Consider the following 55,623-nt stretch of genomic DNA (forward strand, 5'->3'; position numbering starts at 1 on the left):
GCCTTTCTTTGCTTACCTTTCTTTGGCAAGACAAAGAAAGTAAGTCGGCCCCGGCAGGGGACGAAACAAGGGATGCACCACCAGCGTCAGCACGTCGAATCCACAGCGTCCACATAGCCACCTCAATCCAACGTCTTGCGATAAAACCGCAACGCCACCCCCAACACCACCACCGTAAACACCATCAACGGCCAGATGCTCGGCCACAGCTCAAACCAGCCGTTGCCCTTGAGCAAAATGCCGCGCGTGAGCCGGTTGAAGTACGTCATGGGCAGCAGGTTGCCGATCACTTGCGCCCACTTCGGCATGCCCACGAACGGGAACATGAAACCCGAGAGCAGGATGTTGGGCAGGAAATAGAAGAACGTCAGTTGCGTCGCCTGCAGCTGGTTCTGCGCGAGCGACGACAGCGTGATCCCCACCGTCAGGCTCGCCACGATAAACAGCAGCGCCGACACGTAGACCATCCACACGCTGCCGACAAACGGCACGTGGAAAACGAAGACCGCCATCAGCAGGATGATCGTCACCTGCACCAGCCCGATGAAGATGTATGGGACGATCTTGCCCGTCATCACCTCCAGCGGATGCACCGGGGTGGCGAGCAGGTTTTCCATCGTGCCGCGCTCGCGCTCGCGCGTCATGGCCAGGCCCGTCATCATCACCATGGTCATCGTGAGGATGGTGCCCATCAGGCCGGGGATGATGTTGTACTGCGTGATGCCTTCCGGGTTGTAGAGCTTGTGGATACGCACATCGAACGGCGATGCGGTGCTCGCGGAGCCGCCCGCGCCACCTGCCAGCGGTGACAACGCGCCCTTCATATCCTTGCTGACGACACCCTGCACCAGTTGCGAAAGCGAGGCCACGGCCAGGCCAGTAGCGGCGGGGTCGGTGGCATCGGCTTCCACGAGCAGCGAGGGCTTCTCGCCGCGCACGAGCTTGCGCGTGAAGTCCGGCGGGATCGATACGACAAACTGCAGCTGTCCCTTGGCCAACGCCTCGCGCCCCGCGGTTTCGTCCGGCAGCGTGGTTGCCAAGTCGAAGTAGTCGGAGTTGCGCATGCTGGCCAGGAAGCTACGCGTGAACTCGCTCTGGTCTGCGGCAATCACGCCGGTCAGCAGGTGCTTCGGGTCGGCGTTGATGGCAAAGCCGAACAGGAACAGCTGCATGATCGGAATGCCGATCATCATGGCGAACGTCACGCGGTCGCGGCGCAGTTGGAGGAACTCCTTGAGCACCACGCTCCACCAGCGCACGAACGAAAAGCGATTGCCGTCCGGCTTCATGGCTGCGCCCCGTAGTTGTCGGAGGAGCGCTTCATCATGTGGATGAACACGTCTTCGAGGCCGGTGTTGATGGGATCGGCGCGCATGCCAGATTCCCCGGCGAGCTTGCGCAACGTGCCCTCCAGCGCTTGCGCATCGGCGCCGGTCACGTGCAGCACCGAACCAAACGCGACGGTCTGATCCACGCCGGGCTGCCCTTCCAGCTTGCGGCCCAGCTCAACCACATTGCCACCCGAGACCTCCCACGTCGACAGGCGCTGCCCGGCGATCACCTCATCGGCAGTACCGTGTGCGAGCAGTTCGCCATACGCGATGTAGGCGAGCTTGTGGCAGCGCTCGGCCTCGTCCATGTAGTGCGTGCTGACGAGCACCGAGATGCCCTCCGCCGCCAGCCGGTGCAGTTCTTCCCAGAAGTCGCGGCGCGCTTTCGGGTCGACGCCGGCGGTGGGCTCGTCGAGCAGCAGCAGTTCGGGCTTGTGGAGCATGCAGGCGGCCAGCGCCAGGCGTTGCTTCCAGCCGCCCGACAGCGAGCCCGCGAGTTGCTTGGCGCGCGATGCCAGCCCGAGGTTCTCGAGCGCGTTGTCCACCGCCTCTCGCCGATTGGGCATCTCGTACAGGCGCGCGACGAAATCCAGGTTCTCGCGAATGGAAAGATCATCCCAATACGAGAACCGCTGCGTCATGTAGCCGACGCGCCGCTTGATCTGCGCCGACTGCTTGAGGATGTCGTACCCCAGGCACGAGCCGCTGCCGCTGTCGGGCGTCAGCAGCCCGCACATCATGCGGATTGACGTGGTCTTGCCGCTGCCGTTGGGGCCCAGAAAGCCGAAGATCTCACCGCGCGCGACTTGCATGGAGAGGTCTTTCACAACGTGCTTGTCGCCGAAGTGCTTGTTCAGGCCTCGCACGTCGATGGCGTAGTCGCCATTACGAGCATGCGGTTGACCGTCGTGGCTGGCAGCGCTCATGGCAGCGTAACCTCCACAGGCTGGCCTGGGCGCAGCTTCGGCCCATCAGCCACGGCGGGACGCGCTTCCACCATAAAGACAAGCTTGTCGCGCGTCGTGTTGCTGTAGATGACGGGCGGCGTGTATTCGGCTTCCGTTGCGATGTACGTGACCGTGGCATTGATATCGGCCGCGCAGCCATCGCAGTGCAGGCGCGCGGCTTGCCCGGGCTTGAGCGCGCCGACCACGCCTTGCGGCACAAAGAAGCGCACCTTCACGTTGGCTGGCGGCAGCATGCGCACCACAGGGCTGCCGGCGCCGACCCACTCGCCTTCGCGATACAGCGTGTCGAACACGAGCCCGCCCTGCGTAGCCTTCTGCGCTTTCTGATCGAGCCGCCACTGCGCTTGCGCCACTGCGGCGCGTGCGGCTTCTACCTGTGCGGATTGCGCGCGAATCTGATCATTGCGTGCCGGCAACTGGGCAATGCGCAACTGGTTGGTCAGTTCACGCACGCGCTGTGCGTTGGACTGTGCGGTCGAGCGGCTTGCATCGAGTTGCGATTGTGCGATGCCACCTGCGCGGAACTGCGCCTCGTCTCGCGCCAGCTGCGTCGACGAAAGCTTGTCCGCCGCCACGGCTTGCGCCAGTTGCGCGCGCACCGCATCCACCTCCGGCACACGCTTGCCGACGTTCAGATCGGCGAGTTGCGCTTCAGCGCCTTGCAGTTGCGCGGCTGCCTGCTGGCGAGCTGCCGTCTCGTCCACCGATTCCAGCGCAAAGAGCGGCGCCCCTGCGTTGACGGTCTGCCCGCGCTGCACGCCAAGATGTTCGAGCCGCCCACCCACGGGCGAAGCCACGTAGACGAACTCGCCCTCCACATAGCCCTGGTAGGTGTGGTTGTCTTGTTTGGCGCAACCCGCCAGGGCCATCGCTGCGACCGATGCCAACGCAAACCACCCTGCCCTGCCGATGCACAACGCTTGCCGCATACCGCCCTCCGCGGGATTCGATTGACCTGTCTGTTCGCCTACTTGCGCGCCTTGCTCTTTGGCTTGGGCTTGGGCTTCGCTTTCTTGCCGGCGCTGTCCTCGGGCGCCGCGACGGGGCCGATTCCGTGCAGCAGCAGCGCGGCCACGTGCCGGCCGATGTCCTCGTCGCTCACACGGTCCGCAAGCGGCAGGCGTCCCCAGAGCGCGCGCGTCGCCAGCGGCAGCATCGCCAGGCCGATCAACGACACCATCACCAGCGGCGGCTGCAGTGCCGCGTTCACCGCGCCCGCTGCTTGTGCGCGGGCAATGCGGTCGACCAGCAACGTGGCGCGCTCCAGCGCGATGCGTGCGAACACACGCTCGCGCAACTGGCCGCCCTCGCTGGCGATCTCGCGAATCCACAGCGTCGGAAACCATGGCGTGGCTGCGGCCACCGCCACCATGCGCTGCGCCACGCCGGCCACGGTCTGCGCAAGGTCGGGCAGATGCGCGTCGTCGGCGATGATCGCGAGCGCCGAGCCCGTCACATGGTCGATCAACGGGCGGATGCGCCCCTCCACCACGGCATCGAGCAATTGATCGCGCGTCTTAAAGTGGTAATGCACCATCGGCGCCGTCACCCCGGCTTCGCGGGCGATGGCGGCGAGCGTGGTCGGGCCGACGCCATCGCGCGCAAACAAGGTGACGGCGATGTCGAGCAGGCGGTCACGGAGGTCGTCCTGCGTTGCGCCATCCTGGCGACGGGGGCGGCCTGGGCCGCGCGTGGAAGGTTTGCGGGTTGCCATGCCGCGCATATTAATTGTCGAATTAATTAATTTCAAGGCGACATGTTGGCGTTTGCGGAACAGCCGGGAAGGTTGCGACCGCGCGCCTACACGCGCGCCGCTGCGTCAAGCTGCGCAAGCCGCACAAGCAAGCGGTCTTGCGCTTCGCTCGGAAAGCTCGATGTGCGGCGCACGGCGAACACGGTATTCAGGCAGCGCCGCGCCACGATCGGGCGCACGACCTGCAGGCGCTCGCGCTCCACGGCATCCTGAATGGCATGCAGCGGCAGCACCGACCAGCCCATGCCAGCCTCCACCAAGGTGCTCACCTCTTCCAGGTCGGACACGTGATGTGCGCTGACGGTCGTCTCCGGCATACGCCGGAACAGCGCCTTGAACCACAGCCCGTAGACCGCATCGGATTCGTCATAGGTGACGAAGGGCAGCGCCGCGCAATCAGCCAGCGTGCGTGGCGCACTGTGCTCACGCAATGCGCGGGCGCTGCACGCGAGCACGAATTCTTCGGTGTAGACAGCGTGGTGTTCAAACAGGCGTGACGTGCGCGGCGTATAGACAAAGCCGAGATCGGCTCGGCCGGACTCGACATGGCTGAAGACCTCTTCGTCGCTGCCGAAGGCGAGTTCGAGGCGCACGTCGTCGAGAAGCGGCGCATCGGATTCGGGCGATGGTTTCAGCAGCGCCGGCATCAGCACATAGCGCCCGAAACTGGAGCCGCTCGCCAGCTTGAGCGACACGCGCTCCATCTCGCCGCTGTGCAAGGCGGCGCGCAGTTCATCCAGCCCGGCAAACGCATCGCGACACCACGCACGCACCGACGTGCCGGCACGCGTGAGCACGAGCTTGCGCCCGGAGCGCTCAAACAGCGGCACGCCGAGCCACTGCTCCAACTGCCGCATCTGATACGACAGCGCTGGCTGCGACACGGCCAAGCGATCGGCGGCCCGCACGAAGCTGCCCTCGTTGGCGACGGTTAGGAAACTATGCAGATAGCGCAGCGGCGAGTGCGACATGGCGCCTCAATTCATCAAATTTTTGGATCGAAAAACGAAAAACATTCGATTTGATTTCAAGTCTGTCAGATCGCACAATCCGCCGCAAGTGAACGACCGATCCAGGCAGGAGGCCATCATGACGACCGCAATGCAACATCCGAGCTATGCATTGGAAGACCGTTACGGCGCACGCAACTACGCGCCCTTTCCGGTCATGCTGGAACGCGGCGAAGGCGTGTGGCTCTTCGATACCGATGGCCGGCGCTACCTCGACATGATGTCGGCGTACTCAGCCGTCAGCTTCGGGCACTCGCATCCGAAACTCGTTGCTGCGCTGACCGAACAGGCTGGCCGGCTGACGCTGACGTCGCGCGCCTTCCACAACGTCGAGCTGGGCCCGTTCCTGGCCGACGTCTGCCGGATCACGCGCATGGACCGCGCGCTGCCCATGAACACCGGCGCCGAAGCCGTCGAAACCGCCATCAAGGCCGCGCGCAAGTGGGCACGCGACGTGAAGGGCCTGGCGCCCGAGGCGGCCGAGATCATCGTCTTCGAGAACAATTTCCACGGCCGCACGACGACGATCGTCGGGTTCTCCTCGCACGATCAATATCGCTACGGATTCGGCCCCTTCGCCGCAGGCTTCCGGCGCATCCCGTTTGGCGACGCCGATGCGCTGCGCGCCGCCATCGGCCCCAACACGGGCGCCATCCTGATGGAGCCTGTGCAGGGCGAAGGCGGCATCGTCGAACCGCCTGCGGGCTACCTCAAACTCGCCCGCGAACTGGCCACCCAGCACAACGTGCTGCTCGTGTGCGACGAGGTGCAGACGGGCCTCGGCCGTACCGGCGATGTGCTGGCCAGCTGGCATGAAGGCGTTGACGCCGACTTGGTGGTGCTTGGCAAGGCGCTTGGGGGCGGCATGGTCCCTGTGTCGGCCATCGCGGGGCGCGAGGCGGTCATCGGCGTGTTCCAGCCGGGCGACCATGGCTCCACGTTTGGCGGCAACCCGCTTGCAGCGCACATCGGACGCGCGGCACTTGCCTTGCTGATGGAAGAACAACTGCCACAGCGTGCCGCCCGAGTGGGCGCAGCGTTCATCAATGAGCTGAAAACGCTGGTCGGCCATGGCGTGCGGCAAGTGCGTGGACGCGGCTTGTTGATCGGCCTGCAGCTCGACGCCGACATCGACGCACACGACTTCGCCTTCGCGCTCGCCGAGCGCGGCGTGCTGACCAAGGACACCAACGGCAACGTGGTCCGCCTGACACCGCCACTGGTGATAGGCGAGGCTGAACTGTCACTGGCGCTGGAGGCCATCCGCCAGACGCTGGCCGGCTGGCCGCGGCGCAAAGTGGCTTGACGGAAGAACTCGCAAGGGGAGTGACATGACCATCATCGATCTGATCGGCGCGGCCATCGGCTGCGGCGCGCAAGACGACGGCTGCAAGGACGGCCCGCGTGCGCTGCTCGAAGCCGGCGCTCTGGCGCGGTTGCAGACGCCGGACACGCACGCTGCGCTCGTGCACGACATCGAACTGGCGACGTCGGCCGGGCACAGCCGCTCAGCGCGCCTGGCCGCGCTCCCGGGCGTTGCGGGTTTCTCGCGCGCGCTTGGCGATGCGACGGCGCACAGCGTGCACCAGGGGCATGTGCCCGTGGTGATCGGCGGCGACCACTCGTGCGCCATCGGCACGTGGTCCGGCGTGGCAAACGCCTTGCGGCCGAAGGGTCCGCTTGGCCTGATCTGGATCGACGCCCACCTCGACAGCCACACACCGCAGACCAGCGATTCCGGCGCCATCCACGGCATGCCGCTGGCGGCGCTCCTCGGCCACGGCGCGGCGGCCCTCACACAAATCCGAGATGCCGCGCCAAAGCTGTTGCCTGAACACGTCGTGGTGATCGGCGCGCGCAGCTATGAACCGGCCGAACGCGCGTTGCTGGATCTGCTCGGCGTGCGCGTCATCGACGCCGCCGAAGTGGCACGCAACGGCCTGCGCGCCGTCATGGCCGACGCCATCCGCCAGGTCAAATCGGGCACCGCGGCCTTTGGCGTGACACTCGATCTCGACGCCTTCGACCCCGCCGTCGCACCCGGCGTCGGCACACCCGAAACGGACGGCCTCACCGCTTACGGCATGGCCCAGGCGCTCGCGGCCTGCGCACGCGATGCACGTTTCGCCGCATTCGAACTGGTGGAATACAACCCGCGCCACGACAAGGGCGGGATCACAGCGCGTCTGGCCCTGGACCTGCTGGCCAACGTAGCGGGCGCGTTGCACGCCCAGCGCCGCGAATACGCGACGGCGGCTTGAACCGCCATCAAAAAATTGGACCGCCACCCCCTGCGCACAGACGGTGTGGCCGTCCCCTGCCCTAGATGGCGCCTTGAATTTTTGTTGCAGAGAGGAAAGAGGAAGGGAAACTGTCTGAGCGCAGCGAGTTTTTCCCTTCCCCTCTCTGCGACATAAATTCAAGGAATCCTTCGCCATCTCGGGCGCGCCTTTCTTTGCTTACTTTCTTTGGCAAGACAAAGAAAGTGAGTCAGCCCCGGCAGGGGATGAAAGAAGGGGCGAACCCCCAACAAAGAACAGCCGCTTACGCCTGATCCTTAATCCGAAACACCTCCACCCCCACCGACTCACAATCCGGATACACATCCGGCTTCTCCGTCGACACCCGCGCAGCCAGCACATGCGGGTGCTTGAGCATCGCAGTCAGCACGTCATCGCACAGCGTCTCCTGCAGATGGATATGGCCTTGGGCCATGCGGCGCGCCACGGTCTCGCGCATGAAGTCGTAATCCACCACTTCGTGCAGCTTGTCTTCCGTGGGAGACGAATGCTCCAGCGGCACGTACAGCTCGATGTTGATCAGGACGCGCTGCTCGCCCTTCTTCTCGAATTCGTGCACGCCGATGTTGATCTGCACTTCGTAGTTGCGCAGGAACATGCGGCGGCAGTGCGACAGGCGCGGGTGGGATAGCAGGGAAAGCATGGGGCGTCCGGGGGAAGAATTATTCAGTGAGGAACATCACGTCGCGGGCCAGCGGCATCAGGTGCTGGCCTCCGTCGACGAACAGCGTAGTGCCGGTCACGGCGCGGGCGGTGGCGAGGTAGCACACCGCCTCAGCGATGTCTTCCGGCGTGGACGACTGGCCCAGCGGCGTCATCTGGTGCGCGCGCGCAAACCCGCCTTGCGACTGGTCGCCCGACACCATCGTGATGCCCGGCGCCACGCCCACCACGCGCAACGCCGGTGCCAGCGCTTGCGCCAGCTGCATCGTGGCCGTCGACAGCGCCGCCTTCGACAGCGTGTACGAGAGGAAATCCGGGTTCAGATTGTCGAGCTTCTGGTCGAGCAGATTGATGACGACGCCGTGGCCCTGGGCGCCATCGGCAGTCAGCGCCCGGTGCAGCTCGCGCGACAGCAGCAGCGGCGCCGCCACGTTGGTGCGCATGTGCGTATCGAGCGACGCGTAGCTGAAGCTGGTCGCCACGTCGTACTGGAACAGCGACGCGTTGTTGACCAGGCAAGTGGGCGTACCCAGTGCAGCGATGCAATCGGCAATCAGGCGTCCGGCGGCGGCTTCGTCCGACAGGTCGGCCTGCAGCACGGCGGCGCGGCGGCCGATGGCGACGATCTCGGCGGCCACGGCGTCGGCCTCGGCGCGCGAGCGGTGGCAATGCACGGCCACGTCCCAGCCGTGCCGGGCCAGCGCCAGGGCAATGACGCGCCCCACGCGGCGGCCTGCGCCTGTGACGAGGGCGATGCGCCGCTGTGCAGCGGATTCTGCGGCCGATTCCGCAGTGGACTGGTTGGGCGTCTGCGCCATTGTTTACAATTCGCCGATGAGCAAAACCGTGAGTCTACCGCTTCCCAACGAGGCGGCGCAGGCGCAGTCCGCGCACCTGTTCGCCGTGATCGCCGACGCCATTGCGGCCGCCGGCGGCTGGCTTCCATTCGACCGCTACATGGAACTGGCGCTCTACGCGCCCGGCCTGGGCTATTACAGCGGCGGCGCGGCCAAATTCGGCCGCCGCGTGGAAGACGGCGGCGACTTCATCACCGCGCCTGAACTGACACCGTTCTTCGGCCGCACCGTGGCGCACCAGATCGCGCAGGTGCTGCAGACATTGCCCGAAGGCCAGCGCCACGTGCTGGAATTTGGCGCCGGCACCGGCAAGCTGGCCGCCGATATCCTCACCGAACTCGATGCGCTGGGCGCGCGGCCCGACAGCTATGGCATCGTCGAGCTCTCTGGCGAGCTTCGCCAGCGCCAGCAGGAACGCCTGAACGCGCTGGGCCCTGAGCTGGGGGCCCTCGCGCAGTGGCATGACACGTTGCCCGCGCCGTTGACTGGCGTGATGATTGGCAATGAAGTGCTTGATGCGATGCCCGTGTCGCTGTGGGCGCGGCGCGCCGGCGTGTGGCACCAGCGCGGCGTGGTGCTCGATGCCGACAACGGCCTGCAATGGGAAGACCGGCTCGTTGATCCGTCGGAAGTGCCTGCCAAGCTGGCTGCCCTGCCCGGCACGGATGATCTCGTCACCGAATCGCACGAAGCCGCCGAAGGCTTCATCCGCAGCGCCGGCGCGGCACTTGAGCGCGGTCTGCTGCTGCTGATCGACTACGGTTTCCCGGCCGCCGAGTACTACCACGCGCACCGCGCCAACGGCACGCTCATGTGCCACTACCGGCAGCACGCGCACGACGATCCGTTCTGGCTGCCCGGCCTGCAGGACATCACCGCGCACGTCGATTTTTCAGGGATTGCCCAAGCGGGGCAGGAAGCCGGGCTGGAACTGCTCGGCTATACGAGCCAGGCGCGCTTTCTGCTGAGCGCCGGCGTCGGCGAGCTGCTGATGACGCTTGATCCGTCCGACCCGATGCAGTTTCTGCCGGCGGCCAACGCCGTGCAGAAGCTGCTGTCGGAAGCGGAAATGGGCGAACTGTTCAAGGCCATTGCGCTGGGCAAAGGCATCGATGCGGCACTGCCGCTGGCCGGTTTTACGGATGCCGACCGCTCGAACCGCTTGGGTTAGTCGATCAGGCTGACGCGGCCTTGGCCGCTTGGGCTTCCAAGGCGCGTTCGTTCTGCTCGGCCTCATAGCGGCCAATCGTGCCGCGCATCCACCACAGCAGGACCAGGCCGGGGAAGGCAAACGCCACGGTCATCAGGTAGAACGCGGGCCAGCCATAGGCTTCAACAAGGTAGCCCGAGGTCGGTCCGACGTATACGCGGCCGATGGAGGCCAGCGCTGACAGCAACGCATACTGCGTCGCCGAGAACGACCGGTTGCACAGCGCCATCAGCAAGGCCACAAAGGCCGCCGTGCCCATGCCGCCGCAGATGTTCTCGATGCCGATGGCCACCCCCATCGTCCACAGATGCTGCGGCGTCACGGCCAGCACCCAGTAGCCCAGGTTCGACACCGCCTGCAGCACGCCAAAGAGCAGCAGCGCGCGCACCAGCCCCAGCCGCACCATCAGCGTGCCGCCATACAGCGCGCCCACGATGGTGGCCGCCAGGCCGAGCGTCTTGTTGACGATGCCTACCTCGCCGGCGGAAAAGCCCACGCCGCGGATGAGGAAGGTAGTCGACAGGCTGCCCGCAAACGCATCGCCCAGCTTGTAGAGCACGATCAGCGCCAGCAGCGCCCACGCGCCGCGGCGCGAGAAAAAGTCCCGCAGCGGCCCGACCACCGCTTCCTGCAGGCTGCGCGGCGGGCGCGCCGACACCTCTGGCTCGGGCGACCACAGTGTCGTGAAGATACCCAACGCCATGAGCCCCGCCATCAGCAGGTACATGTTGCTCCAGCCCATGACGCGATCGGCCAGATACAGCGCCAGGCCGCCCGACACCAGCATCGCCAGCCGGTAGCCGAGCACCTTCACGGCCGCGCCGACGCCGCGCTCGCTGGAATGCAGCACATCGGTGCTGTAGGCATCGAAGACGATGTCCTGCGACGCGGACAAAAACGCCACCAGCACGGCCAGCCCCGCCAGCGCCCAGAGCGCGGCGTGCGGCGGCGTGAAGGCCATGGCGGCAATCGACGCCACCAGCCCGGCCTGCGTCAGGACCAGCCAGCCGCGACGACGGCCCATGAGGGGCGGCGTGAAGCGGTCCATCAACGGTGCCCAGAGGAACTTGAAGATGTACGCCTGCCCCACCAGCGAGAACAGTCCGATGGTGCGGATATCGAGCCCTTCCACCGTCATCCACGCCTGCAGCGTGCCCGAGGTCAGCGCCAGCGGCAGGCCGGAGGCAAAGCCCAGCAGCAACATCGCGCCGATGCGGCGGTTTCGGAAAATATCGAGGTAATCGTGGAAGGTCATGCGGCGGGCCGGTGGGGAAGGCGAATGCGGGTTGCCACGTAGCGTGGCGCGGTGCGTTGGCCGATATTATGTCGCACGGATTCGGCCCCTTACCCATATGCCCCGCGCCACACGTTCCCTGCTGATCGCCATCGGCCTCGCACTCTCTGCGCGGGCAACCGCCATGGATGGCCCGCTGCCCGTGCCTGCCGACGGCGTAAAGCTGGAAGCGCCGACCACCACGTCGCCCAACATCCGCCTCGTCATTCCCGCTGAAGAAATCGACAAGCGCGCACTGGCCGAATACCAAGGGATCATCGACAACGCGGCCCACGAAGGTGCCCTCGCGCCCGACAACGTGCCGGATCTGATCCGCATTCGCGGCATCGTCCGGCGCCTCACACCGCAGGCGCCACGCTGGAACCCCGACGCCGCGCACTGGCAGTGGGAGGTCAACCTGATCGGCTCGTCGCAGGTGAATGCGTTCTGCATGCCCGGCGGCAAGATCGCCGTGTTTTCGGGGCTGCTCGAACAGTTCAAGCTGACGGACGACGAACTCGCCATGGCGCTCGGCCACGAGATCGCCCATGCGCTGCGCGAGCACGCCCGCGCCCGCGCCGGCCAGCGCGAGATCACCAACCTTGGCGCCAACGTCATCTCGCAATTGTTCGGCTTCGGCAACCGGGGCGATACCGACCTGGGCGAAGGCGCCAAGATGCACCTGCTGGCCTTCTCGCGTGCGGAGGAAACCGAGGCCGACCTGGTCGGCATGGACATCGCCTCGCGCGCCGGCTACGACCCCCGCGCCGCGCTCACCCTGTGGCAGAAAATGGGCTCGATTGGCGGGACGGAGCAAAAGCAGTTTCTGTCGACACATCCATCGGGACGCACGCGCATGGCCGTGCTGTCGCGCCATTTGCCCGAAACGCTCACGCTATTTGCCGACGCGCGCCATATGACGATGGCGAAGCTGCCGGAATATCGGTCGAACATGCAATATCTGGGCGCCGCGCCTGTTGATAATGGCGATGAGGCGCCGATGCGGCCAATGGTGCGGCGGTAAATAATCATCAACGTATTACCGCGCGTCAGCTTCGATAAGCCGTCCGATTGCATAGCGATGCGCTCGAGAGACACATTGGTAGCCGTTCTTGCGCACAGCATGCTCTGCTCAGGCGCATATCCCCTCGATTTGCAGCGCGTTTTGCTTTCGCAATCGCCTTAATCACCAGCACGCCCACCAGTTAGTGGGGAGTCACCCCGCACTAAGCAAATCCTAAGAAAACAAATTCGCGCCGCTTGTACGCTGCGCCGGCAGATTTTCTGCGCACAAATCTCCACAAAAATCACAGCAACAGGGATACGTACAAAAATGAAGGCATGGGGCAAGGGATTTACAGGAATTGCACTGGCATGCGCGCTAAGCGCCTGCGGTGGCGGCGGCGATAGCGGCGACGGCGGTGTTGCTGACCCGAACAGCTTTTCGGTCAGCGCAACCGTTGGCGGCACCAAGGTGCAAACGTTTAGCGCAAGCAGCGGCCAAACTGCGACGCTGACGGTCAAGTCTGGGCAGGACCTGCGTCTGGACAGCAGCACCGACGTCAATTGGAAGTCCGGCGATGCGACGAGCAATACCGAGGTGTCCGTCAAGGGTGCCAGCACACAAAGCTGGACCGCCGGCCTGAAGAGCCCGCCGGGCGGCACGTTCACGGTGACCGTGACGTCGGCCAAGGACGCGAGCAAGTCGGCCAAGGTGACGGTGACGGTGACGCCGCATGAGTACACGGCAGGAACGCCCAAAGTGGGACGCGTCATCACCCAAACGGAGACAAACTCGCGCCTGAACGGCACGACGGATGTGCATGAGCGAGCCAGCACCACCGTCAATGTTGATACCACCGCAGGCGTGACCTCCACCACTTCGACCCTGGATGGTGCGGCCGATGAGAGCTATACGTCTGACCTTGATGCCAACCGCCTGTCGCGCACCTACCAAAACGGCAACGTCTGCCGCTACACCCCCAAGCGCCCGCTGGTGAACTTCCCGCTGTTCGTGGGCAAAACATGGTCCGCCTCATGGCAATACGGGTGTGTGGCCGGCTACCAGGAACAATCCAGCATCACGTCGACCGTAGAAGCCTACGAACCGTTGGTCACGCCCATGGGCACGCTCAATACATTGCGCATCCACCACGTGATTGCGACGACCAACTCCAACGACAGCCAATTGCAAGGCGGCTCGACCGGAACGGCGGCCTATGACCTGGACGAACGTTGCTGGTGGGATGTCGATGGGCAACGTACCGTCAAGTGCGAGATCAGCTACGCGTACAAGGGCACGGCGCCGACTACCTACCTGAAGAGCTTCTCGTACGTCACGAAGTCGGTCCAGTAAGCACCGCGAGCAGCTTCACCGCTCAACCAGCCCCGCAGCCTTTGCCGGCCTCGCGGGGCTTGTTGTTTGTGCGGCCGCCTTCGCCCGCCGCGACAACGCCATCCCCGCCACCGTCGCGCCCAGGATCAGCACTGCCCCGGCCGTCTGCATCGGGCTGAACCATTCGCCCAAGACCAGCGCACCGAGCACCGTCGCCGTCAGCGGGCTGAGCAGCGAAAGGAATGTCACGTCCGCGCCGAGCACGCCGATGCCGCGCACCCACAGCCAGTAGCCCAACGCCGTGCCGATGACGATGAGGTACGCAAAGCCCACCGCGTTACGCGCCGTGAGCGCGGGCGGCAGACCTTCCACGAACAACGCCACCGGCAGCAGGACCAGCCCGCCGAGCGCGAGTTGCCACGCCGCAACGGCCAGCGGCGTACCGATACGGCCCCAGCGTTCGATGAGCACGGTACCGATCGCCATCGAGAACGCAGCAGCCAGCGCCGCCGCCACGCCGATTGCATCCAGCTTGGCCGCCGGGCCGAGAATCAGCAGCCCCACACCCACCGACCCCGCCAGCGCTGCCGCCAGTTGCGCCGGGCGCGGCTTGCGAGCGAGCAACGGCCACGCGAGCAGCGCGACCACAAGCGGTTGCGCCGACATGATCGTCGCCGCCACGCCGCCCGGCAGGCGCTGCGCCGCCACAAACAACAGCGCGAAGAACACGCCGATGTTCGCCAGCCCGAGAAAAAGCAGCGGCAACAGCTTGTTTCGCGGTGGCAGGCCAGGGCCCAGCAGCATCAGCAGCATCAGCAGCACGCCAGCCGGCAGCGCACGCAGCGCGCCGACCAGCAACGGGTGGCTGACAGGGAGCGTCTGCGTAAAGACGAGATACGTGGTGCCCCACAGCATGGGCGCCAAGGCTGTGGCCAACATCGCAGCCAGACGGTTAAACGGCATAAGAAATCTCCACGTAACGTAATTTGATGTCGAAATAATTGCCTGCAAAAAGAGCTGGAAATACGCAAGCCGTACGCAGGCCGATTGCTGGAGGCCCGCAAACCCGGTACGATTTTTAAAATTCGACATCAAGTAGTTTGATGTCGAAATACTAGGATGGGGTGTTCGATGGGTCAAGGCAATTCAGCGCCGGCACAAGGCGGGCCGATGGACGGCATTCTCGCGCAGTGGCGTCGCGAGCGTCCGGACATCGACCCGAGCCCGATGGCGGTCTGCGGTGAAATCTGGCGCGCGGGCGAACGTCTGCGGCAGGCGGTCGTCGCCAACGTGGCCGAGGCAGAGCTCGACATGGCCGGATTTGACGTGCTGCTCACCCTGCGCCGCAATGGCCGCGAAGAGGCGCTGTCGCCATCAGCCCTGGCCAAGGACATGATGTTGTCGACTTCGGCCATGACCAATCGGCTTGACCGGCTGGAAACTCGCGGTCTCATTGTCCGCAGGACCGATCCCGAAGACCGGCGCGGCCTGCAGATCGCCCTCACCGATGCAGGCTTTGAACTGATTGACGGGCTCGTTGCCTCCCACGTCAAGACGGAGGAGCGCATGCTTGCGGCGCTGGGCCCGGCCGAGCGGTCGATGTTGCGTGCGTTGCTCGGGAAGATTGGCGCGGCGGAGTGACAGGCACATCCGATTGCTGCCTTCAGCCAATCCGCAGCCTGCCGCAACAACCCCGTAAGCAGACGGGTCGCGCAACCGTTCATTCCTCTTTACGATGCCTCCTCACGTATGCGCATAGCGCGCCAACCTGGAGGAACGTGTGAGCTTGACCATCCTGTGTGTGCTGGTGATCGTGGCAGCGGTGTGTGCAGCACGCGGCCGACGTCGGGCTGCGCGCGGGCTGGCGGTGTTCTCGGGTGTGCTGGTGATGGCGATCGGCTGCGGGCCGGTGCCGGCGTGGCTGCTCGATTCGCTGGAAAAGCCGTTCGAGAACGAGCCGCACATCCAATGGGGCGCGCGCAACGCCATCGTGCTGCTGGGCGCGGGTACGTTCCGCGTGGGCGATGCAGTAGAGCCGGGGCTGTTCTCTTACCCGCGCATGGTGGAAGCCGCGCAGTTGTACCAGGCCTGCCGCAAGGCCGACGGCGATTGCAAGATTCTCGTCAGCGGTGGCGATGCCCGTCACCACGGCGAGTCGGAAGCCACGGTCTATGGCCGCGAACTCATCGCCCTCGGCGTCGATAAGGCCGACGTGCTGATGGAACCCAAGAGCATGAACACGTGGCAGAACGCCCAGTTCTCGCGCACGGTGCTGGCGCAATACGCGGCGGATCGCACGGTGCTCGTCTCGTCGGCCATCCATCTTCGGCGCAGCCTGCTGTATTTCACCCACTTCGGCATGGCGCCGGTGCCCGTGCGCGCCGACGATCTGCAGGCCGCGGCGTCGCCCTTGCCGATGGCGTACAACTTTGCGCTGACGGATTTCGCGCTGCACGAGTGGATCGGCATCGCGCGGTATCACGTGTACAACGCGCTGGGCTGGAACCCCGCGCGCATCAACCCCGCCGACGCCTGATTCGGCGCCAGAACGCCAGCGCCGCCCGCGCATTCGAAGCCGCGCTCTAGTGCTTCCGGAGGGGCGCAAAAATCGGGCGCCCGCCTATACTTTGTGCATCGCAACATCCGGGCATCGCAATGCGCCACCTCGGCCGTATTGAAGCTCACCGCCTCATCATCATTGGCAAGCGCGCTTGCCACCACCCGCCCACCGGGCGCGGCCATCCCTGACGGGAATCGCTGACGATTCCTGCGCCAGCAAGCGGGCCGTTGCGTAAGCAGCGCCCGCCCCGCCAGCCACACCTCAGAAGCAAACCAACAAGCAAGGGGAACCCTCATGCCTCAAGTCACGGCAAGCAAGCTGCCGGTCAAACTGCTCGCGCTCGTCTTTGGCGCCATTGCGGCGCTGGCCATCGGGCGGACTTTCCTGCTGAACTGGCAAATCATTCCGCCCGGCTACACGGGCATCAAGATCAACCGACTCGTCGATCGCGGCATCACGCATGAAAACGTCGTCACCGGGTTCGTGTTCTACAACCCCGTGCAGACGGCGATCATCCAGTACCCGACGTATGTGCAGCGCGTGATCTGGACGCAAGACGTGAATGAAGGCCGCGCGCTCAACGAAGAGTTGACGTTCAACACCAAGGACGCCGTGCCCGTGAATGTGGACGTGGCTGTCTCGTACCAGCTCGATCGTGAGAAAGTGCCGGCGTTCTACACCAATTTCCGCGCCGATCGGATCGAGACGTTTACGCACGGCTACCTGCGCGACACCGCGCGCAACGTGATCGTCGCCATCGGCTCCGAATACAACTTTGATGACGTGAACGGCGGCAAGAAGGAAGAATTCGTCGCGCGGCTGACCAACGAGCTGGACGCGCGGCTTGCACCGCTGGGCGTGTCGATCAAACAGTTCGGCATTGTCGGCTCGCTGCGCCCGCCGCGCTCGTTGCTCGATGCGGTGAGCGCCAAGACCAAGGCCATCCAGGACGCGATCCGCACCGAGAACGAAGTGCGCTCCGCCCAGGCCGAGGCCAAGAAGAAAGTGGCGATTGCCGAGGGCGAAGCTGCGGCCAACCATGCGCTCGCCTCGTCGCTGGATGACCGTCTGCTGGCGTGGGAGCGCCTGAAGCTCGAGCGAGCCGCCATCGAGAAGTGGAACGGCGTGACGCCGAGCGTGATGGCGGGCGGCAACGGCGGCGGCATGTTGTTCAACATCCCGGCCGGCGCGCAAACCAAGTAAGCCGCACACCCAAAGAAAAACGCGCCCGAAGGCGCGTTTTTCTTTTCAGCTCAGCTGGCGATCAGCTCGCAAAACCCGGCGCCGCTTCGCGCACGGCGTGCCCGGCACCGGCTGCGGGAATCGGCGCTTCCACGTGCAGGCTCGTCGCCTCATCCACACCCAGGTGCACGTTCATGCATTGCACCGCGGCGCCGGCCGCGCCCTTGCCGAGGTTGTCCAGGCGCGCGGTGACGACCATGCGCTCGTCCGAGCCGAACACGAACAGGTCGGCACGGTTGGTGTCGTTGGCACCCTGCACGTCGAAGAAGCCGTTGTCGAGCGTCGCAACGTTGTCGGCCGGCGCCACGCGGATGAACTGCTCGCCCTGGTAGTAATCGGCCAGCACGCGGGCGATGTCCGTCGGGCTCACCTTGCGCGCCAGGTGCTGCGGGTGCAGGCCGATCGTCACGGCCAGGCCCTTGAGGAAGTTGCCGACCACCGGCGTGAAGATCGGCGCGAGGCTCAGCCGGCTCTGCACGCGCATCTCCGGCAGGTGCTTATGCGCCAGCGCCAGTGCATACGGGCGCGGGCTGTCGAGCTTCGGGTTATTGGCTGCCAAGTAATCGGCAATCATCTGCTTGCCGCCGCCGCTGTAGCCGGTGAGCGAGAACGCGGTGACCGGGTAGTCGGCCGGGACGATGCCCGCATCCACCAGCGGGCGCATCAGCAGCACGAAGGCGCTGGCGTGGCAGCCCGGCACGGCGATGCGCTTGGTGTTGCGCAGGCGCTCGCGCTGGCCCTGGGCCAGTTCCGGCAGGCCGTAGACCCAGTCGTCCGACGTGCGGAACGCGGTGCTGGCGTCGATGATGCAGGTGTTCGGGTTATTGACCAGCGAGACGGCCTCGCGCGAGGCGACGTCCGGCAGGCACAAGAATGCGATATCGGCGGCATTCAGGAATTTGGCGCGCTCGGCGGAATCCTTGCGCTTGTCGTCGGCGATACGCAGCAGCTCGATATCGTCGCGCTGCGACAGATAGTCGAGCAGGCGAAGGCCGGTGGTGCCTTCCTGACCGTCGACGAAAACCTTGAATGCCATGGTGATCTCGCTAAAAAACTGGGGGCCAAAGACAACGCCGGCAAGCGGTGCCGGCGCGTGAGTTTTGCATTGTAGCGGCTGACGGAGAATTTTCTGCGGCAGCGCAATAAAGTGCCTACCAGTGCACCTTGGCGTCGTAATCAATCGTCAGCGGCGCGTGGTCGCTGAACTTGATGTCCTTGAAGATCGACGTGCGGCGCGCGGTGGCGGCAATGCCCGGCGTGGCGATCTGGTAATCGATGCGCCACCCGACATTCTTTGCGTATGCCTGGCCGCGGTTGCTCCACCAGGTGTACTGCTCGGGGCGCTGATCAAGCGTGCGGAACACATCCACATAGCCGACCTCGTCGAACAGCTTGGTCAGCCACGCGCGCTCTTCGGGCAGGCAGCCGGAGTTCTTCTGGTTGCCCTTCCAGTTCTTGATGTCGATTTCCTTGTGGACGATGTTGACGTCGCCGCACAGTACGACCTCGCGGCCCTTTTCGTGGCGCAGGTCTTTGAGGTGCTCCATGAACAGGTCCATGAAGCGGAACTTGGCCTGCTGGCGCTCTTCACCGCTGGAGCCCGACGGCACGTAGACCGAGATGATCGACAGCTTGCCGTAGCGGGCTTCGACGTAGCGGCCTTCGGCGTCGAATTCGCCGTTATCGAAACCGACGATGACTTCGTCCGGCTTGTGGCGCGTGTACAGGCCTGCGCCGCTGTAGCCTTTCTTCACCGCATGCTGGAACACGCCGTGGTAGCCGTGCGGCGCCAAGAATTCTGGCGTCATGTCGTCTTGCGCGCATTTCAGTTCCTGCACGCAGACGAAATCGGCGTCCTGCTTGCCCATCCATTCAAAAAAGCCTTTGCTGGCAGCGGAGCGAACGCCGTTGAGGTTGGCGGAAATGATGCGTAACATGGCGGGACTTTTTTGCAGACCAGAGAAAAAAGATGAGCCAAAACAGCGAGTTGCGCCAATCCTTCATCCGCTTTGCGGTGGAAGCCGGCGTGCTGTCGTTCGGGGAATTCGTGACCAAGGCGGGGCGGACGTCGCCCTATTTCTTCAACGCCGGCAAGTTCGCAGACGGTGCGCTGCTGGGCCAAGTCGCGCAATTCTATGCGAAAACCCTGCTGGACTCGGGTGTCGAGTTCGACATGCTGTTTGGGCCGGCCTACAAGGGGATCACGCTGGCGTCGGCCACCGCAGTCGCGCTGGCGGGCCTGGGCCGCAATGTGGGTTTTGCGTACAACCGCAAGGAAGCCAAGGACCACGGCGAAGGCGGCAGCCTGGTCGGCGCGAAGCTGCAGGGCCGGGTGGTGATCGTCGATGACGTGATTTCCGCCGGCACCTCGGTGCGCGAGTCGGTTGAGCTGATTCGCGCTGCTGGTGCGACGCCGGCCGCCGTGCTGATCCTGATGGATCGGATGGAGCGCAGCGGCAACGCTGTGGATATCGGCGAGCGCTCTGCGGTGCAAGATGTGCAGGCTCAGTACGGGATGCCGGTTGTGTCGATTGCCAACCTCGACGACCTGTTGGGGTATCTCGATAACGCGGGCGATCCCGCGCTGGCAGGGTATCGGGAGAAGGCTGCGGCTTATCGCGATAAGTACGGCGTTAGCGCGATTTAAAGTTTTGGTGTTGTTGGAAAACCCCGGTGGAAGTGGTTCACCGGGGTTTTTGTTTTTTGGTTTGGCCTTTGGTACATCCCCTGCAGGGATGGACCAACAAGGCCCAACAACTACTCGATCTTCAACCCCGTAAACGCCGGATTCCCCGCCGGATACTCCGGCTTCAGCCGCTCCATCACCTGCAGCAGAATCTCCGCCACCATCAGGCTGCGATGCGACTTGGAATTCGCCGGAATGATGTGCCAGGGCGCGTGCGGGGTTGCCGTGGCATTGATGGCATCTTCATAGGCGGTCATGTAGCCATCCCAGAGCTTGCGTTCTTCAATGTCCGCCATCCCGAGCTTCCAGTGCTTTTGCGGATCGTCGATACGCTCCTGCAGCCGGTCGCGCTGCTCGTCCTTGGAGATATGCAAAAAGCACTTGATGAGGGTGGTACCGGTCTCGGCCAGCATCTGCTCGAACGCGTTGATGTGAGCGTAGCGGCGCTTGCACTCGGCGGCATCGATATCGCCATGCACGCGAGTGACGAGCACATCTTCGTAATGGCTGCGATTGAAGATGACGATCTCGCCAGCGGCCGGCACCTGTGCGTGTATGCGCCAGAGGAAGTCGTGCGCCAACTCCAGCGGCGTGGGCACCTTGAAGCCCACCACGCGCAGGCCGAGCGGGTCGAGCGCACGGAACACCGTGCGTACTGTGCCATCCTTGCCGGCGGTGTCCATGCCCTGCAGCACGACCAGCAGCTTGCGCCGGTGCTCAGCGTAAAAAATGTCCTGGAGTGCCTCTATGCGCGCGGAGAGTTCGGCCAGCCGCGCCAAGTCACCCGCCTTACTGCCCGTGGTACACGGCTTGGCGGCAGGATCGAACTTGGCAATCTTGAACTTGCTGCTGCCGTCGAAATACCAGGAGTCAATCGGGTTCTTGCCGCTGGATGCCACGGTACCTCCTTGTTGCCTTGTTGTTCTGACGTACGCGCCGGCCGCCGTGCGGTATCCGCGTATCAATGCGCGGCGGCGGTCAGCTTGAGTGCATCGAGGTCCAGCGTGCCTTCAAAGACGGTTGTGGCGGGGCCCGTCATCATGACCGGCTGGCCGACGCCCGCCCACGCGATGGTCAGGTCGCCGCCATGTGTGGCCACCTTGACGGGCGAATCGATCAGGCCGCGGCGGATGCCGGCCACCACCGCTGCGCACGCGCCGGTCCCACAAGCAAGTGTCTCGCCCGCGCCGCGCTCGTACACGCGCAGGCGCACGGAATGACGATCGACGATCTGCATGAAGCCCGCATTCACGCGACGCGGAAACACGGCATGCGATTCGATCAGCGGGCCGTCTTCCAGCACGGGAAAGGCCTCCGTGTCGTCGACGATCTGCACGGCGTGCGGGTTGCCCATCGACACCGTGGACAGCCATTCAGTCCGGCCGTTGATCTGCAGCGCGTGCTGCGTGTCGTCGCCTTCGACGCGGGTGGGCAGCCCTTCAGGCAGAAACGGCAGGCGCGCCGCCTCGAACACCGGCGCGCCCATGTCGACTGTGACCTGGCCGTCGTCCTGCATCGTCAGGGTGGCGATGCCGTTCATGACTTCCACACGCACGGTGCGCTTGTCGGTCAAACCTCGGTCGGTGACGAACTTGACGAAGCAGCGTGCGCCGTTGCCGCAGTGCTCCACCTCGCCGCCGTCGTGGTTGAAGATGCGATAGCGGAAATCGACGTCGGGCCGTGTCGAACGCTCGACCAGCAGCAGCTGGTCCGCCCCCACACCGAAGTGGCGGTCGGCAATGGCAGCCCATTGCTCGGGCGTGAAGTCGATCGGGGTCTGGATGCCGTCGAGCACGACAAAGTCGTTGCCCGCGCCGTGCATCTTGGTGAAGTGCAGTTTCATGGCGGGCCGCACAGATGCGGCGATGAGCGTTCGTAAAACGCCCATTCTAAAGCGAGCCGGCCGCGGTTGCCCCGGGCCGGCCCCCGGCATCAATAAATGCCCGGCATGCCCTCGGGGCGGTGCTTGAAGCGCTTGTGCACCCAGTAATACTCGGTGATGCGCGGGCGGATCGCGTCTTCAAAGAAGGCGTTCATGCGGCGCGTGTCGGCGGTCAGATCGCCGGTGGGGTAGTTCTCCCACGCGGGCAGGATGCGCAGCGCATAGCCCTCGTAGTTGGGCAGGATCTCGGTGTACATCGGGATGACCTTGGCGCCCGTCATCGACGCCATGCGCGGAATGGCATTGAGCGTGAGCGCCGGCACGCCAAAGAACGGCACGAACTCCGAGTCGCGCTCGCCGAAATCCATGTCCGAGATGAGCTGCAATGCCTCGCCGCGCTTGATGGTGCGCATGATCTGGCGGATGTTTTCGTTGCGCGACACCATGGTCGCGCCAAAGCGGCTGCGCAGCGCCTTGATGGCATCGTCCAGCACCGGGTTGGCCATGCGCGTGTATAGCGAGCAGCCTGCGTTTCCCACGTGCTTGCGCAGGTAGTCCGTCAGCGCCAGCGCGCCAATCTCCACGCCCGACAGATGTAGCGTCACGAGAATGTGCGGCTGGCCATGCAGCGCCGGCAGGTTGGCCTGGTCGTCGATCTTTACCACGCGCATCAGGCGCTTTTCCGATGCGAACCACGCAAACGAGCGCTCGGCAAAGCTGCGGAAGACCTTGCGGAAGACGTCGTGCGCCATAGCTTCGCGCTCGGCGTCGGACTTCTCGGGAAAACACGCGCGCAGGTTGGCCAGCACCACGCGGCGGCGGCCATTGGGAATGCGGTACAGCAGCCCGCCCAGGCCTTCGCCAAAACGCGCGACAAAACCGTACGGCAGGAAGGACAGCAGCCACAAAAAGCCGAGTCCGAGTTTGGCAGAGAAACGTTCCATAAAGGCAGCAGTGTCAGGCAACGGGCGGAGCGTCCGCGCCCTTAGGATGCTTGTAGCGGTTGTAGCCCCAGAGATATTGCGTCGGCGCCACGGCAATCAACTTTTCGATGGCGGCGTTGATGCGCGTGGCGGCCTGCGTTGCGTCTTCGGGCAGATCGCCGATGTTTTCCACGTGCAAGCGGTAGCCCGCGCCGCGCGGCAGTCGCTCTGCAAACAGGGCCACGACCGGCGCACCTGTCAGGCGATGCAAGCGGTGCACCAGCGTCATCGTATAAGCGGGCTTGCCGAAGAACGGCGCCCATACGCCCTCGCCGCCGGTGGGTGTCTGGTCGGGCAGGATGCCAATGGCCTCGCCGCGCTTGAGCGCGCGCACCAGCATGCGCACGCCGCGCGGGTCTGCCGGGGCCATCTGCATGTTCGGCCCCGCGCGCATGTGCTCGATCCAGGTGCGCAAGCTTTCCTTGCGCGGTGGCTTGAACAGCGAGGTGACCGGATGCTCGCGCGCATAAGCCTGCGGCAGCACCTCGAAGCAGCCCAGATGCGGCGTGAGGAAGATCAGGCCGCGCCCGTCGGCAAGCGCGCGCTCAATAATGGTTCGGCAGACGTCGAACAGGTGCGGAGCGACGTCCGCCCCGTTCTTGCGCACCCAGAAGTACGGCATCTCGAACACCATCCGGCCGGCGGAGCGCCCGGCCTCCTTGAGCATGGCGGGCGTAACGTCGGGATAGGCGTGGCGGAAGTTGGCGATGAGCCGGTCGTGATAGCGGCCGGGCACCTTGGCGGCCAACGCTCCCAGCCAGCCGCCCAGCGCCTGCAGCACTGACAGGGGCAGGCGAGAAAACAGCCAGTAGAGGAAGGTCATGCGTGCGTACGCTGCAATGTGTTGGTCGCAGTCGACAGGGGAGCAGGGTCTTGGCAGGCCTTGCTGCGGCCCCGAAAAGTGCCGCGTATAATAGCGCGATTCGCCGAGTTAACTGACAACTTGCGGGGCGAATCCTTGCTTGGCCACAAACCTCGGCAAGGTTGCTAAATACCGCTAAAGCGTCGCCGGCCGTGGCTTAACGGATTGGCAACGTGATAGCCAATCTGGAGCTAACAGCCGTGTCAAACGACTTCCTCTTCACCTCGGAGTCGGTCTCCGAGGGCCATCCCGACAAGGTCGCCGACCAGATTTCCGACGCCATCCTGGACGCCATCCTCACCCAGGACAAATATGCGCGCGTCGCAGCAGAAACGCTGTGCAACACCGGCCTGGTGGTGCTCGCGGGTGAAATCACCACGACGGCCAACGTCGACTACATCCACGTTGCGCGCGAAACCATCAAGCGCATCGGCTACGACAACACCGAATACGGCATCGACTACAAGGGCTGTGCCGTTCTCGTCGCTTACGACAAGCAATCGCCGGACATCGCGCAAGGCGTCGACCGTGCATCGGACGACTACCTGAACCAGGGCGCCGGCGACCAGGGCCTGATGTTCGGCTACGCGTGCGATGAAACGCCCGAGCTGATGCCCTTCCCGATCTACTACGCGCACCGCCTGGTTGAGCGCCAATCGCAACTGCGCCGCGACGGCCGCCTGCCCTGGCTGCGCCCGGACGCCAAGTCCCAGGTGACGGTGCGTTATGTGGATGGCAAGCCGCACAGCGTCGATACCGTGGTGCTGTCCACCCAGCACGCGCCGGAGATGTCGCAAGAGGCCATCCGCGAAGCCGTGATCGAAGAGATCATCAAGCCGGTGCTGCCTTCGCACATGCTGGCGGACACCAAGTACCTGGTGAACCCGACCGGCCGCTTCGTCATCGGCGGCCCGCAAGGCGACTGCGGCCTGACCGGCCGCAAGATCATCGTCGACACGTACGGTGGCGCGGCCCCGCACGGCGGCGGCGCGTTCTCGGGCAAGGACCCGTCGAAGGTCGACCGCTCGGCCGCCTATGCCGCGCGCTACGTGGCCAAGAACGTGGTGGCCGCCGGCCTGGCGCGCCAGTGCCAGGTGCAGGTGAGCTACGCGATTGGCGTGGCACGCCCGATCAACATCACGGTGTACACGGAAGGCACGGGCGTGATCCCGGACGAGCAGATCGCCAAGCTCGTGCAGGAGCATTTCGACCTGCGTCCGAAGGGCATCGTGCAGATGCTGGACCTGCTGCGCCCGATCTACGAAAAGACCGCCGCGTACGGCCACTTCGGCCGCGAAGAGCCGGAGTTCAGCTGGGAAGCGACCGACAAGGCGCTGCTGCTGCGTGAAGCAGCCGGCTTGAGCGGCGAGCCAGCCAAGGCGTTTGCCTAAGGCCACGCACGCTGCCGTAAAAAAACCGCCTCTCGGGGCGGTTTTTTTACGGCATCCAGCAATTGCAGTCAGGCATGCCAAGGAGCGCACCGCTACCGTATCGCTACCCAGGAGCCCCATATTGACCACCGCCACCGACCGCTACCTCGCCCGCTTTCGCGCCGTGCTCGCATACATCGACGCGCATCTGGAAGACACGCTCGACGTGGACGGGCTGGCCAACGTGGCGGCGTTTTCCAGCTACCACTTTCACCGCCAGTTCTCGTTGCTGTTCGGCATGAACGTCGGGCGCTATGTGCAGTTGCTGCGCTTGAAGCGGGCCGCGCATCAACTCGCCTATCGCGACGATGTGCGCATCACCGACATCGCGCTGGCGTGCGGGTACGAAGGGCCGGAAGCATTTGCGCGGGCGTTCCGCAGGCAGGCGGGGCAATCGCCATCGGCATTTCGGGCGGCGCCGCAGTGGGCGTCCTGGGCCACCGATCTACAGGCGCTGCGCGCCCTCAGGCGCCACCACATGCCCGCACAACCGCAAACCCAATCCGTCGAGATCGTCGAGCGCGAAGCCGTGGCCGTCGCCGCCATCGAGCACCGCGGCGACCCAGCGCGCCTGGGCGAGACTATTCGCACGTTCATTGCCTGGCGCCGGGAGCATCGGCTGCACCCGAGCGTTTCGGCCACGTACAACGTCGTCTACGACAACCCGGACGATGTGCCGCCCGAGGCGTTTCGCATGGATATCTGCGCCGCCACGCCCGCGCCGGTCGCACCCAATGCTGCGGGCGTGGTGGCCAAGACGCTGGCAGGCGGCCGCTACGCCGTGCTGCGCCACACGGGCTCAGACGACACGCTCGGCCAGAGCGTGGCGTACCTGTATGCCGATTGGCTGCCGGCCAGCGGCGAGGAATTGCGCGACGCGCCGTTGCTGTTCCAGCGCGTGCGCTTCTACCCCGACGTGCCTGAGCACGAAGCCGTGACGGACGTGCTGCTACCGCTTAGATGAACGATCAGGCGTCCAGGTGGATCTGGATGCCAGCAGCCGTATAAATGGCCGTGGCCTTGAAGCCGTCCACCACCACCGTCGAGAACTGCCGGTTGCTGCCGGCGCCATCCACCACGGCGATGGTGTCGCCCACCTTGGGCGCGTAGCCGTTCACGAACTTCACGTGCAGCGTGCCGCCGGCAATCGTGGTGAGGCCGGCCACGCTCAGCTTGCCCTGACCGTTCGGGCCGATGGCCAGATCAAGCGTGGTGCCCTGCAACTGCGTGAACTTGCCCGCAATGGCCACCGCCGCGGGCGCGTTGACCGCCAGCGTGCCGGCGCCGACATACACATCGCCCGTACCGAATGCGTTGGCCGAATCGGCTTCCAGCACGCCGCCTGCCACCTGCGTGCCGCCGGTGTAGGTGTTGGCGCCGGCCAGACGCAGCCGGCCGGTGCCTTGCAGCGTGAGCTTGCCTGCGCCGGAAATGGCGTTGCGCCACGTATCGGCCGCGTTGAAGCCGCCCTGCGTTGCATCCATCGACACGATCACGTTGCCGTTGAACGCGCCGTAGCCGTCAGCCGCCGCGAACAGGTTGAGGCGGCCCCAGCCTTCGGCGTCGTCGAGCACGGGGTAGCCGGACGCCAGCTCTGTCGTCTTCAGCACCACGCGACGCTGGTCGGCGCTCAGGTACGGGAAGCGCGTTTCCAGCAGCACCTCGGCGCCCTTGGGCACCACCGGTGCCAGCGTCGTCGCGCCGATCTGCGTGAAGCCGAACGTCATGCGGCGCGTGAAATTGGCCTGGTTGGTGGCGTAATCGGCAAAGCGGTCGGTGGCGGGCGTGCCGGACTGGGCGAGTGCCGGGAAGGTCGTGGCATCCGTGCCGGTCTGCGCCATCAGCGCGGTGTGCGCCTGCGTGAAGGCCGCCGCCTTCAGCGTGGCGTTAGCCGGGTCGGCCAGGTTGGCCGCCGCCGCAGCGATGCCGATCATGCGGCCGGACATCACGTCCAGCGGTGAATGCATGCCGGCCAGGATGCGGTTCTCGCCGAGTTCCATGCCGCGCGCCAGGATCTGCTGGAAGCGCTCCGGCACAAGGTACGCCATCGCCACGGTATCGCGCACCGCTTCGGCCGAGTGGCCGCTGATGAAGCCGCCGTCGGTCGTGGGCGTCGGGCTCTCGGCCGGCACCAGCGTCGGCACGACGACCACGCTGCTGCTCCAGCGGTACGGCCGTGCGTATTTGTAGAAGCGCTTGGACGGCTCGGTGGAGGCGTTGTTGCCCACCGTGTTGATCAGGTCGACCACCTTGCCGAAGGCGGTATTGCCGCCCGAGGTGCCCACGCCCGTGTTGTTGCCACTGTCGTTGTAGAGCACGGTGGTCGCATCGGCCGGCACGGTGGTGATCGATGTCGTCTGCTGCGCGAGCGTGCGCCACGCGGTGGTGAGCGGCCCCATGCCGTCGGTCACGCTGTAGCCCTTGCCGCGGCGGTCGTCAAAGTACGCCGCATCGGCCTGCACCTGCGTGCGGTTGGTGGTGGCGTTCACCACGTATTGAACGTTTGCGTTCAAGACCGGCAGATTGAGCTGCGTGCCGCCGGCCGTGCCGTCATTGGGCAAGCCCGTCCACGTGGAAGCGACCACCGCCGGGAACGACCCGTTGGCCGGCGCACTCACGCCGGCATCGACGATTTCCGTCAGCGGCTGCCAAAGATCGAGAAAGCGCGTGAACAGGCGCACACCGGCGTTGGTGCCCAGCGTGGCGTAGCGCGCATCGCCGCGCTGGTTGGTGGCGATGTTGTCGACGAACGGCGGTACACCGCTGGCCACGGCCGCCGTGTCGACAAAGCCCGGGTCTGCCGGCGGCGCGGGAATGGCTTGCGTGGTGGCGACCGGCGCCGAGGTGGTGTCCTCGCCGCCACCGCAGGCGGTAAGCGCGAGGGCGCCGAGCAGCGCAACGAGGCTGGAGCAAAGACGCGGGCGAGAGAACGCAGGGCGAACAGTAAAGGACATGGTGCGGCGGGCTTGCAACCCGGAGAGAGCGCTGGAAAGCCCAGCAGTCTCGGCACGTCCCATGAAATAACCGTGACGTTTCGTTGACAAATCCGCGTGATCTGCGCCCTACATTGGAGCGTTCCGCGCCATGACAGCGCTGACAGTGCTTTATGTCACAGAGTGATACAATCGCCGGCTGCGTTTTTTGACTTTGGTGAAGCCTCGTCCGGGCAATCGCCGTCCCGTCGACCATGTCCGCTTCACCCCTGCATCCCGCCCTGCGCCGCTGGCTCCACAGCTTCATTCCCGCCCCCGTGACGGTGCGCTGGAGCGAACGCGTCCGTTCCGCCGTCGGCGCACTCGTCGGCATCCTCTTTACCGGCACGATGATGAAGATGGTGCCGGGCGCCTCCACGCTGATCCCGTTGCTGGTCGCGCCAATGGGCGCCTCGGCCGTGCTGCTGTTTGCGGTGCCGGCCAGTCCGCTCGCGCAGCCGTGGTCCATCATCGGCGGCAACCTGGTGGCGGCCACCGTGGGCGTGACGTTCGGGCTGCTCGTCGATGATCCGGTGATTGCGTCGGCGCTGGCCATCTCCGCAGCCATTGCCGGCATGTTTGCGCTGCGTTGCGTGCACCCGCCTTCGGGCGCGGTGGCGCTCACCGCCGTGATTGGCGGGCCGGCCGTGCATGCGCTGGGTTATCGCTTCGTACTCGAGCCGATCCTGATCCAGTCAGCGCTGCTGCTGGTGGGCGCACTGGTGTACCACGCTGCCACCGGCCACCGGTATCCGCACGCGCAACGCCTGCCTGCGGCTGAACGTCCGCCCACCGCCGCCGGCTTCACCCGCGCCGACATCGTCGCCGCGCTGCGCCGCCAGAGCGAACTGCTCGACATCGACCCCGAAGACATCGAAGCCGTGCTGCGCGAGATGCAGCTGCAGGCCTACACGCGCACGTTCCACGCGCTCACCTGCGCCGACATCATGACCACGCCGGTGGTCACGGTCTCGGCCGGCACGTCGATCCCGCGCGCACTGCAACTGCTGCGTCAGCATGGCTTCAAGGCATTACCGGTGGTGGACGAAAGTCGGCGCGTGGTGGGCATCGTCACGCGCGTCGACCTGCTTGGCCTGGCGCCGGCAGACATGCGCCAGACGCTGCGCCGCTGGTTCAGCATCGGCGCACTCACACCGCCGCGCGTGGCCGATCACATGAAGACGCGCGTGCAAACCATCGCTGCCACTGCGCCCATGTCGGATCTGGTGCCGATGTTTGCCAGCGCCGGCCACCACCACATTCCCGTGCTGGATGCGGATGGCCGGCTGGCCGGCATCGTTACCGAATCCGACCTGGTGGGCGGGCTGTACCGTCAGGCCAACATCGAGCCGCAGGCGGCCTGAGCGGCCATCAAACCGCATCCATCGGCAACTCGCGGAACGCGCTCAACTGCTCCGCCGCCGCCGAGTACGCCACCAGGCGCGGATAGTCCGCTGCCGGCACGCGGTCCGGCACCATCAGCTGGATGAAGGCCCAGGCCACGGCCACCGTCACGCCGGCCTGCGTCAGCTCATTCTGATCCACCGGCAACGGCGCATCCTTCCACTCCGCTTCCAGCGCCCCCAACGCCGCCAGCAGTTGGCTGTGTACCCGCTCGACCCACGGCCCGTGCACCTTCTCGGTCGGGCGCAGGTTGTGTTCATAAACGATCTGCACCGCCTTTTCGCACGCGGCCAGCGCCAGGCCGATCACGCGCAGCGCATGCTGCCGTTCGGCAATGGCGGCGGGCATCAGGCTGCGGCCCGACAGCGCTTCTGCGTAATCGATGATGAGCGTGGAGTCGATCAGCACGGTGCCGTCGTCGCACACCAGCGTGGGCGCCTTGACCACGGGGTTGATGGCGCTGAACTGATCGAAATGCCGGAACACCGACACCGACGCGTGCTCGAACGGCAGCCCGAGCAACTTGAGCGAAATGGCCGTGCGACGCACGTACGGGGAATCAAGCATGCCGATCAACTTCATGGAATCTCCTGGGAGTGTGGGCGTGTGGTGGATGGAAACCTTGATGCGAAGCGCGCTGCTGCGCGGGTACGGATGCTCATGATAGACAGCCCTCGCAAAGCGTGCAGGACACCTCGGGCACGTTTTCTGCGTGCACAGGATCGCTTTGAGCCGTCTGAATGCGGACACCGGCCGGGCACCCGATTTTCTAGAATGACCGCGACTCGGGTGCACTGTGCCGCCCGTCAGACAGGAGACCTTATGCCGTTTCTCGCGCATCACCATGACTGCCTCGGCTGGAGCGGTGAGATGGCGCAGCGCGTGCAGGCATTCGATTGGGCTTCCACTGAGCTGGGCCCGATCCAGGATTGGCCCCCCAGCCTGCGTGCCGCCGTGCAAATGGTGCTGGCATGCCCGGTACCGCTGGTCATGCTTTGGGGCCGCCACGGCTACATGGTCTACAACGACGCCTACGCCGAGTTTGCCGGCGGGCGTCATCCCTATCTTCTTGGCTGCCCCGTTGAACTGGGCTGGCCCGAAGTGGCCGATTTCAACCGCCATGTCATGGATGTCTGCCTTGGTGGCGGCACGCTGTCGTACCGCGACAAGGAACTCGTCCTGCTGCGCAACGGCCGCCCCGAAGACGTGTGGTTGGATCTCTACTACAGCCCGCTGCCTGACGACAACGGCCGCCCGGCGGGCGTGCTGGCCATCGTGGTGGAAACCACCGAGCGCGTGCAGACCGAACGCGAACGCCAGTCCGCCGAGCAGGCCCTGCGCCAGTTGACCGAAACGCTGGAGCAACGCGTGGCCGATGCGTTGTCTGCCCGCGCTGAAGTGGAAGCGCAATTGCGCCAGGCCCAGAAGATGGAGGCCATCGGCAGCCTGACCGGCGGCGTGGCGCACGACTTCAACAACGTGCTCCAGGTGATTGCCGGCAACCTGCAACTGCTCTCCGTCGAGGCGCCAGGCAACGCGCGCGTGCAGCATCGGATTGCCGCCGCCACGCGGGCCGTACAGCGCGGCTCCACGCTGGCCGCGCAGTTGCTCGCCTTTGCACGCAGGCAGCAGCTGTCTCCGGCAGTCGTCAACCCGACGCGGCTGGTTCAGGGCATGAGCGAGATGCTGCACCGCGCGCTGGGCGAAGCCATCAAGGTGGAAACGCATCTGGCCGACGACTTGTGGAACGTACAGGCCGATCGCAACCAGCTCGAGAATGCATTGCTGAACCTCGCCATCAATGCGCGCGATGCCATGCGCGGCAATGGCGTGCTGACCATTTCCGCCAAGAACATCACGCTCGACAAAACGCAGGGGCAAGGGCGCGACCAGCCTGCCCCCGGCGACTACCTCGTCTTCTCCGTCACCGACACGGGCGTGGGCATGCCGCCCGAAGTGGTCGAGCACGTCTTCGAGCCCTTCTTCACCACCAAGCCTGACGGCCACGGCACGGGCCTGGGGCTCAGCATGGTGTTCGGCTTCGTCAAGCAGAGCGGGGGACACATCGCCATCGACAGCGCGGTCGGGCAGGGCACCACGGTGCGGCTCTACTTTCCGCGCTGCGCAGAGGCGGCCCCGGACGATGCCGTGGAGGTGCACGACACCATCGTCACGCCCATGGGCGGGCGCGAGACCATTCTCGTGGTGGAAGACGATACCGACGTGCGCCTGACCGCCGTCGACATGTTGAGCCAGCTCGGTTACCGCGTGCTCACGGCAGCCAACGGCCAGGCCGCACTCGAACTCATGAACAGCGGCACGCCCATCGACCTGCTCTTTACCGACGTCATCATGCCGGGCCCCATCAAGGGCGGCGAACTGTCGATACGCGCCGCGCAACGCGTGCCGCCGCTACCGGTGCTGCTCGTCTCAGGCTACACGCGTGACGAGGTGCAGCACGACGGCAGGCTGCCGCCCGGTGTGACGCTGCTCGGCAAGCCCTACCGGCGTGACGACTTGGCGCGCATGGTGCGCAACGTGCTCAGCGCCAGCCGCACCGCGCAATCGCAATCGATGAGCCATCCGGTGGCAAGCGACGCTTCACAATCGCCTACGGTGCTGCTGGTGGAAGACGACACCGCCTCGCGCGAAGCCTTGCGGGAGGTGCTCACCACCTTCGGCCTGCAGTGCGTATCTGCGGCCAATGCCGAAGACGCCCTCGCACTGGCGCGCGCGCGCTCCGTGCAGGTGCTGCTGACCGATCTCACCCTGCCTGGCCAATCCGGCGCGGACCTCGCCCGCACGCTGCTGCGCCTGCAGCCGCATGTGGATGTGCTGCTGATGTCCGGCTACGGCACGGAGGCCGAGATTGGCGAGCCCATCCCCGGCGCACGCCTGCTCGGCAAGCCGATCGACCTGGGCACGCTGCAGCAGGCGCTGGCGCCGTGGCTGGCAACGGCGACGGCGACGGCGACCGACACGCAACATGTGACGAACGCCGCATAATCGCCGCACCCTGTCACAACCGACCGCGCCCGCCCGTCTAGGGAGCATCATCCCTAGACGACACCTCCGCCATGACCCAGCGCAGCCCGAGCCCTACCCGCACCGACAGCGAAGACACGATCTTCACCGCCGCCCGCCCCCGCCTGTTTGCGATTGCCTATCGCATGCTCGGCAGCCGGGCCGATGCGGAAGACGTGCTGCAAGACGCCTGGATGCGCTGGCACCAGACCGACCAGACCACGCTGCAATCGGCCGAGGCGTGGCTCGTAACGGTCGTCACCCGGCTGTCGATCGACCGCCTGCGCGCCGTCAAGACCGAGCGCGAAGCCTACGTCGGCTGGTGGCTGCCCGAGCCGCTGGTCGAACCGGAATCCGACGCGCCCTCGCCCGAAGCCGCCGTGGAACTGGCAGGCGACTTGTCGATGGCCCTGTTGTGGGTACTGGAGCGCCTGTCGCCCGAAGAGCGCGCGGCGTTTCTCATGCGACAGGTGTTCGAGCAGGACTACGCGGAGATCGCCGCCCTGCTGGGCAAGACCGAAGCCGCGTGCCGGCAGATGGTGCATCGCGCATCCGACCGCGTGCAGCAGGAACGCCCGCGCTTCGATGTCGCACCCGATGCGCATCGGGATTTGCTTGAGCGCTTTGCTGAAGCCTCACGTACAGGCCAGCGCGATGCCATCCGCGCCCTGCTGGCAGACGACGCGCAACTGGTGGGCGACGGCGGCGGCAAGGTGCCGTCGTTCATGCGCATCATTCAAGACGCCGGCCAGATCACCAAGATCTACTGCGAGCTGGTGCGCGCCATGGGGGATGTGCGCTACGTGCACGCCCGCGTGAACGGCGAACCCGGCCTGCTGCGCTACGTGGGCGGCACGTTGGAATCGGCCCAGTCGTTCGTCATCGAGAATGGCCGCATCGTGGCCATCTACGTGGTGCGCAATCCCGACAAGCTGGCGCACATCGACATCGGCGCATAAAAAAACACGAAGATTTTTTGGCCGGGCTGTCACAACCCGGCCGCGTGGGGCGTCTTCAGGGTATGGAGCGACGCAAGGCAGCCACCCGCCGCCGGCATCTGCTCCTTCATCAACCCAAACCCTCAGGAGCCGCTCATGTCGCAAGCCCCGCGCATTGCCTACTTCCAACTCGCACCGAAGGCGTTCAACCACCTGCTGAACCTGTCGAACGGCCTGCGCCGCGACTTGCTGGGCGCGAAGCTGGTCGACCTCGTGCTGCTGCGTGTGTCGCAAATCAACGGTTGCGCCTTCTGCATCGACATGCACTGGAACGACCTGATCAAGATGGGCGAAGACCCACGCCACCTGAACGCCGTGGCCGGCTGGCGCGAGGCACCGTTCTTTACCGAGCGCGAGCGCGCTGCCCTGCGCTGGGCTGAACTGGTCACCAACACCCCGCACAGCGATGCCAGCGACGAAGAATTCGCCCGGCTGCGGGAGCACTTCAGCGATGAAGAGATCGCCGAGCTGAGCTTTGTGATCGTCACCATCAACAGCTGGAACCTGCTGAACGTGAGCCTGCGCAACCCGGTGCCGCTGAACGCGCCGTATGTTGCAGCGGCGTAACAAGGTCGGCCCCAATACGACGATCGCTGTACAGCAGCGCTTGCGCCCACGCGTAGGCGCTGCGCCTACAGGCTTAACCGTGCAGGAAGCGCACCATCAGCACTTCATCTGCATAGCCGGTGATCGATCTGAGCGCGCGCGGCTCCACGCCATAGGTTTCAAACCCGCAACGCTCGTACAGCGCCAGCGCCGCATCATTGCCCTGCACCACCGACAACGTGAGCTGCTGGACCAACCCCGTTGCCGCCGCCACGATGCCCTCCACCAGCGCTACGCCCACACCGCGGCCGCGCGCTGCCGGCTCCACGTAAAAGCCCCACACAAAACCCTTGTGTGCGAGCCTGGTCATCGTCTGCTGCTTGAACCCGACCATGCCGATGATGCGCGCGTCGCCTCCGCCTGCCGCTGCCGCATAGGCACCCAGCACGATGGTGGTGGCCAGCCGCTCGGCAAAGGCTTCCATCGCGAGCCCAACCTCAGCCTCGTAGGTTGAACCGAATGCATCGGGCGAATCCTTGAGCGCAGCCAGACGAATGGCGCGGTAGTCCGCCACATCGGCCGCATTGGCGGAAGACAGCTGGCGGATCACGACGGCGTTGTGGTTCGGGGTGGCGTTGGACATGGCTGGCAGTGCGTGTGGGCAAGTAGCTGGCAAGAAGCAGAGCAGACGAGAGCCGCCAGTATCGCGCCAATCACATGCACGAGACCTACAGCGCCGCCTCCGTCCATGAAGCCGAGGGCTTTGTCGGTCAATTGGCCTATGTCGGCGTACGAACCCGAGTACCTATGCTTCGGGAAAACGCGAGTCAACAAACCGCGACAACCAGAAACGGGGGAAGCCATGGCCGAGCTTTTGATCGCCCAAGCGCAGCGCAACAGCGGCGCACACGCACAACCCACACCGGCACCAATCCCACCCGACGCCTCCAGACCCACACGTGGCATGCACGGCGTCGCGCTGGTAATGGCCGCCGCGCTGTCGCTGGGGCTTACGGCCTGCGGTGGCGGTGACGATGCCGGTGCCGCGACCCCGCCGACGAATAACAACACGCCGGCACCAACACCATCGCCCACGCCCACGCCCACACCGTCACCGTCGCCAACACCCGCGCCTGCCCCGGCAACCTACTCCGTGGGCGGCACCGTCACCGGCCTGGCCTCAGGCAAATCCGTCACGCTGTTGAACAACGGCGGCGACGCGGTCACGGTCAGCGCAGACGGCAGCTTCCAGTTCGCCACGGCGCTGGCACAGGGCGCACCGTATGCCGCCACGGTCGGCACACGGCCCTCGGGCGAGAACTGCACCGTCACCAACGGCAGCGGTTTTGTCAGCACCAGCAACGTGAGCACCATTGCAGTGGCCTGCGCGCCGCGGCCGCTGTTCGGTTATGCGGTCAACTCCAACGACGGCACCATCTCCGCCTTCACGCTCGATCTGACCACTGGCATGCCCACGGCCATCGGCGCATCGGTGCCCGTGGGGCAAGGGCCGCTGTCGCTCACCATCGACCCGGCAGGCAAGTACGTCTACGTGGCCAACGCCAACGACAGCACCGTCACCACGCTCGCCATCGATGCAGAAACCGGCCTGCTCACGGTGGTCGGCTCGGCCACGCCCACGGGCATGCAGCCGTACAGCATTGCGCGCACGCCCAACGGCAAGTTTGCGTACACCGCCAACTTTGGAGACAACACGCTGTCGGCCTTCTCGGTGGATACCGGCACGGGCGCGCTCACGGCGCTGGCGCCCATCACGGCGGGCAACAACCCGTACACCGTCACCCTGAACAGCGCGGGCACCTTTGCCTACGTGGTGAACGCCGACAGCGGCAACGCCACCGGCACGGCCATGGCGTTCGGCATCAACGCCAGCACGGGCGCGCTCACGCAAGTGGGCAGCGTCGTGGCCACGGGTGGCACGCCGCAGTTCATTGCTGTGAACCCCACAGGCACCTTTGCCTACGTGGCCAACTCGGCAGACAACACGTTGAGCGTGTACAGCATTGATGGCACCGGGGCGCTCACCGCATCGGGCTCACCTGTGGCGACCGGCACCAACCCGTTCTACATCGCCATCGCACCGTCGGGCGGATTCCTGTACGTGGCCAACGTGCTGGACAACACCGTCAGCGTCTTCAGCATCAACCCCGCCAACGGCGCGCTCACGCTGGTCGACACCACGCCCACCGGCACCGCACCCGTGACCGTGCTCGTCAACCCCGCCGGCACCTTCGCCTACGTGGTCAGCGCAGTGGACAACAGCGTCAGCGCGTACGGCATCGACAGCACCACCGGCAAGTTGACCGCCGTGGCCAGCGGGTCAGCCGCCACCGGCAACATCCCGCGCGGGATGGCGATTGTGGCGGTGCCTTGAGGGGTGGCGGCAGATAGGCTGCCAGATACAAAAAGCCCCTCGCCATGGCGAGGGGCTTTTCTCTGCAGGCGGGCAGCGCAGGCAACGCCCACGCCGTCAGCGTGTGTCACACATCAATCGCCGAAGTCGACTTCACCTTGCGGCGCAGCTCGTATTTCTGGATCTTGCCGGTCGACGTCTTGGGCAGCGGCCCGAAGAACACGGCCTTGGGCACCTTGAAGCCCGCGAGCAGCGTCTTGCAGTGGGCGATCAGGTCTTCTGCGGTGGCGGTGGCGCCGTCCTTGAGTTCAACGAAGGCGCAGGGCGTTTCGCCCCACTTGGCATCCGGCTGGGCGACCACCGCAGCGGCCAGCACGGCGGGGTGCCGATACAGCGCGTCTTCCACCTCCACGCTGGAGATGTTCTCGCCGCCCGAGATGATGATGTCCTTGCTGCGGTCCTTGATCTTGATGTAGCCGTCGGGCATGCAGACGCCCAGATCGCCGGTGTGGAACCAGCCGCCGGCAAACGCCTCGCGCGTGGCCTTCTCGTTCTTGAGGTAGCCCTTCATGCAGATGTTGCCGCGGAACATGATTTCGCCAATGGTCTCGCCATCGGCCGGCACCAACTGCATGGTTTCCGGATCGAGCACCGCCACCTGCGATTGCAGGTGATACCGCACGCCCTGGCGCGCCTTCATCGTGGCGCGGTCATGCTCGGGCAGCGTGCGCCATTCGTCCTGCTCGGCACAGACGGCGGCGGGGCCGTACACCTCGGTCAGGCCGTAGACGTGCGTCAGCTCAAAGCCCATGGCTTCCATTTGCGCCAGCACGGCGGCGGGCGGCGGCGCACCGGCCACCATGCCGCGCACCGGCCCGCGCAGGCCCTCGCGCCACGACGGCGGCGCGTTCACCAGCGCGGTGTGGACGATGGGCGCGGCGCAGTAGTGCGTCACGCCCTCGTCGCGCATGAGGTCGAACACCAGCTTCGGCTCGAACTTGCGCAGGCAGACATTCACGCCTGCGCGTGCCGCGATCGTCCACGGGAAGCACCAGCCGTTGCAGTGGAACATCGGCAGCGTCCAGAGATAGACCGGGTGCTTGGGCAGATCCCACTCCAGGATGTTCGATACCGCATTGATGGTCGCGCCGCGATGGTGATAGACCACGCCCTTCGGGTCACCCGTGGTGCCCGAGGTGTAGTTGAGCGCAATTGCATCCCACTCGTCAGCCGGCATCTGCCAGGCGTAGTGCGGGTCGCCCGAGGCGAGGAACGTTTCGTAATCGGTGTCGCCAAACGGCTCGGCCTGCGGGCCCAGGGCATCGTTCACGGCAATCACCTTCAGGCCGGGAATCTCCAGCGCCATCTGGCGGGCCACGTCGGCAAACTCGGTGTCGGCCAGCAGCACGCGGGCCTCGCCATGGCGCAGCATGAAGACCAGGTTGGCGGCATCCAGGCGGATGTTCAGCGCGTTGAGCACACCGCCCGCCATCGGCACTCCAAAATGCGCCTCCACCATGGCCGGCGTGTTGGGCAAGAGCGCCGCCACCGTGTCGCCACGGCCCACGCCCGCCAGCGACAGCGCACTGGCCAGGCGCCGCGCACGCATGTAGGTGTCGCGCCAGTTCTGACGCACCGGTCCGTGCACGATGGCCAGGCGATCGCCATATACATCGGCCGCGCGGGCAAGAAACTCGATGGGTGTGAGCGGGACGAAGTTGGCCGCGTTGCGGGCCAAACCGCTATCAAAATCCGTGGGCATTGCTGTGTCTCCGTGCGCCGGGCGCTGTTGCTTTTTGTTGGGCAACGCTATCATCGGCCGGCTCCCGCACTCTGTCACCCGGATGACAAACCGCCCGAAAACCCGCGCCACTTAAAGGCTGACGGGTTTCTTACAAAGCGAAGGCAGAGCCCCACGCGCCCCCGCCACCCTTGACCGTGTGCCCACGCCTGCCATGACGACACCCCGTGCTCCGACGCCCGCCACGCAACTGCAGGGCCATGCGTGGTTCACCGCGCTTGCGCCTGAACACCAGGCCCTGGCCGCGCGAGAAACCCTGCTGCAGGCCTTCGAGCCCGGCGCCTTCATTGCCCGCCGCGGCGAGCCGTCCCGCTACTGGATCGGCGTCGACACCGGCCTCATCAAGCTGGCCGTGTACACCTCCGACGGGCGCGGCTGCACGTTCTCGGGCGTGCCGGCGGGCGGCTGGTGCGGCGAGGGCAGCGTCATCAAGCGCGAAGACCGCCGCTACGACGTGATCGCCATTCGCGCCTCGCACGTGCTGCTGGTGCCCGAACCCGTGTTCAATACGCTGCTCGCGCAGAGCCTGCCGTTTGCCAGCTTTGTGGTGCGCCAGCTCAACGAACGCATGGGCCAGTTCATCGCCACCGTGCAGAACGATCGCCTGCTGAGCGCCGATGCGCGCGTGGCGCAAGCGATTGCGCAGTTGTTCCACCCTGCCCTGTACCCGCGCACGAGCACTGTCCTGGAACTGTCGCAGGAAGAGATCGGGCTGCTGACGGGGTTGTCTCGCCAGCGCGTGAACCGCGCGCTGCAGCGGCTGGCCGAAGGCGGAATGATCGCGCTGTCGTACCAGACCATCCGCGTGACCGACCTTGAGCGGCTGCGGCTCTTCGGCCTGTCAGAGCTGTAAGCGCCGCGCCCGACTCTGTCACCCGGGCGACATTGCCCCTGTTGCGCGCAGACATAGAATCCTGCGACAGTCGCGCTTCATCCGCCGCCTTATCGGTCTGCCATGCCACTCATCAGCCGCGCCCACGTCCGACTCTCGCGCCTGCGCTTTCCGTTTGCGGTGCGCGTGCAGGCCGAGCTGGGCAGCGCGTGCCTGCGCGATGCCAACGGCCGGCGCGAAGTGCGCCCGGGCGATCCGTTTGTCGTGCCCGCCTTCGCGCATTTCGGTTGCGAGATTCCGGGCACCGCGTGGCAGCCGTGCGCCATCACGTTCAAGGCCGTGCCCGACGCCGGGTGCCCGCGCATGGCTGCGATCCAGCATGACAAGCCGTGGGCGCGTGCGCTGGCCACGCTGGTGTTCGAACACCCGGCACAGGCGTGGAACGCCGCCCTGCTCAGCCACTGCTGGCAGGCCTGCCCGCGCCAGGTGCGTGCGCGGCTGTTTGCGGAAGGGGAAGCCCTGCATGCGCTGGTGCGCGAGCAACGCGCCGCCTGGGCGCTGTACCGGTTGGCGCATACCTGCGGCAATGACGCGCCCGAAGCCGAAGCGCTGCACGCGCTGGCCCGGCGGGCTGGCCTGCGCAACGTACGCACGCTGAACGAAACGTGCGCGAGCCTGTTCGGGGTGGAGCTTGGCGCGCTGGTGACGAGCAACGCAGATGCGGTAAGCGGTGCGCTGCACGGCAATGCGCCTGTGCTGGCGCATTGGGCGCAGCCGCTGGCGATGGCCCTTTAAGCACTGCGCCGCAACCGCGGCATCAATCGAAGATCACCCCACGCCGCACACCCTCACGCGGCGGCGGGCTCGGCTCGCCAAGGATGTCGAGCACGGCATCTTCAATCGTGTGGGACAGCGCGTTGAGCGCGAGATCGTTGTCTTCAGTGCCAAACGGATCTTCAAGCTGCGAGGCGATGGCCTCGTGCGCCATGAAGGTGTACGCCACAAACACCGCAAACACGGGTGTGAAGCTGCCGATGCTTTCCACCAGCCCGAACGGCAGCGCGGCGCAGAAGAAGTACACCGTGCGGTGGATCATGACCGAGTACGCAAACGGCAGCGGTGTGCCGGCAATGCGCTCGCACCCGCCAATGCTGTTCGACAGCTCGTTGAGGTTGCGGTCGAACGCCAGGGCGGCAACCCCATCGAGCGCACCGGCTTGCGCGCGACGCTGCACCCATTCACCCAGCCACTGCACGAGGACGATGGGCCGGTAGCGCGCGGCCATCACGCGTTCGAGCAACGGTGCGGGAAGGCGGGCCGCGAGGTCTTCGCGCGCATCGGTGTGGCGCAACTGGTGGCGCAGCGCGTGCGGCAGCGCACCCAGCACCTGTGCGAACTCGCGCACATCGGCATCGGCTGCCGCATCGTTCGGGCCATCCCCGCGCGGCAGCGTCAGCGCCTGACGCGTGAGCGAGCGCGCCGTGTTGAGCAACTGGCCCCAGAGCTTGCGGGCCTCCCAGTAGCGGTCGTAGCTGGCGTTGTTGCGAAAACCCAGGAACACCGCCAGCGCAATGCCGACGAGCGAGAACGGCGTCGTGCTCAGGTTGACTGAGATGGGCAGCAGGTGCGCATGCACCGCAATGGCCACCAACGACACGAAGAAGATCAGGAACAGGCGCGGCAGAAGCTGCGGCAGCACCGAACCGCGCCATGCCAGAAGCATGCGGAACCAGTGCAGATGGGGGCGGACAACCATGGGGCGGGTGAGGCGAGAGCTTGGAGTGCCGCGATTATCGCAGAGCACCCCGGGTGTCTGACACCCGTTTTTTTGCTGCTTCGGGCACGTTTGGCCCGTGGACCATACCCCCGCCGCGTCGACCCATATTTTATGGGTTGATTATCTTTAAATACTGGCCCTGGCGCATTAAAAATACAAAACACAAATCGGCGCAAAGCGAACGCACTCGCTTTACGCCGATGCATGCAGAACCGCACCGCATTCTGCATGTTCAGGTCTGCGGTAAATCAGTTGGTCTGGGTATAGCCGCCCTTGGTCCAGCTGTTGCCGTCCCAGCACCACTCCGTGGTATTGCTGCCGCTGGTGGCATATACGCGGATATGGATAGCGCTGCCGACCAGCCAGCTCGTGACGGAGACGTTATCGCCGGGCTCGCTGAAGGCGCCCGTGTACCACCCCTTCCCGTCATAGCAACGCTCGGTGATCTTGCCACCATTGGCCGTGTACACACGGATCGACGGCACTGTCCCCCACGACGTGGCAGCGGTCTGAACGTTCGACATGTTTTATCTCCAGAATGTGATTTCAATATCCATCAAGCAAATGCATCGAGATTTTCTCGGCATTTACTACGGCCCGGCTTCAGGGCTTCGCTAGCATAAGCAAAGAAAATTCCAGTTGCTGCTGAGAGATAAGAAGCACAGATGGAGAGAAAACTTACTGAACAAATGACCGATTTTTTGCGCCTAACCATTATGTTGAGCGCACCACCAAAATAAACAAAAGGCACCAGATGAGGTGCCTTGAAAATGTCTAATCCAAAATGGCTGCATGCGATGGCATATGCGCCCCCCCGGTAACAAGGCGGACGCAGCCCCCCGGCATGAACGCACCCTGGAAGGACGGCGCCTGGCCGAGCAGGGAGCCGCGCCTTACCGCGCCGGTTCCTGCCGACGCGCCGGCAGGATGGACGGATCGCGCTGCAGCATCGCCACGAGGTTGCGTACCAGCAGCTGCGCGTTGTCGCCAGCGGACTGCGCTGCTTGACGCACGGCCGGGTGCAACACGCCGGCTGGGCGAGCAGCAATGTCTTGCAGGTGGTCGATGACGTCCTGCCGGTGGAGGCCCGCTTCTGCCGTCATGTCTTCGTGCTCGCCAGCAAAACCGGTGAGCATGTCGACGGCGCGCCGCAGCGTCTGGACGTTGACGCCCAGCGTTGCCGGCACAAGCCCCGCCTGCGCTGGCGCACGCGGGCCCCCAGGTGGCGGCCGGCGCCGTGAATACACCGGTGGATTGCCCGTCAGCACCCCCACCAGATTGCGGATCAATTGCTGTGGGTTGCCGCCCGCCTGTTCGGCTGCAGCCCGCACGGCCGGGTGCAGACGGTTGCCGGGCACGGCCGCAATGTCCTGCAGATGATCGATCACGTACAGCGCGTGATGTCCGGCTTCTGCAGTCATGTCCACATCGTCCAGACCGTTGAGCATGTTCACGGCGTCAGACAGCATGTCAGCGCTCACACGCAACGGCGCCGGATTGCCGAGCAGCAGGTCGGCAACGACGTAGCCTGCATGGAGTGCCAGCAACGCCGTACTGAACATCGTCACGGATACCCCGCCAGCGTAGGCATGAGGGTCATTGCGCCGCTCGGCACGTTGCATGCTGTAGTTGCCCATCGCAACGCCGCCCACGCCAGCAGTGAAGAGCGGATGATTCAACGCATATTGCGCGGCTGCAGCCCCTGCGCGAACGCCCACATGCGCGGCTTGCGCACCGGCATTCGCCAAGACCTGCCTCGCGCCACGCAGGCGATCCAGCGTGGCAGCAATGCGGCCGCGCGGCAGTTCTTCCACGGCGGTATCCGCAGCCGGCACGCGGGGCGCATTCGCAGGCGCGGGCGGCAGTGCGGCCAGGGCACCCTCACGGGCACGCGCAGGGCGCTGGCGCAGATCGGACTGAGGATGCGGGCGAGCCTGGCTGGTCGACGCCTCGCCCGTAGACGGCGGCGGCACGGCCGAAGAACTGGAACCATCAACACGCGGCATGGCAACTCCTGAACAACGGGCAAGGGGGGAGCGTGCAATGTTGTGGCAACACGCAACCGGCAAGGCCACCCGGCACGAAACCATGGCCGGCCAAACGAACCCACGCCCACCATCCACACCCTCAAAAACCGTTGAGCGTTGACGCCGCCGCCCCGCACTTGGAGCATCACAGGCGTATTGCTAACCCTTGGATGCCCATGCAGAACACCCATCGCCCCCGACTGTTCCGACGCTGGCTTTGTGCCGTATTGCTGACCTGCGCCGCCGGCGTCACAGCCGCCGCGCCAGAGACGAAACCGTTCGTCCACCCCGGCCTGCTGCATACCGAACAGGATTTCTTGCGCATGCGCCATGCCGTGGCGCGGGGCACGCAGCCATGGCAAGACGGCTGGCAACGGCTCACCGCCAATCCGCATGCCTCGCTCAAATGGAATGCGCGCCCGCAGGCCGTCGTCTATCGGGGGCGCAACCCCGAGCACGCCGAGAACTACGCCGCGCTGTTCAACGACGCGGCCGCCGCGTATGCACTGGCACTGCGCTGGAAGGTCTCGGGGGACGACGCCTATGCACAGAAGGCCATCGACATCCTGAACGTGTGGTCAGCCACGCTGACGCGCATTGACGGCAGCTCGGACAAGTTCCTCGCGTCGGGCATCTACGGTTATGAGCTGGCGAATGCCGCCGAAATTCTGCGGGCCGCGCCGCAGTGGCGGCCGGAAGATTTCCGGCGCTTCCAGGCCATGATGCTCAATGTGTTCTATCCGATGAACCACGACTTCCTGACCCGGCACAACGGCGCCAAGATCGACCACTATTGGGCGAACTGGGACTTGGCCAACATGAGCGCAATGCTGGCAATCGGCGTGCTGACCGACCGCCGCGACATCTATGCCGAAGCCGTGGACTACTTCAAGCACGGGCAAGGCAATGGCGCCATCGACCACGTGGTCTGGCGGCTCTATCCCGATGGGCTCGGGCAGGTGCAGGAGAGCGGGCGCGACCAGGGGCACACCATGCTCGACATCGCGCTGCTGGGTGTGTTTTGCCAGATGGCGTGGAACCAGGGCGACGACCTCTTCGGCTACGACGACAACCGCGTGCTCAAGGGCGCCGAATATGCCGCCCGCTACAACCTCGGACAGGACGTGCCGTACACGCCGTACCGCAACAGCGACGTGACGCAGGCCGAGATTTCCACCGGCGGGCGCGGCAACGTGCGCCCCGTCTGGGCACTGCTCTACAACCACTACGTGGTGCTGAAGAAGAAGCACGCCCCTGGGGTGACTGCGTTTGCCCAGCAGGTGCAGCCCGAAGGCGGGGGCGGAGACTACGGCCCGAACAGCGGCGGCTTTGACCAGCTCGGCTACGGCACGCTGGCGTATACGCTCAAGCCACTCGCTGCATCGGTCCAACACTGACACTGACGCTGACACGGACGGCACCCGGCGCGCAGCGGGTGCGCCGTGCCGTCGCAACGCTCACTGCACCGCGCCAATGAACGCCGCCAGCTCTGCCGTCTTGGGGCTGGCAAACACGTCCTTGGCCGGCCCGCTTTCATGGATCAGCCCCTGGTGCATAAAGACGAGCTGATCGCCCACGTCACGGGCGAAGCGCATCTCGTGCGTGACCATGATCAGCGTCATGCCTTCGGCGGCGAGCTGCTTCACCACGGCCAGCACCTCGTTCACCAGCTCAGGGTCCAGCGCGGAGGTGATCTCGTCGCACAGCAGCACCTTCGGCTGCATGGCCAGCGCGCGCGCAATGGCCACGCGCTGCTGCTGGCCGCCGCTGAGTTGGTCGGGGTAGGCATCGAACTTATCGGCCAGGCCCACCTTGACGAGCATCTGCCGGGCGAGGTCGTTGGCATCGGCCTTCTTCATGCCCTTGACCACCACGGGCGACAGCGCCACGTTCTCGCCGGCCGTCAGGTGCGGAAACAGGTTGAACTGCTGGAACACCATGCCCACGTTCAGGCGCAGCGCGCGCAGTTGCGCGGGCGTGGCCTGCGAGCCCTTGAGCACCGCGTTGTCGACCACGATCTGGCCGTCGTCGATGGCTTCCAGCCCATTGATGGACCGCAGCAGCGTGCTCTTGCCCGAGCCGCTGCGCCCGATGATGGCGACCACCTGGCCGCTTTCCACGCGCAGGTCCACGCCCTTGAGCACATGGTTGTTGCCGTAATGCTTGTGTACGGCGCAGAGATCAACGAGCGGCATAGAGCTTCTTTTCCAGATGAGAGGCGTAAAGAGACAGCGGCCAGCACAGCGCAAAGTACGCAACGGCCACCAGCCCGTAGATGAGGAATGGCTGGAAGGTGGCATTGGCCAGTACCGAACCCAGCTTCGACAGATCTTCAAACCCGATGATGGAGGCCACCGCCGTGCCCTTGACGATCTGCACCGAGAACCCGACCGTGGGTGCAATCGACAGGCGCACCGCCTGCGGCAACACCACGTGCCGCATCTGCTGGAAGTAGCCCATCGCCAGGCTGGAAGACGCTTCCCACTGCCCGCGCGGAATGGCCTCGACACAGCCGCGCCACACCTCGGCCAGATAGGCACTGGTGTACAGCGTCAGGCCGATGGCGGCAGCCGTCCACGGCGACATCTCGAACCCCGCCATGGATGCACCAAAGAACACGATGAACATCTGCATGAGCAGCGGCGTGTTCTGGAAGAGCTGGATGTAAGCCTTGCTCACGCGCTGCAGCGTGGCGTTGCGCCCCACACGGGCAAACAGCACGACCAGGCCGGCGGTGCCGCCCAACGCAAAGGCCATGAGCGACAGCATGAGCGTGGCAAGCAGCCCTTCCCCCAGCTTGAGGAGAATGGGCAACAGAGGGATGTCGGAGATCATGCTGCGTTTCCAGTGGTAGCGGCTGCGTTGGTGGTAGCAAGCGGTGCAGCCGACGCCGCCGGCACGCGGCGCCCCACGACAAAGCGCTGCCCGATCCAGGCCAGCAACTGGCGCAGCAACAGCGCCAGCGCAAAGTACAGCGCCGTCACCACCAGGTAGGTTTCAAACGCGCGGAAGTTGCGCGACTGGATGAAGTTGGCGGCAAAGGTCAGGTCCTGCGCGGCAATCTGCGAGACGACCGACGTGCCCAGCATCACGATCACGATCTGGCTGCTCAGCGCCGGCCACACTTTCTGCAGCGCGGGCCGCAGCACCACGTGCCGGAAGATGGCCCAGCGGCTCATCGCCAGCGCGTTGGCGGCTTCCAGTTGGCCGCGCGGTGTCTCCTGAATGCCCGCACGCACGATCTCGGTGATGTACGCGCCCAGGTTGACCACCGCCGTGAGCAACGCCGCCTGCCATTCGTTGATCTGCACACCCAGCGAGGGCAAGCCGAAGAACACGAACATCAATTGCACGAGGAACGGCGTGTTGCGGATGCCCTCCACATACACCTTGAACAAGGCATTGAACGGGGCGATGCGCCAGGCGCGGCACACGCCCCCGGCAATGCCGATGGCGCCACCCGCCACCGCGCCCGCCGCCGTGAGCGCGAGCGTAAATGCCGCACCCTGCGCGAGCTGGCCGCTGTAACTGAAGACAGCGCCAAAGTCGAATTGATAAGCCATGAAGAGGTCCGGCGTACGTGCGTTACGAAGCTGCGTAGAACCTGTTCACGATTCGTAGCGAGCGGCCCGAGGTTGGCCGGAGAAGCGCAGCCGTACATGGGTACGGCGAGCATCGCTGGGCCAAGATCGGGTCGCGCAGTAGGATCGTGGGCAGGTTCTTACATCTTTGCCGGCAGCGGCATCTTGATCCAGCGCTGCGACAGATCGTTCAGGTGGCCATCCGTCTTCAGCTTGGTGATGATGACGTTCACCTTGTCCAGCAACGCGGGCTCGCCCTTGGCCACGCCCACATAGCAGGGCGTGTCTTCCACGGGGAACTTCATGTCGAGCTGGCGCAGCTTGGTGCGCTCGTTCACCGCGTTGGCCACGATGTTGCCCACCGTCACCAGCTGCACCTGGCCGATCAGGTAGCTCTGCGCGGTGGCGTTGTTGTCTTCATAGCGCTTGATGGTGGCCGACGCCGGCGCCACGGCCGACAGCGCCAGATCTTCAGTCGAGCCGCGCGTCACGCCAATCGTCTTGCCGGCCAGATCTGCCGGCGCCTTGATCGACACATCCTTCGGGCCGTACACGCTCTTGGGGAACGGCGCATACGCCTGCGAGAAGTCGATCACCTTGGCACGCTCGGCGTTCTTACCCAGGCTGGAGATGACGACATCCACCTTGCCCGTGGTGAGGAACGGAATGCGGTTGGTGCTGGTGACGGGCACCAGCTCAGCCTTCACGCCGAGTTCCTTGGCGATGAGGCCGGCCATGTCGATGTCATAGCCCTGCAGCTTCAGGTCCGGGCCCAGCGAGCCGAACGGCGGGAAGTCGTTCGGGATCGCCACGCGGATCACGCCGGCTTTCTGGATGTTGGCCAGCGCATCGGCATGGGCCGGGCGGCCCGGCAGCAGCGCGACAAGCGCGCTGACCGCCATGACGGCGTGGAAGAACGTGCGGCGCGAAACACGGTGCGACGAGTGCAGAGCAAGGGTGCGGATCATTCAAAAACTCCTTCAGGAAATTCAGGAAATCGAGACGAGGCGAAAGGAAACCGGTTCGTGCTGCATGGGTTCGGCCGTGGCGGGCGCGGCGCTCAAATCGATGCCGCTGCGGCGCGCGGCCGACAAAAGGTGAGCACGCATGGCCTCTGCGCTGGCGGCGGCATCGCCCGCGGCAACGGCCTGCACGATGGCGTCGTGCTCGTGCGCAGGGTGGTCGTCTGCGCCATTGCGGGCAAAGGGCAGGCGCAGGCTGTGGCCGATGGCGTGCTCCAACTGGCCGGCCATCGCCATCAAACCCGGGTTGCCCGACAACTGCGCGAGCAGCAGGTGGAAGTGCAAGTCGGCCTCTGCAGCGCTCAGCAGGTCATTGCGCTCCAGCGCATGCGCCAACTGCTGCTGCAGCCATTGCAGGTGACGCAGGCCGGCGGCATGCATGCGCGCGGCGGCCAGCGCCGTCCAGCCCGGCTCCAGCACCAGACGCAGCTCGATCAACTGACGCGGCGACAGCGTGCCCAGCGCCGGCGTGGCAAACGGACGATGCAGGCGTTCTGCGCTCGCCCGCTCTGCGCCAAACTTCTGGCCACGTACCACCACGCCACGGCTGGGGAGGATGTCCACGAGGCCCAGCGTCTCGAGCACCGTCAGCGCCTCGCGCAACGACGCGCGGCTCACGCCCAGCGTTTCCGCCAGCTCACGCTGCGGCGGCAAGCGGCTGCCACTCGGGTAATCGCCGCTCAGGATGCGTTGCTGGAGTGCTTGCGCGACGGAGGATGGAATGCTGTGCATGGGCCGACGTTAGAGAAAGACGCGGTCGTGGTCTGACCGGTCGCCCACTGCTTATGCGAGTTTTGTGCCATGCAGCATCCAGTGGCTTGCTGGGCTGCACCGCGGGCGATTGATTGCCTGGGCGCTGCCCGTGGGCGAGGCGTGCGCTGCCGGATGCGGGCATCAGCCGCTTGGAGTTGGTGCGGGCCGCACCGATTTGGAACGCCCTGCCCCGCGCATCGATACCCCAAGCGCAGCAGCGCGGGCCGTAGTGCGTTGCGCCGAAGCCGTCTTGCGTGCAGCGCAGGTTTGGTGCGCCCGACCGGCTTGTTCATGGCGCGAAGCCATGGGGATTTTCAAGAACTCTCAACAGCCCCGCTCTTGCCTTGACGCGTGCTGAGGTGACATGGGATACCGCGTGCTCAATACGGCGCACCCCACTTTCGTAGGGGGCGCCTGCCCGCGTAACCCATCCAAAAAATGAGCCCAGACATGTCGTTGACGACGAGAAGAACGCGCGCGCCGCAAGACCCGCATCCATACCTCGCGCGGAGCATGGTGATCGGTTTGCTGAGCCTGGGGCTGGCGGCCTGCGGCGGCGGCGCCGACACGCCTGCAGACTCGTCCACGGCCGCAACGACGGCCCCCGTGGCAACGTCGAGCCCCGGGGCCAGCCCGGCACCAGCGCCCGCGCCGGCCAGCACCCCGACCACTACGCCGACGCCGACGACGCCAGCACCGACCCCAGTGCCCACGCCCGCACCCGCACCCGCACCCGCGCCTGCGCCTGCGCCTGCGCCTGCGCCAACCACGCCTACTCCGACGATCACCTGGCTGAACCCCGCATCGATCGCATGGGGCACGGCGCTCAGCACCGCGCAGTTGAACGCGACCGCCAATGTGCCCGGTACCTTCACGTATTCGCCGGCAATCGGGACCAAGCCGGAGGTCGGCACGCAGACCCTGTCGGTGACATTCACGCCGCAGGACACGACCAAATACGCCAGCACCACCACCGTGCGCACGCTGACCGTCAACAAGGCCGAACCGCCCGTGCGGTGGGACTTGCCTGCTGCCGTGACGCAGGGCTCGGCGCTGACGCCTGCGCAGGTCTCCACCGTGCCCTATGCGCTGTATGGCATTCAGGGCACTGTGGACCCGGCGTCTTACACCACCGCTGATGGCGCACCGCTGAGCGCCGCCACCACCAGCACGGCCGGCAGCGTGATCCTGCAGGCGACGTTCGTACCGCGGGACAGCGCGCACTACCGCACGGCCCTGGTCAGCACGGCGCTCACCATCAAGCCCGCCGCTGCGGCCGCCGCCATCAACTTTGGCAGCGCGAGACAAACCATCCAGGGGTTCGGCGGATCGGCGGCCTGGTACTACAGCAAGATGGCGGACGACCGCCTGAACGCGCTGTTCGGCACCAGCCTGGCCGACAGCCTTGGGCTGTCCATCCTGCGGCTGCGCATTGCACCCGCCGAGTGGAACACCACGACGCAGACGGCCGACACCACGCAGTGGACAGCCGAGCTGGAGAACGGCGCCGCCGCCCAGGCACGCGGCGCCCTCGTCTTTGCATCGCCGTGGACGCCGCCGGCGAGCATGAAGATCGTCAACACCACCCGCAGCAACCCGCTCTACAGCGGGCGCCTGGACCCAGCCCGCTACGCCGACTACGCCAAGTACCTGAACAGCTACATCCGCTATGCCGCCACGCGCAACGTGAGGCTCTACGCCGTATCCCTGCAGAACGAACCGGACTGGGACCCCGCGACCTACGAGTCCTGCCTCTGGAGCCCCGAAGAAATGCGCGCCTGGACTGCCGCCCAAGGCGCAGCAGCAGTGGCCGGCACCACGACCAAGCTGATGGCGCCGGAATCGTTCTACTTTTCTCAGGCCACGGCGGACACGCTGCTGGGCGATGCCAATGCCGCCGCCAACGTCTCGATCATTGGCGGCCACCTGTACGGCGGCGTGCCCGCGTATCCGACGTCAGCCCGGAGGCTGGGCAAGGACGTCTGGATGACCGAACACTTCCTGGATTCTGTGAACAAGGCTGACAACAAGACGTCTTGGCAGACGAGCATTGACGACGCGATTGCCATTGCAAAGGAGATCCACGACGGCTTTACGCTGGGGCAGTACAACGCGTACGTCTACTGGTGGCTGGTCAACTCCAACGATGCCCAGCCCACCGGCCTGATCGGCTCCGACAACAAGCCCACCTACTTTGGCATTGGCCTGAAGCACTTTGCGTATTTCATCCGCCCCGGCTACGTGCGCTACGACACGACAACACTGCCGCAGAAGGGCGTGCGTGTTTCTGCGTTCGGCACGCCTGCGGGCGCCGCCGACAACAAGGCCGTGGTGGTGCTGGTAAACGAGAACGCCACGGACGTGACCCTTACGGCGTCGATCAACCCTGCGGGGCGCACGGTGACCAGCCTGACGCCGTACAGGTCGACTGCAACCGCAACGTTTGAGCAGCAGGCGCCCGTGGCCGTGAGTGGGAATACGTTCACGGTGACGCTGCCGGCGAAGAGCATTACAACCTTGGTGAACTAGGCACCGCCGAGGCAGCATCGGGAATCAAGGATCGCGCATCGGCCGCCGTGGCGCGGCCGTCGTCGCCCGCATCAGCGCGCAGCAATAACACGCGCCGCCACAGCACTGCGCGATTCGATCCCAAGCTTGTCCAGCACGCGCCCGACGTGGCTGCGCACCGTCCAGTAACTGATATTGAGCGCCTTGGAGATCTGCTTATCCGACAGGCCCTTGAGCAGCAGTTCGCACACCTCGCCTTCGCGCCGTGTGACCTTGAACTTCTGCTGGAACCACGCGCCCGAGCCCACGGTGCCGGCCGTCAGATACAGCCGGTGAACAATGCGGCCATCTGCGGCGTGTTCGAACTTCGTGCAGAGATCGAACCCGGCCCACTGCATCGGCTCGCTCGCGCCTAGGGCAATCCGGCTCAACAGCAGTAGCAACCCTTCGCGTTCGCTTGCCTCCCACCCCGCCATCAGCGCTTCTGCGGCGCGGTTGGGTTGTGGGGCCTGCGCAGGGTCGAGCACGAACGACGGGCGGCTGCTTGCGGCGTGTTCATCGCCCTCCAACGCGGCGAAGGCGCGTTGCCGGTGGGCGTTGATGAGGTGTGGCCGCAGCAGATCGAGAATGCGCAGCTCGCGCTCGCCAAAGACGCGGCCGACTTCACTCGTGCCGAGGCGGTAATCGAGCAAGGTTCCGCCTCCGGCATCCAGGCACAGGCTCATGCCGGGGTAGACCTTGTACCGCGTGAGGAAATCGGTGAAGTATTCCGTGCGCTGCAGGCTGCGCCGGCCGATGATCCCCTCCACGAGCAGTGGGTCTGCGCGACGGTGCAACAGCGGGGAGATCGGGTCGACCGCATGGAAGTACTGCTTGTAGTCCGCATTCAATTGGAGATCCCGGCCCCACGTGGAGGTGTGGATGGGAATGGGGTTCGCCTCGTGCCGGACGATATGCGACATGACATCAATGCCCAGCAATGACTCGAGCTTGCGTGCCACCGCTGGCCGCTCCGCCACGCTATCGGGCGAGGCCTCGTGCAGGCTGCCGACGAGCGCCGTCAGCAATTGAAGATCATTAAGCGAAAGCGTCATTGCCACCCTACTGCACCTGAGAATGCTGGACGGACCCGGCAGGGCGAGACATCAAGCGGCGCGCTCATGGCACACCGCAAGGGGCGCTCGCCCTCTGCACCAGCGCTGTTGATCCGTGCATGCCGATACCGCGCACGGCCGGGACCTTGTAGACCCTGCGGAAGGTTGCGGACTCAAGCCCACACGTGGGGCACAGACAGCGCACAGGCGAAAGGCGCCAGCTGCTGCCGTTACTCGTCACTGGCCGGCGCGCCCGTGCAACCAGCGGCGTGCGCGTGACAACCAGCCATCGGGCGGCGGCCCGGCGTGCAGCGGCTGCGCCGGCGCCATGGTTTGATTGGCTTGATTGCCAACGCAGATCTCCAACGCGCCATGCTCCTTGAGCGTGCGCAGCAGCAAGCGCGCCTCTTCGAGTTCAAGTGCACCGTGATGGACGAGTTCGTCCAGGCTGACAGGGCGCGCGGTCATGTCATCCATTGCCACGCGAAAACGCGGTTGGCTGAAGTGCGCACCGAGCGTGACGGGCCTGAGCAAGCGGTATGCGGGCTTGTCGGTCGTGGCGCTATCGGCGTCGATACCGGTAGCGGTATCGGTCTCGATGAACGATGCGCTGCCGGCCTCGGTAGGCTGCCTGCGACTGTCCATCAGCCGCAGCGCGATCAGATCAAGCACGCCCCAGAGCATGGGGGTGCTGAAGGCGCGCGGCAGATTGAATACGTCATCGCCAAACATATCGGGCGCTGGCTGACCGAGCCATAGCTTGAAGGGGCCTGCCGCGCGCACGTCGGCTTGGTCACCCTCCAGCACCAGCACGTCGGCCTGGTGCGGCTCGGCTTCATCCCATTGATAGAGCGAGCGTGCTGCGATTGCCCGGATGCTGGTACGCACCCGATGTTGCTGGCCCGCTTCGAGATACTGCAGCGAAATGCGGCCACGCCGATTGTCCACCAACCGTACCGCAGATGGCGTATGAGACTGCATGCGGCTTTCCCCTCAAAACAATGCAAAGGCCGCTGAACGTGCAGGGCCGACGCTGTGCCGAGGGGCTTCCTCACCCGTAGGGCGTACTGGCGATGACCCGTTCATGCCAGCACGCGCACTGCGCCTATTTTTTGTTGGCTGTGCAGGGCTTGCGCCTGACACGCCGTATCAGGCTGGAAGCTACCATCTGCGCGCGCGTGCTAACGGTGGGGCTGAGGAAAGTTGAGTATTGGGGTGGTGGCCAGGAGCGTGACTGCGCTGGTGAATTTGAATCTTCAACCGACGCGGTTGATCAGTTGCTTCTCGCCCCTCACGGCAACGCGCCCACCTGCTTCAGCACGGCGCGTGCAATTTCCTGACGCTTTGGTAAAACCTCCGGCGTCGGCAGATCAAGGTTGATCGCGAACACGTAGGTGTCGTCGCCGCGCGTCACCCAGCCCACCCACCAGCCGACTTCGACCTGGCCCGGCACCGTTACCCATCCGGTCTTGGCTCGCAACGTATATTCTGGCGTCTTCTCGACAGTCAGGATGTCATCGAGCAGGTCGTAGCTGTGTGCGGAGATCATCGGTACCCTGCGTGCCGCCACTTCGCGCAGAAACTCGACTTGTTGATACGCGGTGATCTTGAGATGGTTGTTCAGCCAGAACCAGTCCACCGGACCTTCGACGTCCTCATTGCCGAAGTGCGCCGCTTCAAGGTACTTGCGATACTGGGCCGAGCCGATGTGCCGCGCGAGCGCCTGATAGGCGGGTATGCACGAGTTCTTCAGCGCCATACGCATCGACATGTCGCTGTCGCACACCGGTGGCAGGAACGGCTTGCCATTGTGCATGATGACCTTGCCGTCCCAAGGCAGCATGTCATGGTCCACGTCGGCCACAGCGCTGGTTTCGAGCGCAATCAGTGAATTGAATATCTTGAACGTCGAGGCTGGCGAAAAGGCGGTTGCCGCCCGTTCAGGGTTGTAGGTCAGCGTGCGCTGCTGCCGCACGTCGTAGACGACCATCGTGCCATCGACACCGGCGGTATCGAACAATGCTTTGGCATCGATCGTCGATTCAGTGAGGGCATGGGCAGCTAGGGGAAGCAGCAGGCAGAGCGCCGCGATCAGGCGCACAAGTTTGTGTCGCATATCTAAGCATTCAATTGGAGGTTGGACTTCGTCATGCTGACGGCTGCCAATCCGGGCCCGGATCGGTTGGCGGAGCATAGGCCTCAGCACTTCGGACGCCAACTGCGCCTGCCGTAACACGCGTAACGGTGCGGCCGTGGCCGCCGTGCGCAGGCAGACCCCGTTGTCGAGTGCGAACTCAGCCTGTTGCTTTCCAATGGCGCTATCGGCTGCACACTCGTCTGTTCAGAGCGATGATCCTTGTCTAGCGCACGTGGTAAGCACGCAAAATGTATAGCGACGACCGACGTCAACAAAGGTCGCGCCAAGCACCTAGGCGCGAAGCGGTTGGCGAGACGGCCGTTTTCTGAATCCCCCACTGTGGAAATTGGCGTTGGCCCAGGGGCTGCCGCTTGCATCACAATCTGTGCCGCACTCCCCCAACAACCGCCGCGCAGCACGGCCACGCCATGCCCCATCTCACACTTGAATACTCCGCCAACCTCAACACCTTTGACGCCAAAGCGACCCTGCTCGCCGTCAACACAGCCCTTGCTGCGACCGGGCATTTTGTTGAGGCCGACATCAAAAGCCGAAGCCACCGGTGTGACACGTTTGCCGTGGGCACCGCCAGCGCGCCGCGCGCATTCGTACACGCTGATCTCGCGATCTTGAGCGGGCGACCGCTGGAGACGCGGCGCGAACTGTCGGCAAGCGTGTTGGCGGTCTTGCAAGCGCAGTGCAGTGCGCCGGCAGGCGTGCACCTTCAGCTTTCTGTGCAGGTGCTTGAAATTGAGCGCGAGTCGTATGCGAAGGTGAGCATCGAGGCGCACGGTTGATAGATGGGCGCCCTGCCCGTCTCGGGAATGCGTCAATCTGTTGTTATTGGCTGTAGCCACGCCGCTCCATGGCGGCTAGATCGGGAAGCAAGATGGGCGTCTCCTTCGGCAAGTTGCGCATTCGTTTCGAGCGCCCTCTTGATACTCATCTCACTTTGCTCACTCTGGCTTGCGCCGTCATCTGCAGGCGATTCGTCGATCGGTTTTGTTTGCGGCCCTCACAGTCGAGCTCATCCGCGCCGCCGCTTGTCACTGATATTCCATCAGCACCGACATGGCGCCGTTCACAGTGCCGGGCGTGACGTTGGCTTCGGTCTGAACGTATGACACACGCATCGGGATCGAGAAGGAGCCGCCTGTGGCCTTGTTGTAATCATCGACCTGGATCGACGTATCAAATACAGCGGGGGCGCCTGCGGTGTCGGTCACCTTGATCTTTACGCCCTTTGCTGTTGAATCCGGGGAAAGCGGCAATACCCCTGGTGATTGCTCAACGGTGTCGCCCACCGGCTTGAGCCTGTAGAGAACCTTGTTGTATCCCTTGGGGCAACTGTTGATCTGAATCTGGAAGCTACGCTCGCCGGCCGTCGTTCCGATGCCCGTCAAGCTTCTCGCCCGCGTGGATGGCAAC

Annotated in this window: 52 protein-coding genes and 1 pseudogene (1 of these 53 running past the window's edge); 22 read left to right on the top strand and 31 right to left on the bottom strand. The window is 65.2% G+C overall.

The features are described 5' to 3' along the window. Positions 1-122: 122 nt before the first annotated feature. From ACTJK4_RS00115 to ACTJK4_RS00135, 5 genes are all read right to left on the bottom strand, one after another. Complete coding sequence (locus ACTJK4_RS00115; protein ID WP_232041680.1) at positions 123-1,289, bottom strand: ABC transporter permease; 1,167 nt, start codon at positions 1,287-1,289, stop codon at positions 123-125. Beyond that, positions 1,286-2,257, bottom strand: a complete 972-nt coding sequence (locus tag ACTJK4_RS00120; RefSeq protein ID WP_440815141.1) for an ABC transporter ATP-binding protein — start codon at positions 2,255-2,257, stop codon at positions 1,286-1,288. Before ACTJK4_RS00120 ends, ACTJK4_RS00115 begins: the two co-directional genes overlap by 4 nt. Beyond that, complete coding sequence (locus tag ACTJK4_RS00125) at positions 2,254-3,228, bottom strand: HlyD family secretion protein (protein ID WP_316870233.1); 975 nt, start codon at positions 3,226-3,228, stop codon at positions 2,254-2,256. Before ACTJK4_RS00125 ends, ACTJK4_RS00120 begins: the two co-directional genes overlap by 4 nt. Before the next feature lie 38 nt (positions 3,229-3,266). Beyond that, positions 3,267-4,013: a TetR/AcrR family transcriptional regulator gene (locus ACTJK4_RS00130; protein WP_440815144.1), complete on the bottom strand. Its 747-nt coding sequence runs from the start codon at positions 4,011-4,013 to the stop codon at positions 3,267-3,269. Between the two features lie 86 nt (positions 4,014-4,099). Then, positions 4,100-5,023 carry a LysR family transcriptional regulator gene (locus ACTJK4_RS00135; RefSeq protein WP_440815147.1) on the bottom strand — a complete coding sequence of 308 codons (924 nt, stop codon included), beginning with the start codon at positions 5,021-5,023 and terminating at the stop codon, positions 4,100-4,102. A gap of 118 nt (positions 5,024-5,141) precedes the next feature. Here ACTJK4_RS00135 and rocD point away from each other — a divergent pair, with 118 nt between their 5' ends. Next, positions 5,142-6,368, top strand: coding sequence for an ornithine--oxo-acid transaminase (gene rocD, locus ACTJK4_RS00140; RefSeq protein ID WP_440815149.1), 1,227 nt, complete (start codon positions 5,142-5,144; stop codon positions 6,366-6,368). 25 nt (positions 6,369-6,393) lie between these two features. Beyond that, on the top strand, positions 6,394-7,323 hold the full coding sequence (locus ACTJK4_RS00145; RefSeq protein ID WP_260803799.1) for an arginase: 930 nt from the start codon (positions 6,394-6,396) through the stop codon (positions 7,321-7,323). Positions 7,324-7,606: 283 nt separating this feature from the next. On the opposite strand, the gene ACTJK4_RS00150 is transcribed toward ACTJK4_RS00145, so the two are convergent. Continuing rightward, a complete protein-coding gene (locus ACTJK4_RS00150; RefSeq protein WP_045205029.1) occupies positions 7,607-8,005 on the bottom strand; it encodes a dihydroneopterin aldolase in 399 nt (132 codons plus the stop codon). Between the two features lie 19 nt (positions 8,006-8,024). Next, positions 8,025-8,843, bottom strand: a complete 819-nt coding sequence (locus tag ACTJK4_RS00155) for an SDR family oxidoreductase (RefSeq protein ID WP_232041673.1) — start codon at positions 8,841-8,843, stop codon at positions 8,025-8,027. Between the two features lie 16 nt (positions 8,844-8,859). Here ACTJK4_RS00155 and ACTJK4_RS00160 point away from each other — a divergent pair, with 16 nt between their 5' ends. Further along, positions 8,860-10,053, top strand: coding sequence for a class I SAM-dependent methyltransferase (locus ACTJK4_RS00160; RefSeq protein WP_440815154.1), 1,194 nt, complete (start codon positions 8,860-8,862; stop codon positions 10,051-10,053). Between the two features lie 4 nt (positions 10,054-10,057). On the opposite strand, the gene ACTJK4_RS00165 is transcribed toward ACTJK4_RS00160, so the two are convergent. Beyond that, entirely contained in the window at positions 10,058-11,347 is a 1,290-nt protein-coding gene (locus tag ACTJK4_RS00165; RefSeq protein WP_260803796.1) for a muropeptide transporter, read from the bottom strand. A gap of 97 nt (positions 11,348-11,444) precedes the next feature. On the opposite strand from ACTJK4_RS00165, the gene ACTJK4_RS00170 reads away from it, so the two are divergent. Then, a complete protein-coding gene (locus ACTJK4_RS00170; RefSeq protein WP_440815157.1) occupies positions 11,445-12,389 on the top strand; it encodes a M48 family metallopeptidase in 945 nt (314 codons plus the stop codon). Between the two features lie 309 nt (positions 12,390-12,698). Next, positions 12,699-13,721, top strand: coding sequence for a hypothetical protein (locus tag ACTJK4_RS00175; protein ID WP_414560030.1), 1,023 nt, complete (start codon positions 12,699-12,701; stop codon positions 13,719-13,721). A 15-nt stretch (positions 13,722-13,736) separates the two neighbouring features. On the opposite strand, the gene ACTJK4_RS00180 is transcribed toward ACTJK4_RS00175, so the two are convergent. After that, complete coding sequence (locus ACTJK4_RS00180; RefSeq protein ID WP_440815160.1) at positions 13,737-14,663, bottom strand: EamA family transporter; 927 nt, start codon at positions 14,661-14,663, stop codon at positions 13,737-13,739. A 207-nt stretch (positions 14,664-14,870) separates the two neighbouring features. Here ACTJK4_RS00180 and ACTJK4_RS00185 point away from each other — a divergent pair, with 207 nt between their 5' ends. The 3 genes from ACTJK4_RS00185 to ACTJK4_RS00195 all read left to right on the top strand — a co-directional run bounded on the left by ACTJK4_RS00185 (position 14,871) and on the right by ACTJK4_RS00195 (position 17,463). Next, positions 14,871-15,341, top strand: coding sequence for a MarR family winged helix-turn-helix transcriptional regulator (locus ACTJK4_RS00185; RefSeq protein WP_392397779.1), 471 nt, complete (start codon positions 14,871-14,873; stop codon positions 15,339-15,341). A 139-nt stretch (positions 15,342-15,480) separates the two neighbouring features. Beyond that, the gene (locus tag ACTJK4_RS00190; protein ID WP_440815162.1) at positions 15,481-16,236 is read left to right on the top strand and encodes a YdcF family protein; all 756 of its coding nucleotides are present in this window, start codon (positions 15,481-15,483) and stop codon (positions 16,234-16,236) included. 318 nt (positions 16,237-16,554) lie between these two features. Then, the gene (locus ACTJK4_RS00195) at positions 16,555-17,463 is read left to right on the top strand and encodes a prohibitin family protein (RefSeq protein WP_260803791.1); all 909 of its coding nucleotides are present in this window, start codon (positions 16,555-16,557) and stop codon (positions 17,461-17,463) included. 61 nt (positions 17,464-17,524) lie between these two features. Here ACTJK4_RS00195 and argC read toward each other — a convergent pair whose 3' ends face one another. Both argC and ACTJK4_RS00205 read right to left on the bottom strand, forming a co-directional pair. Beyond that, a complete protein-coding gene (gene argC, locus ACTJK4_RS00200; protein WP_440815165.1) occupies positions 17,525-18,538 on the bottom strand; it encodes an N-acetyl-gamma-glutamyl-phosphate reductase in 1,014 nt (337 codons plus the stop codon). Between the two features lie 115 nt (positions 18,539-18,653). Further along, positions 18,654-19,439, bottom strand: coding sequence for an exodeoxyribonuclease III (locus tag ACTJK4_RS00205; protein WP_232041663.1), 786 nt, complete (start codon positions 19,437-19,439; stop codon positions 18,654-18,656). A 32-nt stretch (positions 19,440-19,471) separates the two neighbouring features. Here ACTJK4_RS00205 and pyrE point away from each other — a divergent pair, with 32 nt between their 5' ends. Further along, entirely contained in the window at positions 19,472-20,149 is a 678-nt protein-coding gene (gene pyrE / locus ACTJK4_RS00210; protein WP_004635818.1) for an orotate phosphoribosyltransferase, read from the top strand. Between the two features lie 110 nt (positions 20,150-20,259). Here the strand turns inward: pyrE and ACTJK4_RS00215 are convergent, their stop codons facing one another. The 4 genes from ACTJK4_RS00215 to ACTJK4_RS00230 all read right to left on the bottom strand — a co-directional run bounded on the left by ACTJK4_RS00215 (position 20,260) and on the right by ACTJK4_RS00230 (position 23,876). Next, the gene (locus tag ACTJK4_RS00215; RefSeq protein ID WP_232041661.1) at positions 20,260-21,087 is read right to left on the bottom strand and encodes a polyphosphate kinase 2 family protein; all 828 of its coding nucleotides are present in this window, start codon (positions 21,085-21,087) and stop codon (positions 20,260-20,262) included. 62 nt (positions 21,088-21,149) lie between these two features. Then, on the bottom strand, positions 21,150-22,031 hold the full coding sequence (gene dapF / locus ACTJK4_RS00220) for a diaminopimelate epimerase (protein WP_260803789.1): 882 nt from the start codon (positions 22,029-22,031) through the stop codon (positions 21,150-21,152). An 89-nt stretch (positions 22,032-22,120) separates the two neighbouring features. Further along, positions 22,121-23,014, bottom strand: a complete 894-nt coding sequence (locus ACTJK4_RS00225; RefSeq protein ID WP_232041659.1) for a lipid A biosynthesis lauroyl acyltransferase — start codon at positions 23,012-23,014, stop codon at positions 22,121-22,123. Positions 23,015-23,027: 13 nt separating this feature from the next. After that, positions 23,028-23,876: a lysophospholipid acyltransferase family protein gene (locus ACTJK4_RS00230; RefSeq protein WP_440815171.1), complete on the bottom strand. Its 849-nt coding sequence runs from the start codon at positions 23,874-23,876 to the stop codon at positions 23,028-23,030. Between the two features lie 239 nt (positions 23,877-24,115). Here ACTJK4_RS00230 and metK point away from each other — a divergent pair, with 239 nt between their 5' ends. Then, positions 24,116-25,306, top strand: a complete 1,191-nt coding sequence (gene metK, locus ACTJK4_RS00235) for a methionine adenosyltransferase (protein WP_232041657.1) — start codon at positions 24,116-24,118, stop codon at positions 25,304-25,306. A 121-nt stretch (positions 25,307-25,427) separates the two neighbouring features. Continuing rightward, positions 25,428-26,309: an AraC family transcriptional regulator gene (locus ACTJK4_RS00240; RefSeq protein WP_440815175.1), complete on the top strand. Its 882-nt coding sequence runs from the start codon at positions 25,428-25,430 to the stop codon at positions 26,307-26,309. A gap of 4 nt (positions 26,310-26,313) precedes the next feature. On the opposite strand, the gene ACTJK4_RS00245 is transcribed toward ACTJK4_RS00240, so the two are convergent. Next, complete coding sequence (locus ACTJK4_RS00245; protein WP_440815177.1) at positions 26,314-28,299, bottom strand: phosphatase PAP2 family protein; 1,986 nt, start codon at positions 28,297-28,299, stop codon at positions 26,314-26,316. A gap of 233 nt (positions 28,300-28,532) precedes the next feature. Here ACTJK4_RS00245 and ACTJK4_RS00250 point away from each other — a divergent pair, with 233 nt between their 5' ends. Next, positions 28,533-29,681, top strand: coding sequence for an HPP family protein (locus ACTJK4_RS00250; RefSeq protein ID WP_232041654.1), 1,149 nt, complete (start codon positions 28,533-28,535; stop codon positions 29,679-29,681). Between the two features lie 7 nt (positions 29,682-29,688). Here ACTJK4_RS00250 and ACTJK4_RS00255 read toward each other — a convergent pair whose 3' ends face one another. Continuing rightward, positions 29,689-30,303, bottom strand: a complete 615-nt coding sequence (locus ACTJK4_RS00255) for a glutathione S-transferase (RefSeq protein ID WP_260803784.1) — start codon at positions 30,301-30,303, stop codon at positions 29,689-29,691. Positions 30,304-30,543: 240 nt separating this feature from the next. Between ACTJK4_RS00255 and ACTJK4_RS00260 the strand changes: the two genes are divergently transcribed. The 3 genes from ACTJK4_RS00260 (at position 30,544) to ACTJK4_RS00270 (ending at position 34,310) form a co-directional block, all read left to right on the top strand. Then, positions 30,544-32,727, top strand: coding sequence for a response regulator (locus ACTJK4_RS00260; protein ID WP_440815181.1), 2,184 nt, complete (start codon positions 30,544-30,546; stop codon positions 32,725-32,727). Positions 32,728-32,798: 71 nt separating this feature from the next. Then, positions 32,799-33,704: an RNA polymerase sigma-70 factor gene (locus ACTJK4_RS00265; protein WP_440477013.1), complete on the top strand. Its 906-nt coding sequence runs from the start codon at positions 32,799-32,801 to the stop codon at positions 33,702-33,704. A gap of 135 nt (positions 33,705-33,839) precedes the next feature. After that, a complete protein-coding gene (locus ACTJK4_RS00270; RefSeq protein ID WP_316881665.1) occupies positions 33,840-34,310 on the top strand; it encodes a carboxymuconolactone decarboxylase family protein in 471 nt (156 codons plus the stop codon). Between the two features lie 73 nt (positions 34,311-34,383). On the opposite strand, the gene ACTJK4_RS00275 is transcribed toward ACTJK4_RS00270, so the two are convergent. Next, positions 34,384-34,932 carry an N-acetyltransferase family protein gene (locus tag ACTJK4_RS00275; protein WP_440815185.1) on the bottom strand — a complete coding sequence of 183 codons (549 nt, stop codon included), beginning with the start codon at positions 34,930-34,932 and terminating at the stop codon, positions 34,384-34,386. A 219-nt stretch (positions 34,933-35,151) separates the two neighbouring features. On the opposite strand from ACTJK4_RS00275, the gene ACTJK4_RS00280 reads away from it, so the two are divergent. After that, the gene (locus ACTJK4_RS00280; RefSeq protein ID WP_440815188.1) at positions 35,152-36,684 is read left to right on the top strand and encodes a beta-propeller fold lactonase family protein; all 1,533 of its coding nucleotides are present in this window, start codon (positions 35,152-35,154) and stop codon (positions 36,682-36,684) included. Positions 36,685-36,790: 106 nt separating this feature from the next. Here the strand turns inward: ACTJK4_RS00280 and ACTJK4_RS00285 are convergent, their stop codons facing one another. After that, positions 36,791-38,425, bottom strand: a complete 1,635-nt coding sequence (locus tag ACTJK4_RS00285) for an acyl-CoA synthetase (protein ID WP_316870263.1) — start codon at positions 38,423-38,425, stop codon at positions 36,791-36,793. Positions 38,426-38,618: 193 nt separating this feature from the next. On the opposite strand from ACTJK4_RS00285, the gene ACTJK4_RS00290 reads away from it, so the two are divergent. After that, positions 38,619-39,317: a Crp/Fnr family transcriptional regulator gene (locus ACTJK4_RS00290; RefSeq protein WP_137910952.1), complete on the top strand. Its 699-nt coding sequence runs from the start codon at positions 38,619-38,621 to the stop codon at positions 39,315-39,317. Between the two features lie 102 nt (positions 39,318-39,419). Further along, positions 39,420-40,091: an AraC family transcriptional regulator gene (locus tag ACTJK4_RS00295; RefSeq protein ID WP_322017119.1), complete on the top strand. Its 672-nt coding sequence runs from the start codon at positions 39,420-39,422 to the stop codon at positions 40,089-40,091. A gap of 22 nt (positions 40,092-40,113) precedes the next feature. Here the strand turns inward: ACTJK4_RS00295 and ACTJK4_RS00300 are convergent, their stop codons facing one another. From ACTJK4_RS00300 to ACTJK4_RS00310, 3 genes are all read right to left on the bottom strand, one after another. Next, on the bottom strand, positions 40,114-41,052 hold the full coding sequence (locus ACTJK4_RS00300; RefSeq protein WP_440476962.1) for a bestrophin family protein: 939 nt from the start codon (positions 41,050-41,052) through the stop codon (positions 40,114-40,116). 269 nt (positions 41,053-41,321) lie between these two features. Next, entirely contained in the window at positions 41,322-41,597 is a 276-nt protein-coding gene (locus tag ACTJK4_RS00305) for a fucose-binding lectin protein (RefSeq protein ID WP_232041639.1), read from the bottom strand. A 369-nt stretch (positions 41,598-41,966) separates the two neighbouring features. Further along, positions 41,967-43,079, bottom strand: coding sequence for a hypothetical protein (locus ACTJK4_RS00310; protein ID WP_343621045.1), 1,113 nt, complete (start codon positions 43,077-43,079; stop codon positions 41,967-41,969). A 197-nt stretch (positions 43,080-43,276) separates the two neighbouring features. Between ACTJK4_RS00310 and ACTJK4_RS00315 the strand changes: the two genes are divergently transcribed. After that, positions 43,277-44,497, top strand: coding sequence for an alginate lyase family protein (locus ACTJK4_RS00315; protein WP_440815193.1), 1,221 nt, complete (start codon positions 43,277-43,279; stop codon positions 44,495-44,497). A gap of 60 nt (positions 44,498-44,557) precedes the next feature. Here ACTJK4_RS00315 and ACTJK4_RS00320 read toward each other — a convergent pair whose 3' ends face one another. The 5 genes from ACTJK4_RS00320 to ACTJK4_RS00340 form a co-directional block, all read right to left on the bottom strand. Then, a complete protein-coding gene (locus ACTJK4_RS00320) occupies positions 44,558-45,295 on the bottom strand; it encodes an amino acid ABC transporter ATP-binding protein (RefSeq protein ID WP_322017115.1) in 738 nt (245 codons plus the stop codon). Beyond that, positions 45,282-45,935, bottom strand: coding sequence for an amino acid ABC transporter permease (locus ACTJK4_RS00325; protein ID WP_232041635.1), 654 nt, complete (start codon positions 45,933-45,935; stop codon positions 45,282-45,284). The genes ACTJK4_RS00320 and ACTJK4_RS00325 overlap by 14 nt, the downstream gene beginning before the upstream one ends. After that, positions 45,932-46,663 carry an amino acid ABC transporter permease gene (locus ACTJK4_RS00330; RefSeq protein WP_440476960.1) on the bottom strand — a complete coding sequence of 244 codons (732 nt, stop codon included), beginning with the start codon at positions 46,661-46,663 and terminating at the stop codon, positions 45,932-45,934. Before ACTJK4_RS00330 ends, ACTJK4_RS00325 begins: the two co-directional genes overlap by 4 nt. Positions 46,664-46,821: 158 nt before the next feature. After that, the gene (locus tag ACTJK4_RS00335) at positions 46,822-47,649 is read right to left on the bottom strand and encodes a transporter substrate-binding domain-containing protein (RefSeq protein WP_440476959.1); all 828 of its coding nucleotides are present in this window, start codon (positions 47,647-47,649) and stop codon (positions 46,822-46,824) included. A gap of 21 nt (positions 47,650-47,670) precedes the next feature. Then, positions 47,671-48,435: a FadR/GntR family transcriptional regulator gene (locus ACTJK4_RS00340; protein WP_440815197.1), complete on the bottom strand. Its 765-nt coding sequence runs from the start codon at positions 48,433-48,435 to the stop codon at positions 47,671-47,673. A gap of 471 nt (positions 48,436-48,906) precedes the next feature. On the opposite strand from ACTJK4_RS00340, the gene ACTJK4_RS00345 reads away from it, so the two are divergent. Beyond that, on the top strand, positions 48,907-50,985 hold the full coding sequence (locus ACTJK4_RS00345) for a hypothetical protein (protein ID WP_440815199.1): 2,079 nt from the start codon (positions 48,907-48,909) through the stop codon (positions 50,983-50,985). A gap of 71 nt (positions 50,986-51,056) precedes the next feature. Here the strand turns inward: ACTJK4_RS00345 and ACTJK4_RS00350 are convergent, their stop codons facing one another. From ACTJK4_RS00350 to blaOXA, 3 genes are all read right to left on the bottom strand, one after another. Next, positions 51,057-52,058, bottom strand: a complete 1,002-nt coding sequence (locus ACTJK4_RS00350) for a helix-turn-helix transcriptional regulator (protein ID WP_316881654.1) — start codon at positions 52,056-52,058, stop codon at positions 51,057-51,059. Positions 52,059-52,295: 237 nt separating this feature from the next. Then, positions 52,296-53,039 carry a hypothetical protein gene (locus ACTJK4_RS00355; protein WP_440815202.1) on the bottom strand — a complete coding sequence of 248 codons (744 nt, stop codon included), beginning with the start codon at positions 53,037-53,039 and terminating at the stop codon, positions 52,296-52,298. A 310-nt stretch (positions 53,040-53,349) separates the two neighbouring features. Further along, a complete protein-coding gene (gene blaOXA, locus ACTJK4_RS00360; protein ID WP_440815205.1) occupies positions 53,350-54,174 on the bottom strand; it encodes an OXA-1206 family carbapenem-hydrolyzing class D beta-lactamase in 825 nt (274 codons plus the stop codon). Positions 54,175-54,566: 392 nt separating this feature from the next. Here blaOXA and ACTJK4_RS00365 point away from each other — a divergent pair, with 392 nt between their 5' ends. After that, on the top strand, positions 54,567-54,992 hold the full coding sequence (locus ACTJK4_RS00365; RefSeq protein ID WP_440815207.1) for a 5-carboxymethyl-2-hydroxymuconate Delta-isomerase: 426 nt from the start codon (positions 54,567-54,569) through the stop codon (positions 54,990-54,992). Positions 54,993-55,096: 104 nt separating this feature from the next. After that, positions 55,097-55,201: pseudogene (locus ACTJK4_RS00370) on the top strand (IS5/IS1182 family transposase); the annotation flags it as partial. Between the two features lie 40 nt (positions 55,202-55,241). On the opposite strand, the gene ACTJK4_RS00375 reads toward ACTJK4_RS00370, so the two are convergent. Next, a protein-coding gene (locus ACTJK4_RS00375; RefSeq protein WP_440815210.1) for a fimbrial protein crosses the window boundary here: on the bottom strand, positions 55,242-55,623 show its 3' portion. 575 nt of this gene lie beyond the right edge of the window; only the last 382 of its 957 coding nucleotides appear in the window; the start codon falls outside the window, past its right edge; the stop codon is at positions 55,242-55,244.

This window comes from Ralstonia sp. 22111, from assembly GCF_052045895.1.
In the GTDB taxonomy this organism is placed as follows: Bacteria; Pseudomonadota; Gammaproteobacteria; order Burkholderiales; family Burkholderiaceae; genus Ralstonia; species Ralstonia wenshanensis.

What these genes read in the sequence shown, in the direction of transcription:
- ACTJK4_RS00115 (WP_232041680.1), bottom strand. Translation starts at nt 1,289, where the DNA reads ATGAAGCCGGACGGCAATCGCTTTTCGTTCGTGCGCTGGTGGAGCGTG.
- ACTJK4_RS00120 (WP_440815141.1), bottom strand. Translation starts at nt 2,257, where the DNA reads ATGAGCGCTGCCAGCCACGACGGTCAACCGCATGCTCGTAATGGCGAC.
- ACTJK4_RS00125 (WP_316870233.1), bottom strand. Translation starts at nt 3,228, where the DNA reads ATGCGGCAAGCGTTGTGCATCGGCAGGGCAGGGTGGTTTGCGTTGGCA.
- ACTJK4_RS00130 (WP_440815144.1), bottom strand. Translation starts at nt 4,013, where the DNA reads ATGGCAACCCGCAAACCTTCCACGCGCGGCCCAGGCCGCCCCCGTCGC.
- ACTJK4_RS00135 (WP_440815147.1), bottom strand. Translation starts at nt 5,023, where the DNA reads ATGTCGCACTCGCCGCTGCGCTATCTGCATAGTTTCCTAACCGTCGCC.
- rocD (WP_440815149.1), top strand. Translation starts at nt 5,142, where the DNA reads ATGACGACCGCAATGCAACATCCGAGCTATGCATTGGAAGACCGTTAC.
- ACTJK4_RS00145 (WP_260803799.1), top strand. Translation starts at nt 6,394, where the DNA reads ATGACCATCATCGATCTGATCGGCGCGGCCATCGGCTGCGGCGCGCAA.
- ACTJK4_RS00150 (WP_045205029.1), bottom strand. Translation starts at nt 8,005, where the DNA reads ATGCTTTCCCTGCTATCCCACCCGCGCCTGTCGCACTGCCGCCGCATG.
- ACTJK4_RS00155 (WP_232041673.1), bottom strand. Translation starts at nt 8,843, where the DNA reads ATGGCGCAGACGCCCAACCAGTCCACTGCGGAATCGGCCGCAGAATCC.
- ACTJK4_RS00160 (WP_440815154.1), top strand. Translation starts at nt 8,860, where the DNA reads ATGAGCAAAACCGTGAGTCTACCGCTTCCCAACGAGGCGGCGCAGGCG.
- ACTJK4_RS00165 (WP_260803796.1), bottom strand. Translation starts at nt 11,347, where the DNA reads ATGACCTTCCACGATTACCTCGATATTTTCCGAAACCGCCGCATCGGC.
- ACTJK4_RS00170 (WP_440815157.1), top strand. Translation starts at nt 11,445, where the DNA reads ATGCCCCGCGCCACACGTTCCCTGCTGATCGCCATCGGCCTCGCACTC.
- ACTJK4_RS00175 (WP_414560030.1), top strand. Translation starts at nt 12,699, where the DNA reads ATGAAGGCATGGGGCAAGGGATTTACAGGAATTGCACTGGCATGCGCG.
- ACTJK4_RS00180 (WP_440815160.1), bottom strand. Translation starts at nt 14,663, where the DNA reads ATGCCGTTTAACCGTCTGGCTGCGATGTTGGCCACAGCCTTGGCGCCC.
- ACTJK4_RS00185 (WP_392397779.1), top strand. Translation starts at nt 14,871, where the DNA reads ATGGACGGCATTCTCGCGCAGTGGCGTCGCGAGCGTCCGGACATCGAC.
- ACTJK4_RS00195 (WP_260803791.1), top strand. Translation starts at nt 16,555, where the DNA reads ATGCCTCAAGTCACGGCAAGCAAGCTGCCGGTCAAACTGCTCGCGCTC.
- argC (WP_440815165.1), bottom strand. Translation starts at nt 18,538, where the DNA reads ATGGCATTCAAGGTTTTCGTCGACGGTCAGGAAGGCACCACCGGCCTT.
- ACTJK4_RS00205 (WP_232041663.1), bottom strand. Translation starts at nt 19,439, where the DNA reads ATGTTACGCATCATTTCCGCCAACCTCAACGGCGTTCGCTCCGCTGCC.
- pyrE (WP_004635818.1), top strand. Translation starts at nt 19,472, where the DNA reads ATGAGCCAAAACAGCGAGTTGCGCCAATCCTTCATCCGCTTTGCGGTG.
- dapF (WP_260803789.1), bottom strand. Translation starts at nt 22,031, where the DNA reads ATGAAACTGCACTTCACCAAGATGCACGGCGCGGGCAACGACTTTGTC.
- ACTJK4_RS00225 (WP_232041659.1), bottom strand. Translation starts at nt 23,014, where the DNA reads ATGGAACGTTTCTCTGCCAAACTCGGACTCGGCTTTTTGTGGCTGCTG.
- ACTJK4_RS00230 (WP_440815171.1), bottom strand. Translation starts at nt 23,876, where the DNA reads ATGACCTTCCTCTACTGGCTGTTTTCTCGCCTGCCCCTGTCAGTGCTG.
- ACTJK4_RS00245 (WP_440815177.1), bottom strand. Translation starts at nt 28,299, where the DNA reads ATGTCCTTTACTGTTCGCCCTGCGTTCTCTCGCCCGCGTCTTTGCTCC.
- ACTJK4_RS00250 (WP_232041654.1), top strand. Translation starts at nt 28,533, where the DNA reads ATGTCCGCTTCACCCCTGCATCCCGCCCTGCGCCGCTGGCTCCACAGC.
- ACTJK4_RS00255 (WP_260803784.1), bottom strand. Translation starts at nt 30,303, where the DNA reads ATGAAGTTGATCGGCATGCTTGATTCCCCGTACGTGCGTCGCACGGCC.
- ACTJK4_RS00260 (WP_440815181.1), top strand. Translation starts at nt 30,544, where the DNA reads ATGCCGTTTCTCGCGCATCACCATGACTGCCTCGGCTGGAGCGGTGAG.
- ACTJK4_RS00265 (WP_440477013.1), top strand. Translation starts at nt 32,799, where the DNA reads ATGACCCAGCGCAGCCCGAGCCCTACCCGCACCGACAGCGAAGACACG.
- ACTJK4_RS00270 (WP_316881665.1), top strand. Translation starts at nt 33,840, where the DNA reads ATGTCGCAAGCCCCGCGCATTGCCTACTTCCAACTCGCACCGAAGGCG.
- ACTJK4_RS00275 (WP_440815185.1), bottom strand. Translation starts at nt 34,932, where the DNA reads ATGTCCAACGCCACCCCGAACCACAACGCCGTCGTGATCCGCCAGCTG.
- ACTJK4_RS00280 (WP_440815188.1), top strand. Translation starts at nt 35,152, where the DNA reads ATGGCCGAGCTTTTGATCGCCCAAGCGCAGCGCAACAGCGGCGCACAC.
- ACTJK4_RS00285 (WP_316870263.1), bottom strand. Translation starts at nt 38,425, where the DNA reads ATGCCCACGGATTTTGATAGCGGTTTGGCCCGCAACGCGGCCAACTTC.
- ACTJK4_RS00290 (WP_137910952.1), top strand. Translation starts at nt 38,619, where the DNA reads ATGACGACACCCCGTGCTCCGACGCCCGCCACGCAACTGCAGGGCCAT.
- ACTJK4_RS00295 (WP_322017119.1), top strand. Translation starts at nt 39,420, where the DNA reads ATGCCACTCATCAGCCGCGCCCACGTCCGACTCTCGCGCCTGCGCTTT.
- ACTJK4_RS00300 (WP_440476962.1), bottom strand. Translation starts at nt 41,052, where the DNA reads ATGGTTGTCCGCCCCCATCTGCACTGGTTCCGCATGCTTCTGGCATGG.
- ACTJK4_RS00305 (WP_232041639.1), bottom strand. Translation starts at nt 41,597, where the DNA reads ATGTCGAACGTTCAGACCGCTGCCACGTCGTGGGGGACAGTGCCGTCG.
- ACTJK4_RS00310 (WP_343621045.1), bottom strand. Translation starts at nt 43,079, where the DNA reads ATGCCGCGTGTTGATGGTTCCAGTTCTTCGGCCGTGCCGCCGCCGTCT.
- ACTJK4_RS00315 (WP_440815193.1), top strand. Translation starts at nt 43,277, where the DNA reads ATGCAGAACACCCATCGCCCCCGACTGTTCCGACGCTGGCTTTGTGCC.
- ACTJK4_RS00320 (WP_322017115.1), bottom strand. Translation starts at nt 45,295, where the DNA reads ATGCCGCTCGTTGATCTCTGCGCCGTACACAAGCATTACGGCAACAAC.
- ACTJK4_RS00325 (WP_232041635.1), bottom strand. Translation starts at nt 45,935, where the DNA reads ATGATCTCCGACATCCCTCTGTTGCCCATTCTCCTCAAGCTGGGGGAA.
- ACTJK4_RS00330 (WP_440476960.1), bottom strand. Translation starts at nt 46,663, where the DNA reads ATGGCTTATCAATTCGACTTTGGCGCTGTCTTCAGTTACAGCGGCCAG.
- ACTJK4_RS00335 (WP_440476959.1), bottom strand. Translation starts at nt 47,649, where the DNA reads ATGATCCGCACCCTTGCTCTGCACTCGTCGCACCGTGTTTCGCGCCGC.
- ACTJK4_RS00340 (WP_440815197.1), bottom strand. Translation starts at nt 48,435, where the DNA reads ATGCACAGCATTCCATCCTCCGTCGCGCAAGCACTCCAGCAACGCATC.
- ACTJK4_RS00345 (WP_440815199.1), top strand. Translation starts at nt 48,907, where the DNA reads ATGTCGTTGACGACGAGAAGAACGCGCGCGCCGCAAGACCCGCATCCA.
- ACTJK4_RS00350 (WP_316881654.1), bottom strand. Translation starts at nt 52,058, where the DNA reads ATGACGCTTTCGCTTAATGATCTTCAATTGCTGACGGCGCTCGTCGGC.
- ACTJK4_RS00355 (WP_440815202.1), bottom strand. Translation starts at nt 53,039, where the DNA reads ATGCAGTCTCATACGCCATCTGCGGTACGGTTGGTGGACAATCGGCGT.
- blaOXA (WP_440815205.1), bottom strand. Translation starts at nt 54,174, where the DNA reads ATGCGACACAAACTTGTGCGCCTGATCGCGGCGCTCTGCCTGCTGCTT.